The following is a 57671-nucleotide window of genomic DNA, read 5'->3' as shown; positions in this document are numbered from 1 at the left end:
TCAAGAATGGTCTGCACTACTCGACGGCTAGCCAGAGGCGTATCATCGTTGAGGGTATTGGTCACATAGACATGGTCAATCATACCTGGATGGGATGCAATATGACTCTCTCCAGCCACTTCTGTCCCATCCTGAAAGACTGCATGAAGGGTCAAAGGATGATCGCTGGAAGGATAAATTTTCCCTGTTGTATGGAAAAATTTGCTCAGTAACTGCATGGCATTGTAGGTCGAACCCTGCATTTCTGACAGGCCAGCGATAATGAGATTTCCCAGCGGATGGCCAGCAAAGGCTCCGGCATCCTCAGAAAAGCGGTACTGAAAGACTTTCTCATAAAACTTAGGCATATCCGACATAGCCACAAGGACATTGCGAAGATCACCTGGTGGTGTCAACTGCTGCATATTTTTTCGGAGTTCACCTGATGAACCACCGTCATCCGCCACCGTTACGATAGCTGCGATTTCCACATCTTTTTCACGCAGACTTTTAAGAATGACGGGGATCCCAGTCCCTCCACCAATCACCGTTATCTTTGGTTTTCTCATGAACGGTTTACCGTTTCCTTTCTTCGGTCTTTGTCGCGATGCCCTTCATTAACAGGCCAATTCTTGGATAAGTCCTGCGCCAAGCGTTTAGCAAAGGCCACACTACGGTGTTGCCCACCCGTACAACCCATGGCAATGGTCAAAACGGACTTACCTTCCTTTTGGTAACTTGGCAAAATCGGCTCAATCAAGGCCAACAAATGTTGATAGAAGTCTTCTGACTCAGGGTGATTCATGACATAGTCATAAACTGGTTCATCTACACCCGTTTGGTTTCGCAGTTCTGGAAGGTAGTAGGGATTTGGTAAAAAACGGACATCAAAGACCAAGTCCGCATCAATCGGGATTCCATATTTAAAGCCAAAAGACATGACTTCGATACGGAAAGACTGGGCTTGTTCTTGATCTGAAAACTGCTCTGCAAGGGTTTTACGTAGCTCACGTGGAGTGAGTTCAGTCGTATCCACCACATTTTGGCTCATATTTTTCAAAGGCGCCAAGAGTTCACGTTCCAGCTTGATTCCATCCAAAATCCGTCCATCTGCTGCTAATGGGTGACTCCGTCTGGTTTCCTTGTAACGAGCGACCAATTCCTTATCAGCTGCATCCAAAAAGAGAATTTTAAAGTCCAGTTCTTCCTTGTTTTCCAACTCATCCAAAACAGCTTGAATCTCTGAGAAGAAAGAACGGCTACGCATATCTACTACCAAGGCCAACTTATGGTCGTCTTCCTTTGTTTCCACCAACTGCAAAAACTTAGGCAAGAGAGCTGGCGGCATATTATCAATAGTAAAATAACCCAAATCTTCGAAGGACTGAATGGCAACTGTTTTCCCTGCACCACTCATTCCTGTCACAATCACCAAATGAAGTTGTTTCTTTGTCATCTTTTTCTCCTTATATCAAAAGAAGTTTGGCAGAACCAAACTTCAACTAGCTTATCCAATCTCTGCGATGACTTCGATTTCGACTTTTACATCACGAGGAAGACGAGCTACCTCCACAGCTGAACGAGCTGGAAATTCCTCTTTAAAGGCCGTTTGGTAAACCTCATTAAAAGGAACAAAGTCGTTCATATCGCTCAAGAAACAAGTTGTTTTGACAACATGGTCAAAGTCAGTTCCTGCCTCTGCCAAAATAGCACCAATGTTTTTCAAGACTTGTTCTGTCTGTTCTTGGATTGTTTCTCCAACGATTTCCCCAGTTTCAGGAGAGAGAGGAACTTGACCACTAGCAAACAAAAGGTTGCCAACGATTTTTCCTTGAACATATGGTCCGATAGCCTTTGGGGCTTTGTCTGTATGAATTGTTTTTGCCATTTTCTTTTCCTCACAATTTTTCTAAGATTGCATCCCAAGCCTCATCCATCCCTGCCTTGCTGACAGATGAAAAGAGGATGAAATCATCACTTGGGTCAAAATTTAATTTCTTTTTGATTGCTGATTCGTGCTTGTTCCATTTACCACGAGGAATCTTGTCCGCCTTGGTCGCAACGATAATAACCGGAATCTCGTAATACTTGAGAAATTCGTACATCTGCACATCATCTGCTGACGGGTCATGACGGAGGTCAACTAGACTAACCACTGCACGGAGATTTTCCCGAGTCGTTAAGTACTCCTCAATCATGCGCCCCCACTTTTCACGTTCCTTCTTGGAAACGCGGGCATAGCCATAACCAGGCACATCCACAAAGCGCATTTTGTCATCAATGTTAAAGAAGTTGAGAAGCTGGGTTTTACCAGGTTTCCCTGATGTTCGAGCTAGATTCTTGCGGTTCAGCATGGTATTGATAAAGCTAGATTTACCAACATTTGAACGCCCTGCTAGGGCAATCTCTGGCAGTTCATCCTGCGGATAGTGGGATTTATTCGCCGCACTGAGCAAGATTTCTGCATTGTGTGTATTAAGTTCCATAGTCACCTCTAGGCTGTTTCTAGGATTGGTTTATCCGTTCCATCGACAGCTTCTTTTGTGATGCGGACCAATTTAACATTTTCCTGACTCGGTACTTCAAACATGACATCTAACATGGTTTCTTCAATAATCGAGCGAAGACCACGCGCACCCGTTTTGCGTTCGATGGCCTTATTGGCAATCTCTTGAAGAGCTTCGTCGTCAAATTCCAACTCAACATCATCATAAGACAGCAAGGTTTGGTATTGTTTGACCAAGGCATTTCTTGGCTCTTTCAAAATACGCACCAAATCATCTACTGTCAATTGTTCAAGAGCAGCAAAGACAGGCAAACGTCCAATCAACTCAGGGATAATACCAAATTTTTGAATATCTTCTGCGATGATTTCTTGCATGTAAGAGCTATTTTCATCAATCGCTTTATTATTTTGACCAAATCCGATGACTTTTTCACCCAGACGTTGTTTGACAATTTCTTCAATACCATCAAAAGCACCACCCACGATGAAGAGGATATTTTTGGTATCCACTTGAATCATCTCTTGTTGCGGATGTTTTCGTCCACCTTGAGGCGGCACGCTTGCAACTGTTCCCTCAATAATCTTGAGAAGGGCTTGTTGCACCCCTTCACCAGAAACATCACGTGTGATAGACACGTTCTCGCTCTTCTTGGCAATCTTGTCAATTTCATCCACATAGATAATGCCACGCTCTGTACGTTCAATGTTAAAGTCAGCAGCCTGCAAGAGTTTGAGGAGGATATTTTCCACGTCCTCACCCACATAACCAGCCTCCGTAAGAGCTGTCGCATCAGCAATCGCAAAAGGCACATTCAAGCTTTTAGCCAAGGTCTGGGCCAAGAAAGTTTTCCCTGAGCCAGTTGGACCAATCATCAAGATGTTTGATTTCTGCAAATCCACATCTTCTGACTCTTCACGCGTATCGTGGAAATTGATACGTTTGTAGTGATTGTAAACCGCCACTGCCAAGGCACGCTTGGCACGATCTTGACCGATTACATAGTGATTCAAGATATGGAGAAGTTCAATTGGTTTTGGTACCTCAGACAAGTCTGCCAAGACTTCTTCCGCCAACTCCTCCCTAATGATTTCCTGGGCTAACTCCACACATTCATTACAGATAAAGGCGTTGTTACCTGCGATTATTTTTTGTACTTCTTCTTGGCTTTTGCCACAAAATGAGCAATAAACCATCATATCATTATTCCTAGTTGTAGGCATGATTTCCTTCCGTTCTATTCTTTTTATACTGTCATTCTATCTAAAATAAGGTCATGTAAAAAGCATGGATACTATTGACCAAATTGGTAAAGGCATTTAACCAGAGCAGGACAGAAAGTCCATAGCGCTTTTTACGAAAAGCCTGTGCTCCAGCAAGCAAGCAGACCAAACACAGCATGGCTGTAAAAAACCAAATATACTACGTTCCATTAGACTTCCTTTCTCTTGCGGTATTGGATGGTAAAATCATAAGGATTTTTCTCATCTTTGGTATAGGATTTGCTTGAAACTGTCTCAAAAAGAGACAAGTCAAACTCCTCAGGGAAATAGGTATCTCCCTCCACCCGAGCATGAATGTGAGTCACAATCACTTCGTCAAGGTAGGGCTCAAAAGCCTGAAAAATCTGCTTCCCACCGAGAATATAGAGATTCTTTTCTTGAGCCTGATACCAGTCCAAGACAGACTGGATATCCTGAAAAGTAGCAACTCCATCTATCTTTTCTTCTGGGTTACGTGTCAAAATCAAGGTCTCCCGTTTTGGAAGCAAGCGACGCCCCATCCCATCAAAGGTCACACGCCCCATCAAGATAGCATGATTCAGAGTTGTTTCTTTAAAGTGTTGCAATTCTGCCGGCAAATGCCAAGGCAGACGATTGTCCTTACCAATCACACCCTCTTCATCCTGGGCCCAAATAGCTACGATTTTCTTAGTCATGCTTCCATCCTTTTCACTGATAGTACTATTTTATCAAAAAACTCAAAAAAAGACTGGTTTGGAATAGCTTACAGAATAGAAAAAATCTGTAAGAAATTTCCTACAGATTTATATATGTTACTATTGTTTCTTACAAACCAGGTGCTTGTCCAAGTTCTGCTGCAAGCATCCAGATTGTTTTGTCTGTTTCAGTTTTAGCATCTGCAAAGATACCATTTGTCACATCGTCACCTTCTTCATCAGTGACATCCAAACCTTTTTGGAAGAGTTCTGACAAGTAACGGTAGATAGCAAGGACACGTTCCAAGCTTTCTTCAACATTACGGTATTCACCAGCTTCTTCTTCGATTTCACTATTTTGAAGGAATTCTGTCAACGTAGAGAATGGGCTTCCTCCAAGTGTAATCAAGCGTTCGCTGATTTCATCCAATTGACCATCAAGAGCATCCATGTACTCATCCATTTTTGGATGCCATACAAGGAACCCACGACCACGCATGTACCAGTGTACTTGATGCAAAGCAACGTGGGCTACGTACAAATCAGCAACAGCTTGGTTCAAGACTTCCTTTGTTTTTGCCAATGCTACTGGTGCTACTTTTGTTAATGATGTTACGTCTTTTACTGCTTCTTTTTTCAATTCTACCATTGTTTTTACCTCATTCATTATTTTTTGTAACCACTTCTTAATGATTACTACCTTAGTATACTACTAAGAGAAACCAATAGCAAGCCAAAAGACTCACATGAGAAAAGTTGCAATAGACTGATAATTTAAGAATTATTTAGAGATTTTTGGATTAATACTCAATGAAGATCAAACTAGAAAGCTAGCCGCAGGTTGCTCAAAGCACAGCTTTGAGGTTGCAGATAAAGCTGACGTAGTTTAAAGAGATTTTCGAAGAGTATAAATTTCATACCCCTTTGCTTCAGTAAAGTAAAGAAAAAGAGGATGCAAATTTCTTGCACACTCCTTTCTCAACTTTATATCTTAATACCAAACGCTGACATTGACACGTCCACGAATTCCTTTTAAGTATTCAGATGAAGTATATTGCCATCCTTTTTCTCCTGAATAGTGAGGATTTGTCCAATCAAGTGCATCAGTATAAGCTGCAACCCAGTTGACATGTTGTAAAATATCTGGATGATTCAAACGAGTTTGCAAGAGTTGACGATAGCTATAAACTTTCACATTTTGGTAACCAGCCTGCTTCATTGTTGCCATATACTTATTGATAATCTTGACCCAAGTTCCAGTATCACTTGGAGCTCTCTTTGTTTTATTGACATATTCCCAGTTCTCAACATCATAGTAGATAGGATACGACAAGTTCATATTGTATTTTTTCAAGAGTTCAATAGTCTGATTGGCATCTGTTTCATTTTCTGCATAACAACCGTCTGCTTTTATATAGAACCAGCTATTGTAGCTAGTATCGAAAATCCACTCACTCTTTGTTTTGGAACCATCAGCATTTACATAATAATCCCCCTCCCAGTGGGCAGAAGCATTGGCCTTTACTCCTTCGCTCGTTTGAGTTTTATTAGAAGACTGATTTTGCTCTGAACTACTTGAAACTATCGTTGTATCCTACGAAGTTTTTGCTACTTCAGTTTCATTTGCAGCGACCTAGCTAGTTGCCAAGCCTAGTAAGCAGATACTTGCTAATCCAATTTTTCCAATCTTTGTTTTCAATCTTTCCTCTCCTATAAAAAATGGAACAGACATCTCAATGCTGTTCCACCTAGCTTTTGCTACTTACTAATTATTTTACAAAGTCAAGCAATGCCAAGAAGCTTTCAGCTTCAAGTGACGCACCACCTACAAGGGCACCGTCAACGTCTGGGCAAGCCATGTATGAAGCAACATTCTCAGGTTTAACAGAACCACCGTATTGAACACGAACTTTGTCTGCAACTTCTTGACCAAAGTCAGCAGCTACAACGTCACGAACAACTTTACACATTTTTTGTGCATCGTCTTGTGAAGCTGATTTACCAGTACCGATAGCCCAGATTGGCTCATAAGCGATAACTGATGCCGCAACTTGTTCAGCAGTCAAACCAGCCAATGCAGCAGATACTTGAGCACCTACGAATTCAGCTGCTTTACCAGCTTCGTAAGTTTCGAGTGATTCACCACAACAGATGATTGGAAGCATACCATTTGCAAAGATTGCTTTAGCTTTTTTGTTAATATCTTCGTCAGTTTCATGGAAGTAGTCACGGCGCTCTGAGTGACCGATAACAACGTAGTCAGTACCGATTTCTTTCAAAACTTGTGGGCTAGTTTCACCAGTGAAAGCACCTGCATTTTCAAAGTAGCAGTTTTGAGCAGCAACTTTAAGGTTTGAACCTTTTGCAGCAGCAAGAACAGTTGTCAAATCAAGAGCTGGAGCAGCGATACCTGCTTCAACAAGATCTGATGAAGGAAGTTTTGATGCAACTGCTTCAACAAATGCTTTAGCTTCTTCTGGATTTTTGTTCATTTTCCAGTTACCAGCGATAAATGGTTTACGTGACATTTCACATACCTCTTTTTTCAATTTATTTTCTATTTATTTTATCACAATTAGACACAGCTTGCAAATCTTACTAGAATTTCAAGCCTGCTGCCATGGATTAATCCTTCCAGAGATCCATGGCATTTCTGAAATCTGCCGACACCTGTGTCAACTGAGGATTGCTTGCTTCTCTCTCTGCTCGCTTAGCCTCGATTTGAGCCACACTTTTGATACCTTCATGGCGCCAGTTTCTCAAAATCGCCTGGATGTACTTCCAGTTTGGTTTTCCATTCAAAACCGCTTCACGAAGAGCTTCCTTAATCAAATCAGCACTGGTTCCATCTTCTTTTAGGGTCTTGGTCAAATCCTCAATCTCAAAAGGCGTCAACAAGCGTCCCAACTCCTGCTGGAAGGTTTCCACCAAATCCTTGAGCTGGTTTTGAGGTGTCAACTGGTCTGAACTTAAATGAGCGACTCCAAGCAAGTCATCCAAACGTTCCAAAGCCAAACTAGCATCAAAAAGCAATTCAATTTCGCCATTTAATTCGATAGTACGATACTGAAGCAGTCCCCTCTCCGTCAGATTGGAAATGGACTGGTTGACATCCGAAATTTCCTTGCCAATCCTGTCAGCAATCTGGCTTGGCGACATTTCTTCCAAACCTGTCGTATTTTGCAAATAGAAAAATTGCCAGACCAGAAAATCGTCGCTGGAAGGAAAGAGTTCCTTAAAATGCAAGAGCAGGGCACTCGGTAAAACCAAGTTCCCTGATTTAAAAGCGTCTAAATATGTCATAATTCCTCTTATAAATACCCAAATGCAGATGCATCATCTTGAATTTTTCTCCAGTCAAAAGGGGTTTCCTGATAGACCGCATAGTTCACCCAGTTACTGAAAAAGAGGGCTGCTGATGAAGACCAACAAAGACAAGGTGTCTGATTGACATCATCATCCTTAAAGTAATTTTCTGGAATATGTGGGTCTAAACCTGCGTCACGATCCCTAAAATACTCTTTTGCCAAGGTATCACGGTCATATTCCAAATGCCCAAAACTATAAATTTCTCGTAAATCACGACTGGCCAAAATAGAAACCCCAACCTGAGGTCCTTCTGATAAAATCTCGAGATTGGTTTTGTTTAAGACCTCTTCCTTAGAAATTTCCGTATGCCGTGAATGAGGGGAAACGTAGCTATCGTCAAAGCCTCTAAAGAGAAGGTGACCTTCCTTTAAGGTGTCCTGAGGATAGATACCTGATAATTTACTGTCCATCTGGTATTTTTCCACCCCATAACGCAGATAGAGTCCTGCCTGAGCCCCCCAACAGATATGAAGGGTCGAATAGACATGGGTCTTGGACCACTCGATTACCTGACTGAATTCCTCCCAATAGTCCACTTCCTCAAATGGTAAATGCTCAACTGGAGCACCTGTGATAATCATCCCATCAAAATACTCGTCCTTAACTTCAGGAAAAGTTTTATAAAAGGTCTCCATGTGCTCTGAACGAGTTGTCTTAGAACGATGGCTTTCCATATAGAGAAAATCAATATCCAGTTGCAGGGGTGTATTGGCCAAATGGCGCAACAACTGGGTCTCTGTGACCATTTTTTGTGGCATGAGATTTAAGATTAAAATCTTCAAAGGACGGATATCTTGGTGGGCTGCACGTTGATCATCCATGACAAAGATATTCTCTGTCCGTAAAATCTCAACAGCTGGTAATTTTTTATCAATTCGAATCGGCATAACCCTCTCCTAACTGTACTCTTTCAGGAATAATTGCATATGTTTGAAACTCTTCGAAAATCTCTTCAAACCGCGTCAACGTTGCCTTGCCGTATGTGTAGGATACTGACTACGTCAGTTCCATCTACAACCTCAAAGCTGTACTTTGAGCAGCCTGCAGCTAGTTTCCTAGTTTGCTCTTTGATTTTCATTGAGTATAAAACTAAATCTCAAACACTTAGTCCTTTTATTATACTGCAAGAAGATATAGTTTTCAATTATACTTTTTCTCTAACTAGCTATAGTCTATTTTTATATCCTAATGTAGAGAAAACAGCCCTAGGGACTGTTTTTCATTAATAATGCATCAGAACTTTGTAATCGTAGTCACCGATTTTTTCACGGCCGTTCAATTCATCCAATTCAACAAGGAAGGCACAACCTGCTACAACACCGCCAAGTTTTTCAATCATCTCGATGGTTGCCTTAACAGTTCCACCTGTTGCCAAGAGATCATCTACGATAAGAACACGTTGACCTGGCTTGATGGCATCCGCGTGCATAGTCAAGGTATCAACACCGTACTCTTTTTCATAGTCAGCAGAAATAACTTCACGTGGCAATTTACCTGGCTTACGAACAGGCGCAAAACCAATTCCCAACTCAAAGGCAACTGGACAGCCCACGATAAATCCACGCGCCTCAGGTCCCACGACCATGTCGATTTTCTTGTCAGTAGCATACTGAACGATTTCACGAACAGCATAGCTATAAGCATTCCCATCAGCCATCAAAGGACTGATATCACGGAAGGTAATTCCTTCCTTCGGATAATTTTCAATTGTTGCAATGTAATCTTTTAAATTCATCTTTTTTTTCTTTCTTTCAAAGTTTTTTACTCTCTATTATAGCATATTTTTTAAGAAAGAAAAAAGGAAAAGTTAACTTCAATAATTATCTAACGATTTGACGATTTATAGCTAGCCATAGCAATAAAACCCAATTTCTGTTTATTCTTAGCAAACATTTTATACATAGTTAAAAACTGCTTTCTATTCTCCTTTTTACAAGCATTTACACAAATTTTCAAGGTTCCTAGCCAACCTTCGTCATAAATCATACCTGATAATTTCATTAATGTCATTTCACCAGTCAATACTTTCACATCACGATAACCTGATTCTATCATCACCTGTTCCCAACCATCTTGAGTTAAAGGGCCTACATTTACATGAATTGCTTGTGACAATTCCTGTCTGACAGACTCTTTAGCTTCCTTAAGAAGCACATCATGTGTCAAGAGAAGACCTTCAGGTTTTAATACCCTTAGATATTCCATTACACATTTTTTCTTAGCTTGATCGGCTTGCATAGTCAGCATAGCTTCATTTATAACAATATCAAAACTAGCATCTTCATAAGGAAGTTTCATTGCATTGGCTCTTTCAAACCTGATTAGATGCCCAACACCTGCCGTTTCAGCAGATTTTTTAGCCACTTCTAAAGCTTGTCCATCCATATCAACAGCAGTTATCTTACAACCAAAACGCTGTGCCAACTCAATTGCTGTAGTTCCCCTATTACACGCAACTTCTAGTATTCTCTTTTCTTTTGAAAATCCTCCTTCTGCAATTAACCAATCTGTGGCACGTTTTCCACCTGGACGTAAGCGTTTTTTCCCCAGTTTTGCTAAAAACTTATGACCTGCTTCTGACATTTGAACACCTCTGTTTTTTCTTCATTATAACATAAAATTATATTATCTGACAATTCTAATCTATTATTTGATAAACTAGAGTCAAAAGCATATAGTACGCCATGACTATAGCATAAATCTATTAGTCACCTCTCTAGTTCGAATTCAACTCCTCCCATCATTTAAACGTATGGATTACGACTATTTTTTGTACTTTGGAATTGCTCTCATCTTCATCCGCTCTACGAACCTCCACCTTTCTATTCGTAGACCTACTATTTCTCTATCCCTTCCTCTGCAGATTCTTATTTCCAGCGTCAGACTTGAGAATCGCTAACAGGTTCTACCCACAAAGGACTTACACCTCAGATAAACGACATGTCGTCGTACCTAAAAAAACGAGCACTTTCGTACTCGTTTTCTCTTTTATAAACTACTGATTAAAGTGAGTTTACGTCAACTTTGATACCAACACCTTGAGTAGTTGTGATAGTCAAGTTTGTTACGTAAGTTCCTTTAGCTGTAGCTGGTTTTGCTTTTTGGATTGTTTCGTTGAAAGCTTTGAAGTTTTCAACCAATTTTTCAGTTTCAAATGATACTTTACCGATGATTGCTTGAACGTTACCTGCACGGTCAGCACGGTAAGTGATTTTACCACCTTTAGACTCTTCAACTGCTTTTGCAACATCCATTGTTACAGTACCAGTTTTAGGGTTTGGCATCAAGTTACGTGGTCCAAGGACACGTCCAAGACGTCCAACAAGAGCCATCATGTCAGGTGTAGCGATAACCACGTCGAAGTCCAACCAACCGTCGTTGATTTTAGCAACAAGGTCATCTTCACCAACAAAGTCTGCACCAGCAGCTTTTGCTTCTTCAGCTTTTGCACCACGTGCGAAAACAAGAACGCGTGAAGTTTTACCAGTACCGTTTGGCAATACCATTGCTCCACGGATTTGTTGGTCAGCTTTTTTAACGTCAATGTTCAAGTTGTAAGCAACTTCTACAGTTGCGTCAAATTTTGCAAAGTTAGTTTCTTTTGCAAGTGCTACAGCTTCTTCTACGCTGTATGCTTTTGTGCTGTCGATTTTCTCAAGAGCAGCACGAAGTTGTTTGCTTTTTTTAGCCATTTTCTATTCTCCTTGTAAGTGGTTCAATCGATTTTCATCTCCCACGTCACTCCTCGAAATGATGAAGTCTTGCGGGTTTTCAGTCTATTAGATTCTTTTCCTACTTCGTTAAGCTCCCTTGCTGTACCCAAGTACAAGCTTCAGTCACTTGCCTAGTATGAAAAGCAACTAATAGACTGCTGTGAGATTTTCTACTGTGTTATTGATTAGTCAACAACAGTGAATCCCATAGAACGAGCAGTACCTTCGATCATACGCATTGCAGACTCTACGTTTGCTGCGTTCAAATCTGGCATCTTAGTTTCTGCAATTTCTTGTACTTGTGCACGAGTAACTGTAGCAACTTTAGTTTTGTTAGGTGTACCTGATCCTTTTTCAACACCTGCAGCTTTTTTCAAAAGAACAGCAGCTGGTGGTGTTTTAGTGATGAAAGTAAATGATTTATCTTCGTAAACTGAGATAACAACTGGAATGATCATACCAGCTTGGTCAGCTGTACGAGCGTTGAACTCTTTTGTGAATCCCATGATGTTGATACCAGCTTGACCAAGAGCAGGTCCAACCGGTGGAGCTGGTGTAGCTTTACCAGCAGGGATTTGCAATTTTACAAGTTTTTCGACTTTTTTAGCCATTTTTAAATCCTCCTTTGTGGTTTTGGCGGTAATTAAAGATTTTTACCTCCCACAAGTATGCTTTACACATACCCATCTATTATACACTATTTATCTAGAATTGCAAGAGAAAAGTTTGTTTTTTTTTATACTCAATGAAAATCAAAGAGCAAACTAGGAAGCTAGCCGTAGGCTGCTCAAAGTACAGCTTTGAGGTTGTAGATGGAACTGACGTAGTCAGTATCCTACACATACGGTAAGGCGACGCTGATGTGGTTTGAAGAGATTTTCGAAGAGTATTAATCGACGTAATCTCCGCCTTCAAAGCCATAGTATTCTTCCAAACTGAGACCACTCTCAGCAATTTCTTTAGCTTCTTTTCCGACATAACGAAGGTGCCATTCTTCAGCCATATAGCCTGTTTCCTTTTCCTTGCCTTTGAGATAACGTACAACAAAGCCATAATCAGCTGCATGGTCCAAGAGCCATTGGGCCGCTTTTTCTTCTGTCACCAATTCTCCATTTGTGCTAATCACATCAAAGGCCAAACCTGTCTGGTGTTCGCTATAGCCAGGTCGAGCAGAATAACGGTCGGCAGCTTCTTTCCCATCTTGATTGACATAATCTTGATAGAGCTTGGTCTGAGTTTCATAACTTCTAAAGCCACTGTAATGATCGCTGATTGGGAAACCTGCCTCTTGCATAGCTTTGATGAGTTTGACCAACTCTGCCTTAGCTGTTGGATTTTCCCCTGGATTATAGTCTTTAGACAATGGATAGTGTTTGTTGGCTACGATGATTTCATCGTATTTCCCTTGGATGCTGTAGTAGTCTCCTTTGTTAACCACTTCTGCTTTTTTCTGGGCAGCTCCTTGAGACTTACTGCCAACTGTTCCATCAGACTTGGCGGTTTGTTCTGTCTTAGCTGCGCCATCTTCATTTTTTGCTTTTTCTTGTGAACAAGCTGCTAGACTCAAGGCTAGCAAAGCTGTCAAGATAAGGTATCTTTTTTTCATTTCTACTCCTTTATTTCTAATAGTTTATCTACTTCTAACGATAGACGTTTGACTAATCTTTTAATCTCATCCGGTTTTGCTTGGCAGGTTTCTGCTGTCATTTCTTCAAAAGGAACCCACCAAACTGGACCACGTTCCTTGAGACCATGGCCATTCATATCACCTCTTCTTCTAGGAAAAAGATGCCAGTGGATATGTGCATCACCATTGCCTAGCAGTTCGATATTCATTTTCTCAGCAGCAAAGGACTTAGCAACCGCCTCTTGGACCACACTCATTTCTTCTAGAAAACGGAGCCTTGTCTCCTTTTTCAAATGGTGCAATTCGGTAACGTGTTCCTTGGCTAGAAAGAGACTATAGCCTGCAAAATACTGGTGATCTCCGATTACAAGGTAGCCTGTTTCCAACTCTTTGACAAAATAGGGATTTTCTCCCTTCTTGATGAGCTCAATTCTCTGGCAAATAAGACACATATTAGTCTACCAATGCGCTCTTAAGATAGGCATCAACCATACGTTCCGTTGCGACCACCGAGTCAATATGGGTACGCTCATAAGAGTGGCTAGACTCGATACCAGCACCAAGAAGAGCATGTTTAACCTCTGCCCCTGCAGACATGGCTGCTGAAGCGTCAGAACCATAAAATGGGTAGATATCCAACTTAAATGGAATATCTTGCTCTTTGGCCAAGGCCACTAAGTGTTGACGGAAGTCATAGTGATAAGGACCTGAAGCATCCTTTACACAGATAGATACTGTGTACTCATCTGTTTGCTGGTCATCGCCCATGGCTCCCATATCCACAGCCAGATATTCTACTACCTGGGCAGGAATGTTAGAATTAGCACCGTGTCCCACTTCTTCAAAAACTGAAAAAGCAAAATGGGTTGTAACTGGCAATTCAATCTTCTCTTTCTTATAAAGACGAAGCAGGTTAAGCAAAATCGCTGCACTGACCTTATCGTCCAAATGACGAGATTTGATAAAGCCTGTCTCTGTCACGACAGTTCGTGGGTCAAAGCTGATAAAATCACCGACTTCAATTCCCAAGGCACGAGTTTCTTTTTCATTAGTTACTTTTGCGTCCAAACGCACTTCCATATTGTCCTGCGTGCGTTCTGTAGTTCCTGCATCCTTGTAGACATGGCAAGAAGTTTGGTGGATAAGGATGGTTCCTGATACTTTTTCACCTGTACTAGCCACATGAACGGTACAATTTTCTCCTTCAATCATATTCCAAGGGAAGCCACCGATACGGTCCAATTTGAGACGGCCGTCTGATTTGACAGCACGGACAATAGCACCCAGTGTATCCACATGGGCAGTCACATAGCGATGCTCTTCATCATTTTGCCCTTTGATAGTTATATTGACACCACCCTTGGCTGTGCGAACCGGCTGGTAACCAAAACCTTCTAGAGTCTTGACTAAATAGTCCGAAATCTCACGAGTGAAGCCGGTTGGAGACGCAATGGCTGTCAATTCTTTGATATATTCTACTGTTTGATTCATTTTTTCACCTCTTTTGCTACCTATTATAACACATTTATCATCGGATAAAAAAAGAAAATCACTCCTGTAGACTGGCTACAAAAGTGATTTTATACTCAATGAAAATCAAAGAGCAAACTAGGAAACTAGCCACGGGCTGTACTTGAGTACGACAAGGCGACGTTGACGCGGTTTGAAGAGATTTTCGAAGAGTATTAGTGATTATTCCATTTCAAAAACATCACTTTCTTGCTTGTTTGGTAGAACCAATGAGAGCAAGATTCCGACAATGGCTGGCACCAACCATGGGAGTGATGCCTTAGCAAAAGGAAGAGCCTTGACAAGATTTGCAAGAAACTCAACTTTAAATGAGCTTCCTAGTACGCTTGCAATGGCAATAGCTGTAACCACTGCAATTGTCAACTGCATACCTGGTTTTGAAAGAGCTACAAATTTGTTGACAATGACAATCATAACGATGGCAATGGTGATTGGGTACAAAATAACCAGCACAGGGATTGAGTACTTGATAATCGCATCAAGACCCAAATTGGCAATCGCAAATCCAATCAAGGTAAAGGCTGTCGCATAAACCTTGTAGCTGACTTGTGGGAAACGCTCATTAAAGAACTCAGCTGTTGACACAATTAAACCAACAGTTGTTGTAAAGCAGGTTACGGTAACCATAGCTGCCAGGAAGAGTTGAGCTGTTGAACCAAAGATTTCTTGAGTGGCTTGTGACAAGATGTAAACACCTGGTGTTCCACCCTTCATCGCCTCAGCTGGTACTGGGAAATGATTTCCAAGGAAACCTAAACCGATATAAAGAGCGCTGAAGGCAAGGGCAACAACGATACCAACAACCCAAATAGTTGAAATGTATTCTTTCTTACTTGAGAAGCCAAGTTGTTTCAAGGTTTGAACTGCGATTACACTAAAAGCAACAGAGGCAAGGGCATCCAAGGTATTGTAACCTTCGAGGAAACCTGTCCCAAAGGCAGAAGCTTGATAAGCAGCTGAAGCAGCTTGAGGACTTGTTCCACCGTATTTGAAAGCTCCTAGGACAACCAAGATAACAATCAAAATAGCAAAGACTGGTGTTAAAATACGGCCGATACGGTCTAAGATTTTTGATGGATTAAGCGAAATCAAATAGGCTGCTGCAAAATACAGAACTGTAAAGACAATCAAGCCCAGACCTTTATTTGCATCCGACAGAAGAGGGCTAATCCCTACTTCGTAAGCCGTTGTAGCAGTACGTGGGATAGCAAAGAATGGACCAATTGACAAATAGAGAACTACGAGGTACAGAGGCGCAAACCAAGGCGCTATCTTTGTTGAAATCTCGTGAATATATCCTTTAGGATTTAGCGTTCCAATAATAAGGGTCAAGACGGCGATACCGACGCCTGAAAAGACAAAACCTGCGATGGCAGGAAGAAAATGTTCTCCAGATAAAGCACCTAGAGAAGGCGGAAAAATCAAGTTTCCCGCACCAAAAAATATTCCAAACAGGAGCAAACCTGTTAGGGCACCTTTTTTAGCCATGAAAATCTCCTTCATATTTATAAAATACTGACCTAGTATACCACGATTAGAAGTCTGAAAAAAGCATCACGAAGCAAAATGTTAAATGTTTTTAAGATTCTAAAAAGTATGAATTGTCTAAAAATAAAACTCTCCTACTCAGTCTACACCAATTAGGAGAAATGCAAATTTTTAAAGTTCTTCAAAGGCCATCATACCACCTTGAACATTGATAACCTCATAACCTTGTTCTGATAAGAATTGGCAAGCACGCGCTGATCTCATTCCAGCTTTACAAATGACATAATGAAACTGGTCCTTGTCCAACTGATTATAGCTATCAGCTAATTGACTAAGCGGTAGATTGTGGGCACCTTCTAAGTGAAGAGCTTCAAACTCATCCACTTCTCTCACGTCCACTAAAGAAAGTTGACCGTTTTGATAAAGCTGGTAAAATGCGTCAAAGGTAATTTCTTTCATTCTTTTTCTCCTAATACTCTTCGAAAATCTCTTCAAACCACGTCAGCGTCGCCTTACCGTACTCAAGTACAGCCTGCGGCTAGCTTCCTAGTTTGCTCTTTGATTTTCATTGACTATAAAATGGTTTTAATTCTTTTTTTCAAATCTGGCACCACTTCTGACTCAAACCAAGGATTTTTGGCCATCCAGATTTGATTTCGAGGTGAGGGGTGAACTAGTGGAAAATAGGCTGGCAAGTAGTTCTGGTAATGTTTTACCCGTTCTGTCACCTTGCCACTGACTTTCTCCTGTAAATAGTAGGCTTGGGCATACTGGCCAATCAAGAGGGTCAACTGGATATCGGGTAATTCTTGCAAGAGCTGCGGATGCCATTTTTCTGCAAAGCCTGCTCTAGGCGGTAAATCTCCTGACTTACCATGTCCTGGAAAGTAAAAATCCATAGGCAGAACAGCAAAATAACCTGAGTTGTAAAAGGTATCTTCATCCACACCTAGCCAGTCCCGCAAACGATCGCCACTTTTGTCCTTCCAGTAAAGGCCTGCTTCTTGGGTTTTAAGACCAGGCGCTTGACCGATGATATTGATGCGAGCAGTCTTTGGCGCTGCAAAGAGAGGCTCAATGCCACGCTTTGTATAGTCGACATTCTGTGGATCCGCCATAATAGCCTGCTTGATTCTTTCAATTTGAGACATCTACTTTCCCTCCAAAAAGAAGTCTAAGCATAAGATCTCAGACTTCTATCGTTTTATTTGATCAATTCATAAATAGCTTCGGCATAAATTGCTGCTGCTCGGAAGAGATCATCCAAGGCGATAAATTCATTGGCTTGGTGCATGGTATCAATCGAGTCTGGGAACATAGCACCGTAGGCAACACCTCGTTCTAGCAAGCGACCAAAGGTTCCACCACCGATGACTTGCTCGTGACCCTTAAGTCCAGTTTGTTTTTCATAGACATTCAACAAGGTTTGGACAAGTGGATCTTCCATTGGCACGTAGTGAGGCGTATGTCCATGTTCAGAAAGGCTAACAGAAGCAACTGGCAAGTTTTCAAGGATTGACTTGATTTGCTCTGGACTTGTTCCTTTTGGATAGCGGATATTAAGGGCAATGGTATTATCAGCACTTGTTTCATCGAAGCGGAAGACACCCGCATTCATAGAAAGAGCACCCATCTTTTCATCCACATGGGCAATCTTGAGATTTTCACCCTCATGGTCGTTCAAGAGAATCTTACCAGCGATGTCAAGGTAGTCTTTGGCTGGACCAGCAAAGTCAAACTGGCTGAGGAAGAGGGCTAGGTAAGTCGCACCATTGACACCTGAAGCAGGCATAGCACCGTGGGCTGATTTACCAATGATCGTCACCTTGTATTGGCCGTTTTCTTCTTGGAGTTCTCCTCTAAGTTTGTGTTCTGCAACAAAAGCATCTAGTTTAGCTTGCAAGTCAGTCAAATCTCCTGAAACAACCGCTGTTGCTGATTCAGGCACCATATTTTCACGCAAACCACCTGTGAAGCTATGAAGACGGGCATCACCTGCATTTTCACCTGCAAAGTGGAGGTATTCAGTAATATTTCCTTTTTCACCGTTGATGATAGGGAACTCAGCGTCTGGAGAGAAACCAAAGTCTGGCTTCGCAAGTCCTACGTGCTCGAAGTAGTAGTCCATATCTGCCCAGCCTGATTCTTCGTCTGTTCCAACAATGAAACGGACTTTCTTAGATGTTGGAAGGCCCAATTCTTTGATGATTTTCAAACCATAGTAACAAGCTGTTGTAGGACCCTTGTCGTCCGAAGCTCCACGCGCATAAAGGCGACCGTCTTTGATAGTTGGTGTGTAAGGGTCTGTGTCCCAACCGCTACCAGCAGGCACCACGTCCATGTGGGCAAAGATTCCGAGAACTTCTTCTCCATCACCAAACTCGAAATGTCCTGCGTAGTTATCAACATTTTTAGTTGGATAACCATCACGGTCTGCGATTTCAAGGAATTTCTCCAAGGCTTTTACTGGACCAGGTCCAAATGGATGCTCAGCATCAGCCTTGCTATCATCACGTTCTGAGTTGATTTCCAAAAGGCTAAACAAGTCAGCCAAGAGGTCGTCTTTGCGTTTTTCTACTTCTGCTGTAAAATCAATTGCTGTCATATTATCTTCCTTCTATCTTTTCTCGATGATTTCATCTACTGGCAAGCGGTAGCTTGGTTCTAATTTTTCGTCCGTATAGCCTACCGTAATCAAAAGTTCTGGGCGGAAACGGTCTTCGATGTCCAAAACTTCATTGACTTGTGATTTGTCAAAACCAAGGATCATATTTGAGCCAATTCCTTGATCTGTAAGAGCAAGAACCAAATTCATGGCAACCAGACCTGCATTGAGAGCTAGGTAGTCGCTGACTTGCTGTTCGTTATAGCGTGCAAATTCCGCAGGCAAATTCTTCATGAAATATTGAAGTTGTTCTTCAGAAAAGTTATTAGCACCACCAACTCGGGCAATCTTACGAGCACGTTTAGCCAAATCTGTGTCTGTAAATAAGGCAATAGTTACAGGCGCTGATGATACCTGTTCAAAGTTGGAACCATAAGCTAATTTTGCCAGTTCAGCATTTTTCTCACGAACCACCACAAATTTCCAAGGCTGGCTATTGTGGGCGCTTGGTGCCAAGGTTGCAATTTCGATAGCCGTACGCACATCTTTTGGATCAACAGGCTTATCAGTGAACTGCTTAGTCGCATGACGTTTTTTGTTTAATTCAAGAAATTTCATAATCGATTTCCTTTTCTAATTCTACTGCTTCCATTTTACCATATTTTGAAAGAGCTTGCAGGGATTTTTCATGATTAAGTTTTTTTATCACAACCATAAAAAATATATACTGGTTCATCAGGAAAGTTTCTGATAAACTAGCAAGTACTTTACATTTGAATGGAGATATTATGAAAAAATTCAGCCTATTACTAGCCATCATCCCCTTTTTAGTTGCCTGTGGGAATCAATCCACACCCAAAGAGACTAATTCTCAAAAGGCAATCGTCGTTGCTACAGCTGGCGACGTGCCACCATTTGACTACGAAGATAAGGGAAATTTGACAGGCTTCGATATAGAAGTTCTAAAAGCAGTGGATGAAAAACTCAGCGACTACGAGATTCAATTTCAAAGAACCGCCTGGGAGAGTATCTTCCCAGGACTTGATTCTGGTCACTATCAGGCTGCAGCAAATAATTTGAGTTACACAAAAGAGCGTGCTGAAAAATACCTCTACTCACTTCCAATTTCAAACAATCCCCTCGTCCTCGTCAGCAACAAGAAAAATCCTTTAACTTCTCTTGACCAAATCGCTGGCAAAACAACTCAAGAGGATACCGGAACTTCAAACGCTCAATTCATCAATAACTGGAATCAAAAACACACTGACAATCCCGCTACTATCGATTTTTCTGGAGAGGATATCGGTAAACGAATCCTAGACCTCTCTAACGGAGAGTTTGATTTCCTAGTCTTTGACAAGGTATCCGTCCAAAAGATTATCAAGGACCGTGGCTTAGATCTCTCAGTCGTTGACTTACCTTCTGCTGATAGCCCCAACAACTATATCGTTTTCTCAAGCGACCAAAAGGAGTTTAAAGAGAAATTTGATAAAGCGCTCAAAGAACTCTATCAAGACGGAACACTTGAAAAACTTAGTAATACTTATCTAGGTGGTTCTTACCTTCCAGATAAATCTCAGTTACAGTAAGATATACTAAAAGCGATTGGACCAGCCAATCGCTTTTTTAGTTTACATCGGTTATTTTAGGAAACTCTTACAAAAAATCAAAAAAATTCTTCACATCTTCTACATACCCATGCTTTTCTATTAAGCTTGCTAATAGTTCCAGATTGTGCCCCTGATAGTTGTCTTCTCTTCGCAACTCTTCATACATTTCGATAAAGGGAAGTCCCTTGGACTTGGCCAATTCCAACTCCGCTTCATAGTCATAAGCGACTTTACGAAATAGGATATTTATCAATTCCCCATCTTCAACCTCTATCACGACATACTGGGCACGGTGATTTTTTAACGCCTCCCAATTAAAATAGGGCATGCCAATCGACCCTGGATTGATGATTTGTTGCCCTTGACTGCCATAACGAAGCAACTGCTTGTGGACATGACCATAGACTGCCACGTCCGTTTCCTCATCTAGCAGTTGGTCAAATTTTTCTGTATCATTCCCAACCAACAAGTCACCCCCATAATTTTTGTCAGGTAAATTATGAGAGATAGAAAAGCGCAACCCATCAACCTCTTTCTTTTCCAGCAAAGGCAAGCTTCGTAACCAGACAATCGTTGCAGGATCCATTCGCTCCATCAAAAACTGGGTCATTCGCATTGACTGGATTTCTTGTGGATCTTCCAAACCATATTCACCATCCAAGGCCTCAAGGACACAATCATCCCAATTGCCTCGAACACTGGCTGTGATAGGAAGGTCCTTTAACAGAGCGACCAAGTCATTTGCACCTGGACCGGGAAGAAAAATATCTCCTAGAAGCCAGTATTCACTGACTCCTTGATTTTTAGCATCTGCAATCACTGCTCCTAAAGCCGTCGCATTTCCATGAATATCTGATAAAATTGCGATTTTATGGTTCATTGTGGTTTCCTTCCGTTTGGTAATCTACTCTCTTTTCCGCCACTTGAGGCAAGGCTTCTGCCTCCTGCGGGTTCAACTTCCTCTGCACAGCTTCTGCAACTGCTCTTGGTACTCCAACTTCGACAATCTCATCCACACTGGCTTCCTTGATTTTGGTCAAAGACTTGAAATGCTTCATGAGATTTTGCTTGCGTTTAGGTCCCAGCCCTTCAATTCCATCCAGTTGTGAAGAAAAGGAATTTTTAGAGCGCAGTTGGCGATGGAAAGTAATGGCAAAGCGGTGCACCTCATCTTGAATGCGTTGGAGGAGGAAAAATTCCTGAGAATTGCGAGATAACTCCACCACCTCAAGCGGATCTCCAAAGAGCAATTCATGGGTTTGGTGCTTGTCATTCTTTTGCAGCCCAGCAATTGGAATATCCAAGCCTAGTTCATCTTGGATAACTTGCTTGGCGATATTGACTTGACCTTGTCCCCCATCAATCACAATCAAATCTGGCGGAGTCAAACCGTCACGCTGTACTCGACCATAGCGCCTGCGAATGACTTCTCTCATACTGGCATAGTCGTCCGGCCCAACAACGGTTTTTATCTTGTACTTACGATAATCTTTTTTACTTGGCTTCCCATTGACAAAGACCACCATGGCTGAAACAGGACTGGTCCCCATGATGTTGGAGTTATCGAAAGATTCGATACGAACTGGGGTTGGGATTTGGAGCAAACGTCCTAGATTTTCAATAGCTCCTTGTGTCTTTTCGACAGATTTTTCTAGCAGATTGAATTTCTGCTCTAGGCTGACTCGTGCATTTTTTATAGCCAAATTGACCAGCTGTTTTTTCTCTCCACGCTGAGGCTTAAGAATCTTGGTATCCACCAAAGCCTTAACGGCTTCTTCATCGATATCCTGCGGAATCAGTACCTCATTGGGAACTAGATGAGATTTTTCTTGATAAAATTGTCCCACATAGGTCAAAAAGTCCTCATCCGGATCATTGTAGTAGGGAAAGAGATTGACATCCCGCTCAATGAGTTTTCCCTGACGGACAAAGAAAACCTGAACACACATCCATCCCTTGTCCACATAGTAGCCAAAGACATCCCGATTTTGGAGATCCTTAGCCATGACCCGCTGCTTGGTTCGAAGCGTTCCAATCGCCTGAATCAGATCACGGTATTCCGCCGCACGTTCAAACTCCATAGTCTGGGCTGCCACTGCCATTTTCCCCTTGAGATCATCGATAATTTGATCATCCTGCCCTTTCAGAAAATCAGAAACCTCCTGAGCCATAGACTTGAAGTAGGCCTCGTCCTTCTTACAGATGGTATGGGCCATACATTGACCGATATGATAGTAAAAACAGACCTTAGACGGTGGGTTTGTACACTTACGAAAAGGGAAAATCCGATCCAGCAGCCGCTTGATTTCATTGGCTGCCCCCACATCTGGGTAAGGTCCAAAGTAGAGACCGCCGTCCTTTTTGACCTGACGGGTAATAATCAAACGAGGATAGCGCTCATTGGTAATTTCGATGAAAGGATAGGACTTGTCATCCTTGAGCATGATATTGTATTTAGGCTTATTTTCCTTGATCAGATTAATTTCTAGGAGAAGTGCCTCAATATTGGACTCCGTAACGATAAATTCAAAATCCACAATTTCAGATACCAGAGCCTCTGTCTTAGTATCATGACTTCCACGGAAATAGGACCTCACGCGATTACGCAGATTTTTAGCCTTTCCTACATAGATAATCGTACCGTTTTTATCCTTGTGAATGTAGCAACCAGGGCTGGTCGGCAAGAGCTCTAGTTTTGATTTAATCAAGTTATTCATAGTTCCATTATAGCAAAAAAGTAGGGAAAGGTAGTTCCCTACTCATTGGTATCATATAATTTTCGGAGGTTTGCGACATCCTCTTCCTGGATACCATAAAAGGAACCTGCAGGTTGCATGACAGACTTCTCATCTGTATGGTCCAAGCCAATCGCATGCCCTAACTCATGTTCTGCCGTATGGACAATACGCTCATAGGAATAGCCATAGTCAGGATTGGACAGATAATAGTGATTCAGACGCACCGTGACAGACAAGAATTGTCCTGTTAAGAGGTTGGTCTGACTTTCCGCTTCTCCTGCCACAGGAGTGCCTCCGTCATTCATCTCCGTAGCCATAATATTCGCCTTACTAGACTCAGTCACGATTTCAAAGTTAAAAGCACCCGTTTGATTCCAGTTCTGAATCGCTTCTAAGTAAGCTTCTTGAAAGCGTGAATCCATCTGGGGATCTAGGTAAATACGAGCTGAAGCCTGCGGCCACCTTCCTTCAGAGTGTTGGTGACTATCTGTCTGGTTCAACTTAGGCAGTTGCCCTGTTTTTCCCCATTGGTTGATACTTTGTTGACCAATCTTGACTGACCGTTCTGCTTCCTTTAGCGCTCCTTGAAAATCCCCGTTTAGATACCAGAGAAGTCCGAAAGCAAGAGCACATAGGAGCACGGATATCCAAACTAGGCGCCAAAACAAACGCCACACAAAAGAAAAGAAAGCCCCTATCAAACGAAAAATCCAGCGCATGTCTCCCCACCTTTCTAGCAAATAAAGTCTATTTTACTAAAACAAGCTGAAAGAAAGCTAAATTATGACAATCTCTCTTCTAATTTGAAATCAATCGGTAGGGTTGCTAAGAACCGTTCCAATTGTTTTTCCCAGTAGTACCACTCGTGGGTTCCAGCACTATGGCTATAGGTCACATCAAAACCTAATTTTTTGAGATTTTTCACTGCTAGATTATTGGCTTCATACAAGAAGTCCTGCTCGCCACACCAAGCCCACAGCTTGGTCTTTTTGTCCGACTTTTTAGCCAGACTTTCAAGAGAATAGGGGCTAGCTGTCCAATCTTTAATCTCCCCAAACACACCTCTCCAATAAGCTGGTGTTCCCAAATTTTGGCTCTCAGGAAAAAAATCTTGAAAACTAAGGGCACCTGAAAAACTAGCTGCATGAGAAAAACGATTTGTAGCAAGAGCCAGTTTAAAGCAACCGTAGCCTCCCATAGAGAGACCAGCGATAAAGGTCTTTTCACGCTTACTGGTCATGTTAGGGAAGAAGCGTTTCAGAACCTGTGGCAATTCCTCTGCTAGAGCTGTGTAATAGTCAAAACCATACTGGGTATCAGTGTACCAACCGTTGCTGGTATTGGGCATGACAACGATGAGATTAGTTCCTCGAAGTAAGCGTTCTACGTTGGTCCGCTTGAGCCAGCTATTATGGTTGCCAGACATCCCATGCAAAAGGTACAAGACAGGGATATCTTTACACTCTGGTTCTTCCACTCGATTGGCATCGGGGTAAAGAACATTCACTCCCCACTCCATATCCAAAACTTGTGAGTAATACTCAATTTTCATTACTGCCATAATTTTTTCCTCTATTTTTCTATAAGAAAAAGCCGAAACTCGACTTTCTCTCTATTTATTTCAACGATTATTTTGCTTCCATGACTACTGGTAAAATAGCTGGACGACGCTTGGTTTGGTCAAAGAGATACTTGGTAAGATTATCACGAACCTTCCCTTTAAGATCTGCCCAGTCAAAGTCATCTCCTTGAAGATACTCTTCTACCGTCTGGTTAATCAATTCTGAACTTTCACGGAGAATATCACGACTCTTCTTGAGATAAACAAATCCACGCGTATGAACACGGGCCTTGGCCACAATTTTTTTCTCACGACGGTTAACGGTGATTGCGACGATGAAGATACCATCCTCTGACAAGACCTTGCGGTCACGAAGAACCACATTTCCAACATCACCAATGGCATTCCCGTCAATCAAGACATCCCCTGCCGAAACTGCTCCAGCTGGGACAAAATCTCCATTCTCATAAGCCATGCTAGTTCCCTTTTTAGGGATGAAAATGCGTTCTGGCAACATTCCAACCGCCATAGCAGCCTTAGCATGGGCATCCAACTCACGGTATTCCCCCTGAATCGGGAAGAGATACTTAGGTTGCAAGAGATTAATCATCAACTGCAAATCACGCGCATTTCCGTGCCCTGACACACGCAAACTTTGGGTGATCAGTTTGACAACCCCACCAGCTTGGTAAATCATGTTTTCCACACGCGCCATGACCGCCTCTTTGGCGATAGATGGAGTGGTTACAATATAAACTAGGTCACCGTCCTTGATTTCCACATAACGGTGGCGACCAATCGACATCTTGCGAAGACCGTTGATAGGCTCACCCATACGACCTGTCTCAAGGATAATCAACTCATGGTCTTCAAAACGAGACATATCTTTTGGTTTAATCAAAAGACTTTCGTTAGCTAGAGATAATTTCTTAAGGCGAATAGCAGTGCGGACGATATTTTCAATATCAAATCCTGTCAAGACCACACGGCGGCCTGTTGCATCCGCAGCATCAAACACCTGCTGGATACGAGAGAGGTTGCTGGCTACTGCCGCAACGATGATACGGCCCTCCCAGTCTGCAATGGTTTGAGTGATCTCGTCCCCAACTTCACTTTCGCTAGCCACTTGGATATTACTGTCCGCATTGGCTGAATCGCTAAGAAGAGCCAGAACTCCATCACGACCGATTTCTGCCAAACGAGCGAAGTCTGTCGCATAGGATTCACTAGCTGTCTGGTCAAATTTGAAGTCACCTGTATAAACGATGCTACCTTCAGCTGTCTTCAAGACCACACCCAAACTTTCTGGGATAGAGTGGGTCGTACGGAAGAAGGACACCACAGTTCCTCCAAAATCAATCTCCGAATCTTCATCAATGACATGGAAATCATTGAATTTCTTAACCGTGTCATTTCCTTTGACAAAGAGTTTGGCCAACTCAATGGTCAGCTCAGACCCAAATACAGGTACCTTGGCTTCAGCCAAGAGATAAGGAAGAGCACCAATGGCATCCGCATGCCCATGGGTCAAGAAGACTCCTGCTATACGGTCACTGTTTTCAAAAAGGTAGTCCATATTTGGAATGACGACATCCACCCCTAGTTGTTCATTTTCAGGGTACTTTAGACCTGCATCCAAAACGAAAATAGACCCATCGATTTCAGCGATATACATATTTTTCCCATTTTCACGTACACCACCAAGTGTTGTTAAACTGATATTACTCATTTTTCCTCCGAAAGCTTAATTTATCTTGATTATAGGGTTGCTTGCCCTTTTATTCTAAAAGCACTATTACTTTTAGCCGAATCTTTTCCTACCATTATACCATTTTTTTGATGATTTTCAAAATGAAGATTTATTTTCAAAAAAGAGCTGGTTGCCCAACTCTTTCCTATCTGCTATTCTTTTTCCATTAAAAAGTCATAAATTTCTTGCACGGTACCCAGCGCCATCATTTCTTGGTCTTTGACGGTTTGTTTCAGCTTTTGATAAATCTGACTTTCTCCGATTTCCCGCTTCGGTGCCTCTTTATTGACTGTCATGACCCCATCTTTGATGATCACAAAGCCTAGTTCTTCAAACACTTGAATCATCTTGACCAGCAAGATTTGTTGAATATTAAGATAAGTAGCCAAATCCTTCAGCTTGTAGCGAATATCAAACTCTGGGAACTGGTAAATAGTCTTGTACAATTTGGCAAACTGCTCTCTAGTCCCATAACCTGTCAGATAATAGGCCTTGTCAATGTCATTTTTGAAATAGACAGCGGAAAAATTCTGTTTCTGAAAAATGGTCTTCAGCAGGGCAATATCCTCAGGAATGTTTTTTACGACAATAGCTTCACTAACCACCAGATTTGGCAGTTCTCCAGCAAAATCCAAGACTGGAACCCCTTCTGGTAAGACTGCATTCTTCCCACGAATGTTAAAGAGTTGAACACCCTCCACACGCGCATCCACCATCATCAACTGGAGGGCAGTTTGACCATTCCATTGGTTGACAGACAATTTAACTGCCAACTCTAGATTCTTGGTTTGGGCAAATTCTGTTGCCAATCTGCCTTGACCGAAGGCTACCACTTCAAAACTCGCCTCACCTTTGGAAATTTTCAACTTGAGATGGGCATTGCCTGCCCCCATAGTACGGGCACTTTCGACCTGAAAATCCTTGATATAAAAGACAGGTTTCTGATTGTTCATTCCAAAGGGAGCTAAACGTTCAAAACTTTTGACCGTTTCCAAGCTAAGTGTCTCCAAGTCTAGCTCTTCATCTAAGTTTAACTTGTTCTTGCCAGCAGCATCTGTACCTTTTTCACGGACATAATCTTCCAAAACCTGAGATAAATCTGAGAGTTTCTCCACTTCCAGCGTCATTCCTGCTGCGCCAGCATGGCCACCAAAGGCTATGAAGAGGTCTCTATGAGGATCCAGAGCCTCAAAAATATCGACCGCTTCCACGCTACGAGCACTACCCTTGGCACGACCGTCCTCTATATTGAGAACGATGACTGTCTGCCCTAGTTCTTCCAACAAACGACCAGCCACGATACCTAGAACCCCAGGATTCCAGCCTTCCTTGGCCAAAACCTGGACCTTCTTCTCAGGATCCACCATGGTCTTAGCTTCTTCATAGATAGACTGGACGATTTCCTTGCGCTCTTCGTTTTTCTGATGAATCATAAGGGCAATCTCATGCGCCTCCTCGTCGTCAAATCCAGTCAGCAAATCAATGGCAGGATTAGGATCATCCAAGCGACCCAAGGCATTCAAACGAGGGGCAATCTGGAAACCAACTGTCTCTTCTGTCACCTCGTTAGCAGCAATCCCAGCCATGTCCAGCATTTCTTGTAGACCAATGCGCTGAGTGTGCCCCAACATTTCCAGACCATATTGAACTAGAATACGGTTCTCATCTGTCAAACTCACCATATCTGCAATGGTACCAATAGCGACCAAATCAAGCAATTCCACTTGTACTTCTTCTAACAGGGCACAAGCCAGCTTGAAAGCAACTCCACAACCAGCCAAATATTTGAAAGGATAGTTCGCATCTGGATGTTCAGGATGGACAATAGCATAGGCATCTGGTAAGGTTTCAGGCATGGAATGGTGGTCAGTCACAATGACATCTACTCCCATAGACTGAGCCAATTCAATAGCTTCATGACCAGCAACCCCATTGTCCACTGTCACAATCAAGGAAATTCCTTCTTGCTCGATAAAATATTTGTAAACACTGGCATTAGGTCCATAGCCATCAGTAAAACGATTTGGCAAGTAAACACGGCACTCGGCACCAAGCTGTTCCAAACTTTCCTTCACAATCGAAGCTGAAGTCATGCCATCCGCATCGTAGTCTCCATAGATGAGAATATTTTCCCCTTCTTCAATGGCCTGACGAATCCGAGCCACTGCCTTGTCCATATCATGGAGCAGATAAGGATCATGCAAGTCCTCCAAGGATGGTTCTAAAAACTTCTTCAGACTTTCTTGGTCCTGAATCCCTCTTTCAAATAATAACCGAGCCACCTCAGGACCCAGTCCAGCCTTCTTGGCTATCTTTGTAAAATCCGCATCTTCAACCTGCGGGGCAAACTGCCATTCATAAGTAGGTGTTATCAAAAAGACATCCACTCTTTCTAAGAATTCTATTGCTTCATTATAACACGATTTAGGCTTTTTCTCTATCCAGATTGCCTTTTTATAAAATTTTAGTGAATTTTTTCAGATATGATTTGACAAGACAAATCTTTTGGTGTAGAATCATGTTATAAAATCTAACACAAAGGAGATCCCTTATGGCTTTAGTAGAATTTGAACACGTCGAAAAATATTACGGAGACTACCATGCACTCCGCGACATCAATCTCCGTTTTGAAAAAGGACAAGTTGTTGTCCTCCTTGGCCCTTCTGGTTCTGGGAAGTCCACTCTTATCCGTACCATCAATGGTTTAGAGGCTGTTGATAAAGGAAGTCTTCTAGTCAATGGCCACCAAGTTGCTGGTGCCAGCCAGAAAGATTTAGTGCCTCTTCGTAAGGAAGTCGGCATGGTTTTCCAACATTTTAATCTCTATCCGCATAAAACAGTGTTAGAAAACGTAACACTCGCACCCATAAAAGTTCTAGGAATTGATAAAAAAGAAGCTGAAAAAACAGCCCAAAAATATCTAGAATTTGTAAATATGTGGGACAAGAAAGATTCATATCCAGCCATGCTATCTGGTGGACAAAAACAACGGATTGCCATCGCGCGTGGACTCGCTATGCATCCGGAACTCCTCCTCTTTGATGAACCAACATCTGCCCTTGATCCTGAAACCATCGGCGATGTTCTGGCAGTTATGCAAAAATTAGCCCACGATGGTATGAATATGATTGTCGTTACCCATGAAATGGGCTTTGCCCGTGAAGTTGCGGATCGCATCATCTTTATGGCTGACGGAGAGGTTTTGGTGGATACGACAGATGTTGATGACTTTTTCGACAATCCAAGCGAACCTCGTGCCCAACAATTTCTCAGCAAAATCATCAACCACGAAAGTGACAAAGTTAAATAAGGAGGCGCCTATGAAAAAGAAATTCTTTTTATCCGCATTATTGATTAGCCTTTTCGGTCTTGCTGCTACAAAACCAGTTCAGGCTGATACCAGTGTCGCAGACATTCAAAAGAGAGGCGAGCTGGTTGTTGGTGTCAAACAAGACGTTCCCAATTTCGGCTATAAGGATCCTAAGACTGGGACCTATTCTGGTATTGAAACCGACTTGGCTAAGATGGTAGCAGATGAACTCAAGGTCAAGGTTCGCTATGTTCCTGTTACAGCGCAAACTCGTGGACCCCTTCTAGATAATGAACAGGTTGATATGGATATCGCGACCTTTACCATCACAGATGAACGCAAAAAACTCTACAACTTTACCAGTCCCTACTACACGGACGCATCTGGCTTTTTGGTCAATAAATCTGCCAAAATCAAAAGCATTGAGGACTTAAACGGAAAAACCATCGGAGTTGCCCAAGGTTCCATTACCCAACGCCTGATTACCGAACTGGGTAAAAAGAAAGGCCTGACCTTTAAATTCGTCGAGCTCGGTTCCTACCCAGAATTGATTACTTCCCTTCATGCACACCGTATTGATGCCTTTTCCGTTGATCGCTCGATTCTGTCTGGCTACACTAGTAAACGAACAGCTCTACTAGATGATAGTTTCAAGCCATCTGACTATGGTATCGTTACCAAGAAATCAAATACAGAGCTCAACGATTATCTTGATAACTTGGTCACCAAATGGAGCAAAGATGGCAGTTTGCAAAAACTTTATGACCGTTACAAGCTCAAACCATCTAGCCATACCGCAGATTAAGGAGGACACATCATGACAGATTTATCATCTTGGACTGCCTATTTTCAGGATTTTGGACAATTTTTCAACGGTTTCCTCTTCACCCTTGCCCTAGCGATCGGATCCTTTATCCTAGCCATGGTCTTAGGCATCTTATTTGGAGCCATGTCAACTAGTAAACGTCCAATTTTACGCATTTTAGCTCGCATCTTTGTGGAGTTTTACCAAAACACTCCCCTCTTGGTGCAGTTTGTCATCGTTTTTTATGGCCTACCTCTTATCAGTGACCATATCATCATGATTCCAATTTATTGGACAGCCGTTCTCTGCGTGGGACTCTATCACGGTGCCTATATTGCTGAGGTGATTCGCTCAGGGATTCAGTCTATTCCTAGCGGTCAGATGGAGGCCGCCTTGTCGCAAGGTTTTACCTATATCAGTGCCATGCGCTTAATTATCTTGCCACAGGCCTTCCGTATTATCCTCCCTCCTTTGACCAACCAAATCGTCAACCTCATCAAGAATACCTCTACAGTCGCTATCATCTCTGGAGTGGACTTGATGTTTGTGACCAAGTCTTGGTCAGCTCTCAACGGAAACTACATCCCAGCCTTTCTAGGTGCTGCCCTTCTCTACTTTTCTCTATGCTTCCCTGTTGCCCAGTTTGGTCGCAAGATAGAGCAAACTAATAAAAAAGCCTATTCACTTTAGGAGGTTACTATGGAATCCATTTTAGAAGTTTTGACCCCAGATAACCTAATCTTTATCTTTAAAGGATTTGGCTTGACCCTCTATATTTCTCTGATTGCCATCGTCCTCGCTACACTTATCGGCACAGTGCTAGCCGTCATGAGAAATGGGAAAAATCCTATCTTGCGTATTATTTCCAGCATTTACATCGAGTTTGTGCGCAACGTTCCCAACCTTCTCTGGATCTTTACTATCTTTTTAGTTTTCAAGATGAAATCCACACCAGCAGGTATTACTGCCTTTACCCTCTTTACATCAGCAGCCTTGGCTGAGATTATCCGAGGCGGTCTCAATGCCGTAGACAAGGGACAGTACGAAGCAGGAATGTCACAGGGCTTCACCTCAGCCCAAATCCTCTACCACATCATTCTTCCACAAGCCATCCGCAAAATGTTGCCAGCCATCATTTCCCAGTTTGTAACCGTAATTAAGGATACCAGTCTTCTCTACTCTGTTATCGCCCTACAAGAACTCTTTGGAGCTAGCCAAATTCTCATGGGCCGTTATTTCGAACCAGAGCAAGTCTTTAGTCTTTATATCCTGATTGCCCTCATCTACTTCAGCTTTAACCTAGCAATTTCGAGCCTATCTCATATGCTAGCAAAACGTTGGCAACAAGCTGCAGAATAAACAGCCACTCTCCAGTTCAATTGGAGAGTTTTTTTGATGAGAGTAGATATTTATAGAACTCAATTTGACATCATACTTTTTCTATGATAAAATGTAACAAATTTGTTTACAACAAATCTAAATGAAATGGAATTTTTTATGAAATCACTCAAAGGACTACTCTTTATCATAGCTAGTTTTGTCTTGACTATTTTGACTTGGATGAGCACTTCTCCCCAATTCATGATTCCAGGACTAGCTTTAACAAGCCTATCTCTGACTTTTATCCTCGCCACTCGTCTCCCACTACTAGAAAGCTGGTTTCACGGTTTGGAAAAGGTCTACACCGTCCACAAATTCACAGCCTTTCTCTCCATTATTCTACTCATCTTTCATAACTTTAGTATGGGCGGTTTGTGGGGCTCTCGCTTAGCTGCTCAGTTTGGCAACCTTGCCATCTATATCTTTGTCAGCATCATCCTTGTAGCCTATTTAGGCAAATACATCCAATACGAAGCTTGGCGATGGATTCACCGTCTAGTTTACCTAGCTTATATTTTCGGACTCTTTCACGTCTACATGATGATGGGCAATCGTCTTCTTACATTTAATCTTCTAAGTTTTCTTGTTGGTAGCTATGCCCTTTTAGGATTAGTGGCTGGTTTTTATATCATCTTCCTTTATCAAAAGATTGGCTTCCCCTATCTAGGGAAAATTACCAATCTCAAACGCTTAAATCACGATACTAGAGAAATTCAAATCCATCTTAGCAGACCTTTCAACTATCAAGCAGGACAATTTGCCTTCCTAAAGATTTTCCAAGAAGGTTTTGAAAGTGCTCCGCATCCCTTTTCTATCTCAGGAGGTCATGGTCAAACGCTTTACTTTACTGTTAAAAATTCAGGTGACCATACCAAGAATATCTATGACAATCTTCAAGTCGGCAGCAAAGTAAGCGTAGACAGAGCTTACGGACACATGATCATCAACCAAGGACGAAAAAATCAGATTTGGATTGCTGGAGGTATTGGGATTACCCCCTTCATCTCTTACATCCGTGAACATCCTATTTTAGATAAACAGGTTCACTTCTACTATAGCTTCCGTGGAGAAGAAAATGCAGTCTACCTAGACTTGCTCCGTGACTATGCTCAGAAAAATCCTAATTTTGAACTCCATCTAGTAGACAGTAGGAAAGATGGCTATCTTAATTTTGAACAAAAAGAAGTGCCCGAACATGCAAGCTTCTATATGTGTGGTCCTCTTTCTATGATGAAGTCACTCTCCAAACAGATTAAGAAACAAAATCCCAAAGCAGAGCTTATTTACGAAGGATTCAACTTTAAATAATCAATCACATTCTCTTGGGATTTCTCAGGAGTTTTTTCTACTCAACCGCAAAAAACACTGCCAGATTTCTAGCAGTGTTTTGAGTTTCATTTATCTTAGTAGACTGTTCTTTCAGTTTCTACATCGAAGAAGTGGGCTTTGTTCAAGTCAAATCCAAGTTCAACTGTTGCGCCTGTTTGCAAGTAGTCACGAGCATCCACTTTGGCAACAAATTCATCTTTACCAACTTGGCAGTAAAGGTGAGATTCTGAACCAAGCAATTCTGATACAGAGATAGTCGCTTTTACAACTGAATCTGGGAATGTTTCAAGGAATGCTTCTTCTGCATTCACGTCTTCTGGACGGATACCGAAGATCAATTCTTTACCTTCATAGCCTTTTTCACGAAGTACTTTCAAAGCACCTTCTGGAACTTTCAAACGGAAACCGTCTGAAACAATTTCGCTACCAACCAATTTCACATTAATGAAGTTCATAGCTGGGCTTCCGATGAATCCTGCAACGAATTTGTTAACTGGGTTTTTGTAAACTTCTTGAGGAGAACCGATTTGTTCTACACGTCCGATAGTACCTGTACCAGCAGGGTTCTTAGTTGCTGACATGATAACGATACGGTCTGCAAGTGTCATCGCTTCTGTTTGGTCGTGAGTTACGTAGATAGTTGTAGCTCCGATACGACGGTGAATTTTAGCGATTTCAGCACGCATTGATACACGAAGTTTAGCATCCAAGTTAGACAAAGGTTCGTCCATCAAGAATACTTTTGCATCACGGACGATGGCACGACCCATGGCAACACGTTGACGTTGACCACCTGAAAGGTCAGCTGGTTTACGTTCCAAGAATTCTTTTAATCCAAGGATTTCAGCTGCTTCTTGCACACGTTTGTCGATGTCTTCCTTGCTGTATTTACGCAATTTCAAACCGAAAGCCATGTTATCATAAACAGTCATGTGTGGGTAAAGAGCGTAGTTTTGGAATACCATGGCGATGTCACGGTCTTTTGGAGCTACGTCGTTGACAACCACGCCATCAATAGATGCAGTACCTTCTGTAATATCTTCAAGACCTGCAATCATACGGAGAGTAGTTGATTTACCACATCCTGAAGGTCCTACGAAAACGATGAACTCTTTGTCTTTGATGTTCAAATTGAAATCTTCAACTGAATAGTGTTCGCTGTTTGGATATTTTTTGTAAATATTTTTAAGATTTAATTCTACCATGAGGTGAACTCCTTTTGTCTTTTGATAGTTTTATTATAAATGAAAACGCTTTACATTTCTATGGCAAGATGACCAAAAAAATAAAAAAGTTCTGTGCAACTTGCACAAAACTTTATAGAATATCTGGTAAAATCAATTGATAACACAAGGTCAGATCGGTCAATTCCTTCAACTGAAGCCCTGTCAATTCTTCCCATTTATCAATCTTGTATTGGAGAGAATTACGGTGCAGATAGAGTTGCTGGGCTGTTTTTGTTAGGACAGCACTATTTTCCCAAAGAGAGAGAATAATTTCCTGAATCTGATCCTGATCCAGAATCATCTGGTGCAAGCATTCCTTGATTGCTCTCAGGTTCACAAGTCTTTCTCCCATACTCCAAAGATAGAGTTGTGAAAAAGTATGAACACCTTGGTGACCCTGACGCCACCAAGTCTTAAACAAATCTCGCTCCGCTTTGATTAAGTCTGATAGGGCTTGATGCCCCGTCTGAGACCAAACTTGACCTAACATGATAGAGAGACGAAGTCCAAAGTCATACTCAACCGCTTCAATCGTATCACTTAAAATAGCTCGTACAGAGGTGTATTTGTCTTGTTGAAGCACGAAAACATAATCCTGAGCTCCGACCTGAATCACCGTCTGACAGTTAGGAAAAAGAGTCCGCATCATATCTAGCCAAGAAGCTAGATTTTCCTGCTGAAAATAGGACAGATGACAATAAACCAACTGAATCTTTTTAAAAGTTTGTGGTGCCTGTCCCTTCCCCTCAATCAGATAGGAATACCAAGGATTGAGCGAACGAGCCTGCTCCTGCTGGGTCAAAAGAGAAATCAACTGCTTTTCACGCTCACTGAGCCCAGCTTCCTCCAGCAAAATCCACTGCTGAGAAACTAGAGGGAGAGTGAGAAAGCCCTCTTTCTCTACTGGTTGGTCTGAAATCTGAGCTTCAGGAAACCAGTCTTGTAGTTCTTTTGCCATCATGTCCTAGCCCTCCACTTTTTGGATGCACCATGAAATCAAGCTCTCAAGACGTTCCAGATTTTCAGTCATATGGAGATAGCCCATCACTGCTTCAAAACCTGTGGACATACGGTAAGTCACCACATCAGCATTTTTGGCCTTGGTGTGACTATTGGTATTGCGACCACGTTTGTAGATTTCTTCTTCTTTTTCCGTCAGGACTTGCTCCTCCAACATGAGGGAAATCAGGCGAGCCTGAGCTTTAGCCGACACATACTTGGTCGCCTCTTGGTGGAGTTTATTGGGCTTGGTCATACCTTTGAGGATGAGGTGACGGCGAATATACATAGAATAAACCGCGTCCCCCTCAAAGGCTAGCGCAATCCCGTTAATGAGATTGACATCAATCACGTGTCCACCTCACTCCATCTTTTGTATCCAATAGTTTAATGCCTTGAGCAGCCAGTTGATCACGAATCTGGTCTGCTGTCGCAAAGTCACGATTGGCACGCGCTTCTTGGCGTTTTTGAATCAAGGCTTCAATCTCTGCATCCAAAACTTCCTCAACAAAGACAATCCCAAAGACTTCCAACATAGACGCAAGAGCTTGCTTGACACTTGCATCATAATTGCCAGAGTTTATCCATTTGGCCATCTCAAAGACAACTGTGATACCGTTGGCAGCGTTAAAATCTTCATCCATAGCGGCTACAAACTTATCTTTAAAGGTTTGTAACTCTTGAGCATCTACAGTTCCTGAAAATGGTTGCTCGTAAGTGTTCTTCAAATACTTGAGATTAGTCTCAGCGTCTCGCACTGCCTTTTCCGTAAAGTTGATAGGCTTGCGATAATGTTGAGTCGCAAAGAAGAAACGAAGTACTTGCCCATCAAGAGTTTTAAGGGCATCATGTACGGTAATAAAGTTGCCCAAGGACTTGGACATCTTGACATTATCGATATTGACAAAGCCATTGTGCATCCAGTAGTTGGCAAAGGTCTTGCCTGTTTTGGCTTCTGACTGGGCAATCTCGTTGGTGTGGTGTGGAAACTCAAGGTCAGCTCCACCGCCGTGGATATCAATGGTATCACCTAAAATCTCTGTCGACATGACTGAACACTCGATATGCCAGCCCGGACGACCAGGTCCCCAAGGACTATCCCAAGAAATCTCGCCTGGCTTGGCAGATTTCCAGAGGGCAAAGTCTACAGGATTTTCCTTACGAGCCGTTTCTTCATCGGTACGACCTGAAGCACCCAGCTCCAAATCTTCTAAGGTTTTATTGGCCAACTTGGCATAATTGTGGGATTTTTCCACACGGAAATAAACATCCCCTTGACTCTCGTAGGCAAAACCTTTTTCAATCAAGTCTTCCACAAAACGGATAATGTCAGCCATAAACTCCACCACACGCGGATGGCGAGTCGCAGGTTTCACGCCCAAGGCCGTCACATCTTCACGAAAGGCAGCGATGTACTTGTCCGCAACTTCCTGAGGCGTGATACCTTCTTCCTTGGCACGGTTGATAATCTTATCATCCACATCTGTAAAATTGGAAATATAGGCAACTTCGTAACCGCGGTACTCAAAGTAGCGACGAATGGTATCAAAAGCCACCGTCGAACGAGCATTCCCCACGTGGATATAGTTGTACACCGTTGGCCCACAAACATACATCTTAACTTTGCCGTCCTCAATCGGGACAAATTCTCGCAAATCACGAGACATGGTGTCGTAAATTTTAATCATGCGGTCCACTCCCTTCTCTATTTCTGACTTTTTCGGCTGAAAACCAGCTCTGCAAAAGGACCAAATTGTCTAAGGCTATCCAGTTGGTAACAGCGCTGCCCTTCCTCTTGGGTAAAGAGGGGAACCCCCTTTCCCAGGATAAGGGGCGCTATCTGAATAATGAGGTGGTCGAAAAGATCTGCATCCAAGAGCGGTCCTACCAAGGAATTACCACCAATCACAAAGACATTTTTGCCTTTGTCAATCTGGTGAACAAAGTCCACCACATCCCCAGCTACTGGCTGGTAATTGCTGACAGGCAGGTGCCTATCATGCGTAAAGACATAGTTTTCCGTAGCTTGATAAAAACTTTCTACATCTTGCAAATCTTGAATTGCCTCAAAAGTCCGCTTGCCCATGATGGTGATATCCATTTGCCTGTAAAACTCATCATAGCCTGTATCCTCTACAGAACCAAGCTGATGCAACCAGTCTATCCTGTGCTGGCTGTCTGCCAAGTAGCCATCCATGGTGATACAGCCGTAAAAATATACTGCCATTCTCGTAGTTTCCTTTCTAGTTCTGCTTCGCCTTCACTTAGCGGGATAAGCCCAGATGATTATACCTAAGCTAATCAAAGTATTCAGCAAAATCCTTGCTGGACCAGAAAAATAAACCAGAAAACAGCAATTCCAATCTGCAGCAGAACGGTTCATTCTTAAACATTCAAGCGTCTCTCCTGTCTACTTCCGGCTCAAGGTGTCGTAAATTTTAATCATAAATCATAATCAGGAAAGCTAAAATCCAAGAACAGTTAGTTTCATCACTAAGAGTTCAATTCAATTTCAGTCCGAATCTCTCTACACTTCGGAATCCCTTGCTCCTTTCTCATTCAGATAAACCACCTGGGTCTGTTTGACAAAGCCAATTTTTTCATACAAGCGCTTGGCACCTACATTGCTATCTTCCACTGCAATCTGAAATTCCTTATCATTTTGCTCAACTAGTTGGTTGACAAGGAATTTTGCTAAGTAGCTTCCATAGCCTTTCCCACGTTCAGGTTCCGATATTGCTAACCCGTAGAAGTAATTCGTATCGCTCGATAAATCAACCGTGCAAGTCCCAATAACCTGACCGTCTTTTAACAAAATATATAAGCGACTTTCTGGATCCTTCAGAGCTTCAGCGACATATCTATCCACAATCTCTCTAGACTCATGTTCCTCTGAAAATGCCTGAAATTTTAACTGACTGATTTGCTCCTGATACGAACTATCTGCTAACAAAACTTCAAGATTAGAAACCTTTGCTAACTGATAAGGTTTTCTATCCTTACCTAACCAGGTTTCTGTATCCTCATCCTCTACCAATCCCCAGTTGCTAACAAAATCAGGATGGCGGTCTAGAAAAACACGCTCTGTCTGAAAAGTGACTGAACAAATAGAGAAAGAAGCTGTTTCTTTCTCAAAACCAGTAAACAATGCACGCGCAATCCCCTGACGGCGATGATTTGGATGAACCAGTATCGTCACTTCCACATCTTGGTCATCTGCATAGACAGTTAATAAACCAACAAGTTCGCCTTTTTCATAATAAAGGAAAAAGGCGGGCATGTTTGGGTCAAAATTAAGCATGTTAGAGAGATAGGGATCACGATAGGTACCGTCATAGTTTTGGCAACACTTAATTAGTTTTTTCGCCTCAGATAACTCCTCTTGGCTTAACTTGTTTTTTGCTTGAATCATATAGGTATCCTCTACAAACCAGACGATCTGTGACTAGCTTCTTTAGCCTGCTCGAGTTTATTGACGTAGTACTCTCGTTTTTCTTCAACTTCGTGAATGATCGGCTCGTCTTTCTTACCATGTACACGGACAATCTTAGCAGGAATACCGACCACTGTCACATCACTAGGTACGTCTGCCACGACAACTGCTGCTGCACCGACTTTGGCATTTTCACCGATTTCTACCGGTCCGATGACTTGGGCATGAGCCGATATGAGAGCTCCTTTACGTACAGTCGGATGGCGTTTGCCAACATCCTTACCAGTCCCACCAAGAGTCACCCCGTGATAAAGAAGAACACCTTTTTCAACGATCGCTGTTTCCCCAATCACCAAACCCGAACCATGGTCGATAAAGACACCTGAATCAATCTGGGCACCTGGATGAATCTCAATCTGAGTCCAAAAGCGCCAAAACTGACTGTGCATACGAGCCAAGAGTTTGAAGCCATGCTTCCAGAGAAAATGTGAAAGACGGTGGGCCGCCAAGGCCTTGACACCTGGATAAGTCAGTAAAACCTCCAAAGTGGTGCGGGCCGCTGGATCATTTTCTTTTACGATATCAATGGTTTCGCGCCACCATCCCATACATTTCTCCTTTTCTTATTCTGAATCTTTTGGTGTTTCTGTAAATTCTTTCTTAGGTTTGTGGTCCTTGTGATGACGTGGGCGGTGAGGTCTCTCAGACTTTTCGCCTTTTTCATCACGTTCAGGTTTTGGAGGACGAGGAAGAAGAGCTTTCATAGAAGCATCCACACGTCCTTTTTCATCAATCTTGATAACCTTAACATCAACTTCATCCCCGATTGCTACCAAGTCTTCGACATTATTGGTACGCGTCCAAGCCATCTCAGAGATATGAACAAGGGCATCTGTCTTATCAAAAAGGTTAACAAAGGCACCAAATTTCTCGATACGAACGACTTTGGCACGGTAAACTTCGTCCACCTTAGCTTCACGGACCAAACCAGCAATAATCTCTTTAGCACGATTAATGGCATCTTGGTCGCTAGAGTAGATAGACACATTTCCTTCTTCGTCGATATCAATCTTAACGCCTGTTTCAGCGATAATCTTGTCGATGGTTTCTCCACCCTTACCGATGACAATCTTAATCTTGTCCACATCAATCTTGATGGTATCAATTTTCGGAGCAGTTGGAGCCAATTCTGGACGAACTTCTGGAATGGTTGCTTCAATCACATCAAGGATTTCAAAACGAGCTTTCTTGGCTTGGGCAAGAGCCTCAGTCAAGATTTCTGCAGTAATCCCTTGGATCTTGATATCCATTTGAAGGGCTGTAATCCCGTCACGAGTACCTGCAACCTTGAAGTCCATGTCTCCAAAGTGGTCTTCCAAACCTTGGATATCTGTCAAGACTGTATAGTTGTTTCCATCTGAGATGAGACCCATGGCAATCCCTGCTACTGGCGCCTTAATTGGCACACCACCAGCCATAAGAGCAAGAGTTCCCGCACAGATAGAGGCTTGAGAGGAAGAACCGTTTGATTCCAAAACTTCTGCTACTAGACGGATAGCGTATGGGAATTCTTCCAAGCTTGGCAAGACTTGAGCAAGGGCACGCTCACCGAGAGCACCGTGACCAATCTCACGACGACCTGGCGCACCGTAACGACCTGTTTCCCCTACAGAGTATTGTGGGAAGTTATAGTGATGCATAAAGCGTTTCTTGTACTCTGGGTCCAAACCATCGATGATTTGAGTTTCCCCCATCGGAGCCAAGGTCAAGACTGAAAGAGCTTGAGTTTGGCCACGAGTGAAGAGACCAGAACCGTGTACACGAGGAAGGAAGTCAACAACCGCATCCAAAGGACGGATTTCATCGACCTTACGACCATCAGGACGTACCTTGTCTTCTGTGATCAAACGGCGCACTTCAGCATGTTCCATTTGTTCCAAGATTTCAGCAACATCACGCATGATACGGTCAAATTCTTCATGATCTGCATATTTTTCTTCGTAAACAGCAGTTACTTGGTCTTTGACTGCTTGAGTTGCAGCTTCACGTGCCAATTTTTCTTCTACTTGAACAGCTTTTTGGAGGTCGCTGTTATAGGCTGCGATGATTTCAGCTTGCAAGTCAGCATCCACACGAAGCAATTCTACTTCTGCTTTTTCCTTACCGACAGCAGCAACGATTTCTTCTTGGAAAGCAATCAATTCTTTGACCGCTTCGTGCCCTTTAAGAAGGGCTTCCAACATGATTTCTTCTGACAATTCTTTGGCACCAGACTCTACCATGTTGATGGCGTGCTTGGTACCAGCTACTGTCAATTCAAGGAGAGATTGCTCTGCTTGTTCTTGACTTGGGTTGATGATGATTTGACCATCCACATAACCCACTTGGACACCGGCGATTGGTCCGTCAAATGGAATATCTGAGATAGAAAGCGCCAAGGATGAACCAAACATAGCAGCCATTGGTGCAGAAGCATTTTCATCATAAGAAAGCACGGTATTGATGACTTGGACTTCATTACGGAAACCTTCCGCAAACATAGGACGGATTGGACGGTCAATCAAACGCGCTGTCAAGGTCGCATCTGTTGAAGGACGTCCTTCACGTTTCATAAAGCCACCAGGAAACTTCCCAGCCGCATACATTTTTTCTTCGTAGTTGACTTGAAGAGGGAAGAAATCCCCAGTTGCCATCTTCTTAGACATAACGGCAGCAGTCAAGACAGTTGACTCACCGTAACGTACAACAACAGAGCCATTGGCTTGCTTAGCAACCTGACCAGTCTCTACAATTAACTCACGACCCGCAAAAGTCGTTTGAAACACTTGTTTTGTCATTTTAATCCCCTTTGGATTGATAATATTATACGTCTTGCCTACAAAGATCAAGATACAAAGCCGTTAAGCAACTCAAAGGAAAATAGGAAATCGGACGACGGAGCGACTGCTCCTAGGCAGATTTATCTTTTTCCAAAGAGTTGTAGGCGTGTTCAATTCTCAAGATACTAAGGGCGTGAAGAATCCCATATGAAAATAGGAGATTGACGCAGTGTACCATGTACACCAGGAAATCTATCTTTTTCACTAGGGATTTAGCCCGTGTTCAACTACTCAAGATATAAATCATTAGAAAGGTTTGATGCTAAAGCATCTAATCCTTTCACGCTAATCGCTATCAGGCAATTAGCTAAATGCTTTACTAACTCTCTCGTCAAATAACATCGATTTGACTCGTTCGTGTCGCTAATCCTTTCAGTTTAAATGCATTATTTTTTAATACCCTCATCTTTGTATCAAGTACGTACAGAGTCTATTTTATCATATTTTTCTTAAAAAGTGCGGTCTTTACCATTAAAAAGGAACCATTCCCCTCACCTGAGAAGAATGGTTTGCTTTTTATTATCCTAGAGACTGGTGATTAAACAAGGCATGAGTTGCTTGGTGGATGTATTTTGCAGTTTCTGCATTGTTCATAGTGTAGAGATGCACACCGGCAACATCCTGAGTTACCAAGTCCACGATTTGGTCCACCGCATAGGCAAGTCCTGCTGCTCTGAGCGACTCAGGGTCATGCTCATACTTGTCTAAGATGGCTTTAAATTTGCGTGGAAGATGGATATTCTCACAAGTCTTCAAGAGACGGAGAGCCTGATTTCGATTCAGAATTGGCATAATCCCTGCATGAATAGGAATATCAATCCCAGCCAAGATGCACTTGTCTTGGAAATCATAGAAGCGCTCATTGTCAAAGAAAAGCTGAGTTACAAGGCTCGAACAGCCTGCATCTACTTTCTTCTTAAGATTTTGAATATCTGAAATCTGATTTGGTGAATCTGGATGCCCTTCTGGATAACAAGCACCAACAATATCAAAGTGAGGGGCTTGTTCCTTGATGAACTCAATCAAGTCGGTTGCATAGCGGAAATCCTTTTGTGGTTCCACATCAGGAATAATATCCCCACGAAGAGCCAAGATTTTCTGCACTCCAACCTTGTCCAAATCAGCAATGGATTCAGCAACCTTGTCCTTAGTCAAATAGATGGCTGGCAAATGAGCAATAGTCGGAATCGCCAAGTCATTTTGGATAAAGTCGGCCAAACGGACCGTCGTTTCCTTGATATTAAATTTATTATTGCTGGCAGTCACACTGATAAAGTGGGGAGCCAACCCCTGCATATCTTGAAGAGCAGAAATAATTTTATCATTACCCACGGCTGGGTTGGGAGGGAACACTTCAAATGAGAGTGACGGTGTTTGGCGTGACATAGTCATTATCCTTTTCTAGTTGATTTTTTCGTTAGCTGGACTCCTAGAACCCAAGTGAAACAGGCAGATTGACCAAACAGCGCTTCTTGAGAAATCTTATCTTACAATTTCTCACGCGCAGCTTTAGCTGCTTCAACAAGGCGGAGCAAGCTTTCTTTTGTTTCTGGAATACCACGTGTTTTCAAACCACAGTCAGGGTTGATCCAAACTTTCTTGCTTGGTACTTTAGCAAGGATAGCTTCGATAGTATTATCGATTTCGCCTTCGTTCGGCACACGAGGTGAGTGGATATCGTAAACCCCAGGTCCCACTTCAGTTTGGAAGTTTTTCGCTTTGAGTTCGTCCAAGATTTCGAGATTTGAACGGCTAGCTTCAAAGGAAATAACGTCCGCATCCATGTTGTCGATAGCTGGAATGATATCTGTAAATTCTGAGTAACACATGTGAGTGTGGATTTGTGTATCTGGCGCTACTGTTGAGTGTACCAAGCGGAAGGCAGGAATTGCCCAGTCAAGGTAGTCTTCGTACCAGTCGCTACGACGAAGTGGCAATTTTTCACGAAGAGCAGCCTCGTCGATTTGGATGATTTTCACACCAGCAGCTTCAAGGTCAAGCACTTCATCCTTGATAGCAAGGGCGATTTGAAGAGTAGAATCCTTGATAGAGATGTCTTCACGTGGGAATGACCAGTTAAGAATTGTAACAGGTCCAGTCAACATCCCTTTAACAGGTTTGTTTGTACGGCTTTGTGCATAGCTAGACCATTTAACAGTGATTGGGTTAAGACGAGTAACATCACCCCAGATGATTGGTGGTTTCACCCCACGCATACCGTAAGATTGTACCCAACCATTTTTAGAGAAGAGGTAACCTGACAAGTTTTGACCGAAGTACTCAACCATGTCATTACGCTCAAACTCACCATGAACAAGGACATCAAAGTCGATATCTTCTTGCCATTTGATCCATTCATCGATCGTTTCAGCAAGGAAAGCGTCGTACTCTTCTTGAGACAATTCACCTTTACGGTAAGCCAAACGTTTGGCACGAACTTCTTTAGTTTGAGGGAATGAACCGATAGTTGTTGTTGGAAGAGCTGGAAGTTTGAAAGCTTCTTCTTGGATAGCTTCACGTTCTGCAAAGGCTGGCAAACGAGTGTAGTCTGCGTCCGTCAAGCCAGCGATGCGCGCACGAAGTTCCGCATTTTCACCAACACGCTCAGTCGCAAAGAGTTCTTTGTTGGCTGCAAGAGCTTCTGCGCCTTGACCATTGCGGATAGCATCCAAATCACGAATCTCATCCAATTTTTCAACTGCAAAGGCAAAGTGGTTCAAGATAGCTGGTTCAAATTCTTCATTAGCAGTTGTAAATGGCACATGAAGAAGTGAGCATGAGCTTGTCAAGACAATGTTTTCAGCTGGGATTTGCTCAAGAACAGCCAAGCTCTTTTCGTAGTTGTTGCGCCAGATGTTTTTACCATTGACAATACCTGCATAAAGAGTCTTATCAGCTGGGAAACCACCTTTAACGAGTTCAAGAGTTTTCTTACCTTCAACGAAGTCAAGACCGATAGCATCAACTGGCAAGTTCACAAGGTCAGCATAGACGTCACGAACGTCTCCGAAGTAAGTTTGAAGCAAGACTTCAAGTCCTTTTTTGTCAGCCAAGAGTTTATTGTAGAGATTCAAGAAGAGAGCTTTTTCTTCGGCAGTCAAATCTTTCACAAGAGCAGCTTCATCCAATTGGATGCGAGTCGCACCAAGTTCAGCCAATTTTGCAAAAACTTCTTGGTAAGCAGCAACTAAGCTATCTACGAAGTCTTCTGCTTTCACGCCTTCTTCAAAGTCTGACAATTGAAGGAAAGTGAATGGACCTACAAGAACAGGACGAGTGTTCAATCCAAGTTCTTTTGCTTCTTGGAACTCATCAAAGATTTTGTGACCTGCCAATTTTACTTGAGTGTCTTTTTCAAATTTAGGAACGATGTAGTGGTAGTTGGTGTTGAACCATTTCTTCATTGGAAGGGCGCGAACGTCTCCTTTTTCTCCTTGGTAACCACGTCCCAAAGCGAAGTAGCGCTCAAGGTCAGACAAGTCCAAGTTTTGAACTGAAGCAGGTACCACGTTGAAAAGGAAAGCTGCATCTAGGAAGTTGTCATAGTGAGAAAAGTCATTTGATGGGATTTCAGTGATGCCTTTTTCTTTGACGATGTTCCAGTGTTTTGCACGTAAGTCTTTTGCGGCTGCCAAGAGTTCTTCTTCTGAGATTTCTTTTCTAAAATATTTTTCAGTTGTAAATTTTAATTCGCGGAATTCGCCCAAACGAGGGAAACCGATGATTGTAGTTGACATGATGTGTCCTCCAAAATTTGTTGTTGAAACTATCTTAACAGAAAAGAAAGCGTCTGTATAATTGTAAAAAATTAGGCTTTGGTATAGTTTGAAACTATACCTCTGTTTCAAACAAAAGAAAAAGACCCGAGACAAATGCCTCAAATCCTTTGTGTAGCTTATTTTAAAGCCGTATTTCAGTTAGACTGTTCAAATGTGTTATTAGTAATTCTTATAAGTGACTATGACTTGTTATTAGAAAAGACTATAGGTTGATTTTTCTTTTGTAATTCTGACATTTCCCTGAAAAGTGCGGACGGGAGCAACTTACTTCGTAATTTCATTCCTAATTTTTGAGCACTTCGCTTTTTCATTTCTATGCTCAGGCTAAAATAGTTCCCCGAACTATTTTACTCTCAAAAATTCCGTTCTAGATAATAATAAATTATTATCTAGAATACCACTATAGCGGGAAATATCCGATAAAAGCTCACTTCGTTCGCACTTGATATAAATAAAGCATAATTTTTCTATATTATACACTTGAGGCACTATAACTGTTAAATTTGTTAAAGTTTTCCAACCTCTTCCTATCAACTCTTTCTCTGTTCAAGTGGGACGATTGCTAGTGTCTTTCCTAAACTGGCTAAAACTTTCAATACCGTATCCAACTGGGGACTAGTCTTTCCTGTTTCCATTCTAGCTATGACAGGTTGACTTACTCACTAAGTTCTTCTAGCTTTTTCTGGCTGATTCCTTGCTCATGTCTGGCCTCAATCAATTCGCTCATAATAGCCACTCGCATATCACTTTCAAGGATTTCCTCTTTGCTAAAGAGCCCAGATTGGACATCCTTCCAATTGCTCCCAATAGCACTATTCTTCATCACTTAACCTTCTTTCTTTTAAGTCCTTTAGTTCACGCTTGGTTTTTTTAAAATTATAACTCAAAAGTTATTAAAAGTAAATCTGAACACTCATAAAAAGAAGACCTTAGAATCATTCTAAAGGTCTCATTTTTATTATTCGAAAAAATTACGAGAAGAGTTATAAAGAGTTGATAATTCTTACAATTACTCTAGCTCTATCCCCTTCTCTCGGAGATTGTCCAGACACTCCTTATAGTAGGCAGCGTCATGTTCGCTGTATATAGGACTAGTCAACTTCTCCTCTACTAAGTCTTGATAAGGAGGGCAGGTCTTGCCACGATAGTTCTTGTCCAACCATTCTGGACTGACATTGTAGCCACGATCAGCCATCTCCTTCATAATCGAGCGATGATAGTCATAGAGGCGATAGGGCGAGTGGGTAAAGACATAGTCCACCGTCGCATGCTTTCTGCCCCAGCCATTACCACGCAGGGCGCAACACTCTCGATGTTGCCCCAAAAGTTGAGGACGGGGAAGTTGAGAAATTAAGTCCTCATGCCAAAGTCTCATCGGAGTCTCCTTTCAGTAAAGTCGAATGTTGCAAGTAAGTATTTGGATAAAGTTCAAGCAAGTCCCGAGTCTTAGCTATTAAATCTTCCTTAGAAGCCTGACCAAAGCGATAGCGATCCAGCAAGAGCATATAATCTTGTCGCTCGGCATCTACCGCTTTCTTTTTGAAATAGCCCCAAATATGCTGAAAGGCGTTGCAAACCTGACCCCTGTGTTCTGGAATCTGACAGGCACGGTCAATCATCTCCTGAACCTGACTCACCTCCACCTCTTCATTCTTCAAGTATTGGCGAATCTCATTGTAAATATTGCTGGAATGGCTCAAAACAAGGTATTTGTTTCTAGCCCAGAGTTGCTGGCACTGGGATTTTTGGTTAGTTTGTTCCATCTTGCTCCTTGCTTTTTATCAGTTTCCAGGAAATATGGAAACAAGGTTGTATCTTAAAAATGAGCGAATTAATGACTTCACATGACTGAATGTATGACTCTTTTTTCTTCTTCTAAAAATTTCCTGACACTTAGGAAACAAAGTAATAATTCTCTTTTAGTTCTCGGAAACGGTCAAAACCTAGAATACCCTCATTTTGTAATCTGCCCAAAACGACACTAGGATGAATATCTATCTCCTCAGAAAATCGAAGGATATCTGTCTTATCAAAGTTTCCTGTTTCTACAAAAGCTTGATAATCTTCTGGTCTAATCAAGAAATCTTTTGCAAACCGGTCTGCCTGTTCCTCAGAACGAAGATAGGACTCACTGTTTCCTTCATCAGATGAAAAATCATTTTCCAGAATGTGCCCAATCTCATGGAAGAGTGAGAACCAGAAAATATCTGATGCTTTGTTTCGATCTGTAAGTAAAAGCAAGGCACTACCATTGCTAAATTTTTTAGTCGCTCCATTTAGATTGGCATTTGGCAAAGCAGGTAGACCTACTAGGACAACACCACAATCTAGCAAGATATCATACAATCGTTGAGGAAAAACTTCTGGATCTTGTCTGGTCAACTCTCTCAAAACAGGCAAGCTTTTCTCTAGCTTTTTGCGGTTGAGCTTGGTAGTTGTTGTATCACGTGCTTTTTTAGATGCCAACTCCAGCATGACATTGGAGTTGACTATACTTTTAGTCGTAAACTTACGTGTATTACGATAGCTGACTAAATGGTTAAAAGATGTAAGGTTTTCTAAACTTGCCACCCCTAGAATCTTTCGAAGCTCGATAATCTTTTCCTTCAAGCTATAGCGTTTGTCTGGCACGTAGCCTTCTTCCTTAAAATACTTGAAATCAATCATCTCACAGATGTCTTTCTCGCTACCTTCTTCTAGCTCTTTTTGTTCTACAATCTCTGCAACTTTTACATCGTAAGTATTCTGAAGATTAAGCCAGGTTTGCATGGAAACTCCACTTAGCTTGGCTAACTTATGAGCCGTTTCCTTACTAATGGACTCCTCTGCATTGACCAGCTTGCTGATAGTCTTTGCCGAAACTCCCAAACGCTCCGCAAATTCCTTCTGCGTTACATTATAATCTTCGATTAACTCACTGACATACTGGCCTGGATGAAAAGCAATCAGGTCTTTGTATTCAACAATTTTATTACTCATAGTGATTGCTGACCTCCTCTATTTTTAAGATTTCGATCTCAACAGGATTTGGAAACACTTTTTCTAAATCCTCGTCACGAAATTTTACAATCAACCGATAGGAACTCCTTCGACCATCTATATCCAAAGCAAACTGCCCCTGTCTCTTTCCCTTTAGTTGATGAAAGTGATATTTAGGAAAAGCTGTCACACTAGCTAAAGAATCCGCCGCTTCCAAAAAGTTAATCAAGAGATGCAACTTTACAGCAACCTTATCCGAAAAATCCTTTTTCGCTCTCCTCAGCTCTGTGCACTGCTTTTCAACAGTTTTGTTTGTATAGATAAGCTTCATATGTCCCTTTCTGTTAAATTAAATTACCTTTTAGGTAATTTAATTATATCATTTTTAGAAAACAAATACCAACCAAAAGTTAATTTGGCTGGTATTTCAAATCTGATAGATGTATCTAACTATTTCTCCATCACCCTCCAAACTCTTTCAAAAACTCTTTGAATTCAGCATCGGCTTCTGGTGTGGTTCCGTGTAGTTGACCGAGCATTTCAAGTAGAGAAGCGGTTTGGTTTTGGATTGCTTCATTTGTCGTGTTAATCTTGCTAACGATGTCTGTCAGTGGCTCGACTTCTTCTTCCTCAAAGGTATCTACGTAACGAGGGATATTGAGGTTGTAGTCATTTTCGACGATTTCCTCATAGCTCGCCAGATGGGCAAACTTGTCCATCTCCTCACGAGACTTGTAGGCTTCCAGAATCTTCTCTATATGAGCATCCGTCATGATATTCTGATTTTTCCCCTTATCAAACTCCTTAGAGGCATCGATAAAGTAGACATCACGGTCGGTACGGTTCTTTTTGAGAATGATGACCGTGGTCGGAATACTGGTGTTAAAGAAGATATTGGCTGGAAGACCGATAACTGTGTCAATGGCCCCCTCTTCTAACAAGGCCTTACGAATTGTCCCTTCCGCATTGCCACGGAAAAGAACACCGTGGGGAAGGACGATAGCCATAACTCCATTATCTTGCTTGAGATGGTAGTAACCATGCAAAAGAAAGGCAAAGTCAGCCTTGGACTGGGGTGCCAGTTTCCCAAAAGGAGAGAAACGAGGATCATTCAGGAATCCAGAGTTTGCTGACCACTTGGCAGAGTATGGAGGGTTCATGAGAACACCGTCAAAGTTGGTTGGCTCTTGAGTCGGCCAGTCTTCATCCAAGGTATCGGCATTGTGGAGGAATTGATTCTCAACAGGAACACCGTGCAGAATCATGTTCATCCGAGCCAAGTTATAGGTTGAAGTATTGAGTTCCTGACCAAAGTAGACTACTGTCTGCGGTTTATGAGAGTACTTCTTGGCATTGAGCAAGAGGGAGCCAGACCCCATAGTCGCATCATAGATGGTAAAGCCTAGCTGGTCCTCACGACCCAAAAAGGCAATCTGAGTCATGAGCTTGGCAACAGGCTGAGGTGTATAGAACTCACCAGCCTTCTTCCCCGAGTCAGTCGCAAACTGACCGATCAGATACTCATAGGCATCCCCCAGCATATCACCAGCATGTCCAGCCACATCTAGCACAGCCAACTCCTTCATGACCGCCGCCACCGTTTGGTTTTGCTTTTGCGGAGTCGCCCCTAGCTTTTTAGAATAGAGGTCAATATCTTCAAAGAGATTTTCATAGAGTTCATCACTCTGCTCAATATCTCTAAAACCCTGAGCCAAATCTTCCAACTGGAAAGTTCCCTCATTGACACGTGCTACCAGAGCCGTAAAAGTCAACTCAGGCTTGATACTATAGTTGAGTTCGTCCTTCATGACTGCAAGAAGATCCTCGTGAGTGTCCGCATCCTCATAGTAGTTACGATAGACCTCAAGGGCAGCCTCTAGACTCTCACTCCCCTCCTCCATAGTCTCCGCCACGAAAAAGAGCATCTTATCTGACAGGTACTTATAAAAGACCATACCCAAAAGATAGGACTTGTAGTCATTAGCATCCATCTTAGAGCGGAGAACATCCGCTGAGTTCCACAGGGCTTGGTAAAGCGACTGGGAAGTTTGTGTTGTTTCTTTAATCATAGATCTAATTTTTTCTTTCTTTTTAAACTACTGGAATTTTTAAAATTGAATATTTAAATCCCATGCTTTTTAATTGTTGAATCGCATTAAATAAATTAACCATTGAAAAGAATGGTAATATATCAGAATTTTTTACTTTTCCTGTTACTCGTTTATCTAAGATTGCAAATACAATTTCAAACTCATTATTTGTCTCTGATAGATTCAGTATTTTACAACCGCATTTTTTATTAATGAATTCTTTCATTTTAATATCCTGAGCTAAGATAGTAGCAGACACAACACCCTGAGAAAATAAATGACTTAATTTTGACGAAGAACCTCCTTTTTTTACATGAATTAACTTTTTGTCTTTGGTCACAATATCTGCCACTTCAACACTACTTCTTCCATAACTATCCCCATGATACATTTCTTTATCCAATATATAGTAATCTGGATGACTTGCAGAAAATGCTTTATTAAAATCTCCTTCGCTCTGTCCATTAGAAGCTAGGAGAACAATTGGAAGCATAGTATCTACAATATTATTAATTTCAGTTTTTATAGTATTAAAAAATTTTTTATTAATTTTATACCAAGAACCATAACATAAAATATATTTTTCTCTGTTATAATCTATTTCGAAAATTAATGATGAATATAAACTTCCAACTATTCTTTCCTCATCTGTGTCTCTATATTTGGCAACTAATTTATTTCGTTTTAAAGACGATATAAAAGTGCTACTTGATTCATTTTTTCCCCCTATTTTTGAAAAATATGCGTTCGAATCAATTTCAATTGAAAACTCTCTTTCTCTGTTTCCAGTTCCAGTAAGAAAAAAACCTTCTACATTCTCCCAATCAAGTAAAGTATTAGGAGCAATGGTTGGACAGCGATCCTCTGTTATCTCCAGGTATAATTGATTATCTAAATCATATTTTAAATTTTTTTCTCTCACTTCCAAAATATTATCGAGCCATGAAAAACCATTATTTTTATAATCATTTTTTTTATAACTATTATAATAAAAATCAATACTATCTTTAATATCAGTTATATTCATCTTTCGACTAGCTACTAAACTATCTGTTCCTACAAGAAATGATGCTACACTCTCCAAAGCAGGCGCTCCTGAGACAGACTGTAATAGATTTTTCCTAGTATCTAGAGCAAATATATCTTGAGAAGCATAAATCGAACTTTGTCTTTGAGATGAGACTATGACATCTTCAATACTAGTTATATTCATGCTTCTTATTTTATCTTTATCTATTAAATTAGCTGCAACTTTCAAACCGAAATTTCGAATAATAGCTGATTCATTTAACATTGATCTACCATATCCGAATGTTATACTAAAAAATCTTCTTTTATATTTTAATACTACCACAGCCTTATTAGGAACATTTTTAGCAAATTCTATCTTTTGGGCAGATAATTGATTCAACTCATCCTCCCAAGAGGGCGATTTAGGATCTGATTTTTGAACAAATATTTTCCCCTCTAGCCCAATCACACTATTTAATGGGTATTCATCATATTTAAACTTATCTTTTAGACAATCTTCAAAATTTTTAACTAATCTACTATTAAGAAACAAAGAAATTTGAGTAGTTTTTAATTTTTTCGTCATAGTCTCTCCAATCTTATATAAACATATCCTGCAAGAGTTTCTTTTTGAGTGTTTCCAATTGAGAAATTTTTTCTTGGTGTGAGTTGATGAGGTTATCGAGGTTTGAAAAATAGAAACCGATGGCTTGTTGTTCTTTTTTATCAGGATAGTAAAATTCATATTTCATTAAGTTTGATGGACTTATTCCAAATACTTTCATACCTGTACCTACTTTATAGCCATATTTTCTAAATGTTTGAGTTTTAAACATGAAATATAAGAAAATTGAATCAAAAATTGACTGAGGTCTAACAGCTATCGTATGAAGGCCTGCAACTATTTTTTCTGATAGAGCATCAACAACTACTGCAACTTCTGCAATTCCTTTGTAATCTTCTGAAGCATCAGCGAAAATTAAATCTCCCTGCTGTAGAAATTCACTTAATTTTGTATCAGTTTTAATATATGGAATTGAATTTCCATCATCTATCATAGAAACTTTTCCTAGATGAATATCACCATAATGTATGTACTTTAGACCTGTATCTTGATTCGTCTCAACATCTCTTGACAAAGAGTAAGATTTTACACGATCTGTAGATTTTTCTAAAGTAGTTTTCTCCCACTCACCTTCAAATCCATCCAAACGAATCTCAGGGACTGTCTGTCCAGCTTTGGGAAACATCTTGGATAGCATAGTCGCCTTGAGAGATTGGTAGTTAGCGAGATTGTCCTTATAGCTCGCCAAAAGGTCGTCGAGGGTACGAAAAAGGGTACCGATGGCGGATTGTTCTTGAATATTAGGCACATTAACCTTTATCGTCGCTATATCACTAGCATTGTATGAAGGAAGGGCACCGATTTGTGCATACTTGGGTAAATATATCGTTTGAAATAATGTCAAACCAAAATCTTTATCCCATGATTTATTAAGAGAATAACTCATAGTATTATTGTCAATCAGAAAAGTTTTAGTAACTAACCGTTTTCTATTTAACATTAATGCAGCACCGACTTTAGCAAAGATGATAGCTGGGGTGTCTTTAACAACATTCCAGCTATTTTTCACAATTTGCTCCTGTGTAACATAATTGTTTGCATTTCTCATCTCAGTTTCATTTCCAATATTATTCATATCAGAAACCTTAAAAAATGGAATTCCTTCTGTACCACCTTGTTGACTATCTGGAAAGCCTATACCTGATTTAAAACTTCCCAGCTGACCTAATTTGTAATTACCCCACTTGTTATTAAATTCTTTGAATCTTATTCTGGGATTGCTCTGTTTCATCATTTAAATCTCCACTAAAATATATCTAACAATACCATGGCATACAATGAGGGATTACTCCATTCTTATAGGGAGTAACATTTTCTTTACAATAATGATAAAGTTTTGGAATTCTATTATCATTTAAGTAGGATAATAATGTTTCTAAATCATCAAAATTTTTACCATTAAAATAAAACATAGGTGGTAATAAAGCATCTTCATTTTTTCCACGAGCAAACAATTCTAATGCCAAAAATCCATCAGAATACCCCAGATCATAGTAAGCTCGCAAATATTCATTTTCACTCATTCTTTTGTTATATAAATATAAATAACTATGAACAACGTCATGAGTATAATTTGGCATTAATACTCTTCCTGATTTTTCATCAGCTATACATCTTTGAAAAGCATGTATCATACCATCTTGGTATGCAACTGTCAATAGTAGTTCGGGATACTCATGCAAAATTTCATGAAAGTTATCATCATTCATCCAACTTAAGTGTTTATTTATCAAAATTTCATTTTTATCTTTTGCAAAACGATATACCTTACTGTCAATCAGAGTTCCTTGCTGAATAAGTTCTTTTTTCAAAGATTTAACAAAAAATGTCCCATCAGTAATAATCGGGATTATATTTTTAGGGTGCTTCTCCAACCACTTTTCATCAATTGTCACTAAATAAAATTGATTTGCAAACTGTCCCAAATCATCTGAAAGAATTTCAATAATTTTATTCAAATCTTCGTCACCAAAAGAAAAACCTACAAATACTACTGTTTTTGTTGATAAGATAGTTTTTAACCTATCCCCAATAGGTTTTGTTGACAATTTTTTATAGCAATTTTCATAGTCATTCTCAGTTGCAATAATTGAACCTATATTTTTAATAGAACCATGAATTTTAAAAACCCTTTTATCAAATGTATCCCACAAAGCAACATCTTCATTATAAATAATTGGAAACATATCACAATTGTCTTCAAACAAAGTATCCCAATTAGTTGTTATTACAGTTCCAACCTGTGGAATTTTAGCAACTTCTTTGTGAAATTCTGAAGCAATACCATATAGTTCCGGAAAATTATCGATCATTTGAAATCTTCTATTTATCCTTTTAAATAGTTCTTTTCTACCATTTACGACATTTTCACAAAACAAACTCATCAACTTAGAAAAGGATAGATTATCATCTACTTCAATATGATTTTTATATACCAACTCATCTTTTATATCCGTATAAAATGAAGTAGGCATAACTTTTTTTGACTCTGTACTTATACCTGCACCACAGAAAAATACTAAATCTCCGTTAATTGTTGCTTGAATGACATCTTCAGGCAATGTAAAACCATTCTCATTGTCAGATTCTCTGCCCCCTTCAATAAGTTTTCCTTTAACTTTTACCATCATTTCTACTCCATAATTCTGTTAAAATAACATCATCACTATTCGGTCTAATTATTTTTTCTTTCTCAACCTTTACGAATACTGGAACTTGAATAGCATTACCAGTAATTATAACTTCTCCTTTACCTAAACTAGGAATTTTATTAAAGGAAGTTTTATCTAGCGTAGGCATAGTATTTACCAGCATTCGTAAATCATTATCATTAACCAATCTATGGATGAAATAATTATGAACTTGTGAAAGAATAGTCGGTGAAATATCTGCTGGTCGTTGACTAGACAAAGTTAAGTAGAAACCAAATTTCCGTCCTTCCTTAATAATTTCTTCAAAAATATTCAATCTGTAGTCTTGCCAAGTATCTCCTACAGAATGATTTTGAGCATTTAAAATATTATGTGCTTCATCAATAATCAAATGACTAGTACATGTAACATCGTTTCCTGATGTTTTCGTTTTCTGTTGGTCATAGACCATCTTAGAGATAAGCATAGGAATTAATCTAGTAATCTCCTGATTAGCATGAACAAGATTAATAATATTTAAACTAGAAAAATCTCCTTCAATGCTCTCTTTAACTTCAACAACCTTTTTCAAACTATTTAAAGCTGTATCAATTCTATGAAATAAAGGATTAATATGCTCAATGTTTGTTGATTTCCAAGCTGATTGATGTACTTTTTGAAAATCAAGATGAAACTTCAATTTGTCAATTTCAGATAACGAGTCAAATTTAGTCTTCAAAGCTTCCACTATTTTATCAACTTTAAGATAATTTATTTCAGAATCAGCAATAGGTGTATTGGGATTAATAATATATTTATAAGTACCATTAACTAACGTATAATAAGATTCTGTATTGTGATTATAATATAAATTACTTTTTAAAACATCAAATAAATCATTATCAATGTACTTCTCTGCAATAGATATCCAACTATCTTTAGAATCTAGACTTGCAGAATTCCCAGTAGTTAAAATCCTTTTTAAAGTTCCTACTACAAAATAGGAAATACTCTCACCATTAAACTGTCTTTCTTTCCAAATATTAAGCGATTTTCTTAAAAACGGAACTTGTGTAGCCGAAGTCGCTCCAAATAGAATTGACAAAATATCTGGATCAAATAAATAATCTGAGGTTATGGGAAGTTTATCTGTTGTTTGATTTTTAGTATTAATTTCATATACTTTTTTATGGGTACTAGTCACACCAAAACTATCATCTTTTGTATATTCACCATTAAAATCAACAACATAGAATTTTGAAAGCTCTAAAATTTTTTCTCGATAGTCTGACCGAAATAATTCTAAAAACAATTTATGCAATGTATTAGATTTACCACTACCAGTATTCCCAAACACACCAATATGAGAAGCAAAAATTTTATTAATCGATAAAGGAACAACTTGACCTTCTAAGATTGACTTTCCAATAGAAATAGTCGGTTCAGACTTATTAATCCCATATATTAATTCTAAGTCTTTTTTTGAAGTAATACATACTTCATTGCCAATCATAGGTACATATTGACTTGTTACTTGGAATTCGCCATTTTCAATAACACCTTTAGTTTTTAAATGAACGATTCGATTTATAGAATTCTTTGAAAAACGATTATCAAATTCTGTACTTTTAATTGTATTTTGTTGATCAGCAACTTTTTCAGTAACAACAGAAGCGATAATTTTTACATTATTCTGCAAAATTGTCAGATATGCTCCGATTTTAGCTCCTTGTAACACATCACCATACCACAAATATTCTGCATCATTAGATAGTTGATACATTCCAACTTGGGAAATATCACCATCCACACCGACAATGACACCCAGTTTTTTAATATTCGACTTCATACTAATTATTCCTCAAAAGACATATCTCTAAGTAACTCAGTTAGATTGCTAAGATCGAAACTAAACTGGTCAACTTCAACTTCATGCTTTGTTTTATATTTTTCCTCTAATTCATTAGGTGCAATGACATTCAAATTTCTTGGACAATCACTGAGGCCCAAATTTGTTAATATTTTTTGTTTATCAGATTCAGAATAACAAAATATAAAGACATTTAATTCAGGATTTTTCAAAGATCTGTTCAACATTTTAGCAATATGTTTATCTTGAAATGAGAATCCAATAACAATAAGAATAGATTGTGGTTTATCTAACTCAAGTTGAAATACTCTTAGCATGTCATGAAAATGATTGTTTAGAAACGTTTCTTGACCCTCTAAGCCCGTTGGTTTAACTACTACAGGATTTTCAACTACACTTTGCCTTATTAAAATATTGTCCTCTTGCCCTCTTTCCCAGTTCATCGAACCATGTGGTTTAATCAAAGATAATGTAGGAAGTTCATTAAGGTAATTATCATTTAATCCCCTATATGCAACAGACTTATTATAGTTAGCACTATCTAAAATTCTATTAAAATATCCATTACTTCCATCATTAAAAACAAATGATTCATATTTCATCAATTCATCTAGTGACTTCTCAATAAAGAGATCGTAGTTAGTAGTAAAAATATTGATATTTTTTGTCACTTGTCTAGAATTTGCATGGTAAAGAAGTTGAAGTACAACTTTAATAAATTCAGAATATCTTTTTAAAACTGCTTTAATATTATCTTCATCATTAGCATTACTAATATCTTCAAGAACTTTCATTGAAACTGCTTTAACTTTATCAGATAGTAAATTATTAGCTTCCTCATCTGAATTATCTTTACTTTTGAAAAAAGACATTAAAGGTATTGCTGGAACTGAAGTTCCTGAACCAATTAGAA

Annotated in this window: 54 protein-coding genes and 2 pseudogenes (2 of these 56 cut by a window edge); 6 read left to right on the top strand and 50 right to left on the bottom strand. The window is 40.7% G+C overall.

Annotation, left to right across the window (positions count from 1 at the left end; translation table 11 throughout):
• From HMPREF0851_RS12865 to HMPREF0851_RS12750, 23 genes and pseudogenes are all read right to left on the bottom strand, one after another.
• Positions 1-548 carry the 5' portion of a YvcK family protein gene (locus HMPREF0851_RS12865; protein ID WP_001231084.1) on the bottom strand. 430 nt of this gene lie to the left of the window's left edge, so 548 of the gene's 978 nt are visible here — the first part of the coding sequence; its start codon is at positions 546-548; its stop codon lies beyond the left edge, outside the window.
• Positions 545-1435 (bottom strand): RNase adapter RapZ, encoded by an 891-nt coding sequence (gene rapZ, locus HMPREF0851_RS12860; RefSeq protein WP_000163055.1) that lies wholly within the window; start codon positions 1433-1435, stop codon positions 545-547. The genes HMPREF0851_RS12865 and rapZ overlap by 4 nt, the downstream gene beginning before the upstream one ends.
• A 51-nt stretch (positions 1436-1486) precedes the next feature.
• The gene (locus HMPREF0851_RS12855) at positions 1487-1867 is read right to left on the bottom strand and encodes a RidA family protein (RefSeq protein ID WP_001140420.1); all 381 of its coding nucleotides are present in this window, start codon (positions 1865-1867) and stop codon (positions 1487-1489) included.
• Positions 1868-1877: 10 nt separating this feature from the next.
• Positions 1878-2465, bottom strand: coding sequence for a ribosome biogenesis GTP-binding protein YihA/YsxC (gene yihA, locus HMPREF0851_RS12850; RefSeq protein ID WP_000422605.1), 588 nt, complete (start codon positions 2463-2465; stop codon positions 1878-1880).
• 8 nt (positions 2466-2473) lie between these two features.
• Positions 2474-3706, bottom strand: coding sequence for an ATP-dependent Clp protease ATP-binding subunit ClpX (gene clpX / locus HMPREF0851_RS12845; protein WP_009014398.1), 1233 nt, complete (start codon positions 3704-3706; stop codon positions 2474-2476).
• A gap of 209 nt (positions 3707-3915) precedes the next feature.
• The gene (locus HMPREF0851_RS12835; protein WP_000162450.1) at positions 3916-4422 is read right to left on the bottom strand and encodes a dihydrofolate reductase; all 507 of its coding nucleotides are present in this window, start codon (positions 4420-4422) and stop codon (positions 3916-3918) included.
• A 130-nt stretch (positions 4423-4552) separates the two neighbouring features.
• Positions 4553-5071 carry a Dps family protein gene (locus HMPREF0851_RS12830; protein ID WP_000229885.1) on the bottom strand — a complete coding sequence of 173 codons (519 nt, stop codon included), beginning with the start codon at positions 5069-5071 and terminating at the stop codon, positions 4553-4555.
• A 342-nt stretch (positions 5072-5413) separates the two neighbouring features.
• Positions 5414-5818: pseudogene (gene lytC / locus HMPREF0851_RS16795) on the bottom strand (choline binding-anchored murein hydrolase LytC); the annotation flags it as partial.
• 373 nt (positions 5819-6191) lie between these two features.
• Positions 6192-6950, bottom strand: coding sequence for a triose-phosphate isomerase (gene tpiA, locus HMPREF0851_RS12820; protein ID WP_000087893.1), 759 nt, complete (start codon positions 6948-6950; stop codon positions 6192-6194).
• A 97-nt stretch (positions 6951-7047) separates the two neighbouring features.
• Entirely contained in the window at positions 7048-7725 is a 678-nt protein-coding gene (locus tag HMPREF0851_RS12815; RefSeq protein WP_000221589.1) for a DnaD domain-containing protein, read from the bottom strand.
• An 8-nt stretch (positions 7726-7733) separates the two neighbouring features.
• Complete coding sequence (gene metA / locus HMPREF0851_RS12810) at positions 7734-8678, bottom strand: homoserine O-acetyltransferase MetA (RefSeq protein ID WP_001122716.1); 945 nt, start codon at positions 8676-8678, stop codon at positions 7734-7736.
• 335 nt (positions 8679-9013) lie between these two features.
• Positions 9014-9526, bottom strand: a complete 513-nt coding sequence (locus HMPREF0851_RS12805) for an adenine phosphoribosyltransferase (protein WP_001049320.1) — start codon at positions 9524-9526, stop codon at positions 9014-9016.
• Positions 9527-9615: 89 nt separating this feature from the next.
• The gene (locus tag HMPREF0851_RS12800; protein ID WP_001287237.1) at positions 9616-10374 is read right to left on the bottom strand and encodes a class I SAM-dependent methyltransferase; all 759 of its coding nucleotides are present in this window, start codon (positions 10372-10374) and stop codon (positions 9616-9618) included.
• 419 nt (positions 10375-10793) lie between these two features.
• Complete coding sequence (rplA, locus tag HMPREF0851_RS12795; RefSeq protein ID WP_001085679.1) at positions 10794-11483, bottom strand: 50S ribosomal protein L1; 690 nt, start codon at positions 11481-11483, stop codon at positions 10794-10796.
• A 206-nt stretch (positions 11484-11689) separates the two neighbouring features.
• Complete coding sequence (gene rplK, locus HMPREF0851_RS12790) at positions 11690-12115, bottom strand: 50S ribosomal protein L11 (protein ID WP_001085807.1); 426 nt, start codon at positions 12113-12115, stop codon at positions 11690-11692.
• 278 nt (positions 12116-12393) lie between these two features.
• Positions 12394-13110, bottom strand: coding sequence for an LD-carboxypeptidase LdcB/DacB (ldcB, locus tag HMPREF0851_RS12785; protein WP_000747753.1), 717 nt, complete (start codon positions 13108-13110; stop codon positions 12394-12396).
• 2 nt (positions 13111-13112) lie between these two features.
• Positions 13113-13583, bottom strand: coding sequence for an HIT family protein (locus tag HMPREF0851_RS12780; RefSeq protein ID WP_000335621.1), 471 nt, complete (start codon positions 13581-13583; stop codon positions 13113-13115).
• Between the two features lies 1 nt (position 13584).
• Entirely contained in the window at positions 13585-14622 is a 1038-nt protein-coding gene (locus HMPREF0851_RS12775; protein ID WP_001077211.1) for a M42 family metallopeptidase, read from the bottom strand.
• Positions 14623-14823: 201 nt separating this feature from the next.
• Positions 14824-16149, bottom strand: a complete 1326-nt coding sequence (gene brnQ, locus HMPREF0851_RS12770; RefSeq protein ID WP_001074568.1) for a branched-chain amino acid transport system II carrier protein — start codon at positions 16147-16149, stop codon at positions 14824-14826.
• A 171-nt stretch (positions 16150-16320) separates the two neighbouring features.
• The gene (locus HMPREF0851_RS12765; protein ID WP_000659163.1) at positions 16321-16608 is read right to left on the bottom strand and encodes a rhodanese-like domain-containing protein; all 288 of its coding nucleotides are present in this window, start codon (positions 16606-16608) and stop codon (positions 16321-16323) included.
• A gap of 113 nt (positions 16609-16721) precedes the next feature.
• Positions 16722-17300 carry a uracil-DNA glycosylase family protein gene (locus HMPREF0851_RS12760; RefSeq protein ID WP_000078139.1) on the bottom strand — a complete coding sequence of 193 codons (579 nt, stop codon included), beginning with the start codon at positions 17298-17300 and terminating at the stop codon, positions 16722-16724.
• Between the two features lie 53 nt (positions 17301-17353).
• Complete coding sequence (gene pepV, locus HMPREF0851_RS12755; protein WP_000125030.1) at positions 17354-18754, bottom strand: dipeptidase PepV; 1401 nt, start codon at positions 18752-18754, stop codon at positions 17354-17356.
• Between the two features lie 12 nt (positions 18755-18766).
• Positions 18767-19372, bottom strand: coding sequence for a nitroreductase family protein (locus tag HMPREF0851_RS12750; RefSeq protein ID WP_000670186.1), 606 nt, complete (start codon positions 19370-19372; stop codon positions 18767-18769).
• Between the two features lie 170 nt (positions 19373-19542).
• On the opposite strand from HMPREF0851_RS12750, the gene HMPREF0851_RS12740 reads away from it, so the two are divergent.
• A complete protein-coding gene (locus tag HMPREF0851_RS12740) occupies positions 19543-20343 on the top strand; it encodes an amino acid ABC transporter substrate-binding protein (RefSeq protein WP_000714612.1) in 801 nt (266 codons plus the stop codon).
• A gap of 67 nt (positions 20344-20410) precedes the next feature.
• On the opposite strand, the gene HMPREF0851_RS12735 is transcribed toward HMPREF0851_RS12740, so the two are convergent.
• The 6 genes from HMPREF0851_RS12735 to recJ form a co-directional block, all read right to left on the bottom strand.
• Positions 20411-21244 carry a metallophosphoesterase family protein gene (locus tag HMPREF0851_RS12735; RefSeq protein ID WP_001015764.1) on the bottom strand — a complete coding sequence of 278 codons (834 nt, stop codon included), beginning with the start codon at positions 21242-21244 and terminating at the stop codon, positions 20411-20413.
• Positions 21234-23081: an excinuclease ABC subunit UvrC gene (gene uvrC, locus HMPREF0851_RS12730; protein WP_001061114.1), complete on the bottom strand. Its 1848-nt coding sequence runs from the start codon at positions 23079-23081 to the stop codon at positions 21234-21236. Before uvrC ends, HMPREF0851_RS12735 begins: the two co-directional genes overlap by 11 nt.
• A gap of 38 nt (positions 23082-23119) precedes the next feature.
• The gene (locus HMPREF0851_RS12725; RefSeq protein WP_001267188.1) at positions 23120-23821 is read right to left on the bottom strand and encodes a M57 family metalloprotease; all 702 of its coding nucleotides are present in this window, start codon (positions 23819-23821) and stop codon (positions 23120-23122) included.
• 62 nt (positions 23822-23883) lie between these two features.
• Complete coding sequence (locus HMPREF0851_RS12720) at positions 23884-24663, bottom strand: alpha/beta hydrolase (protein ID WP_000290031.1); 780 nt, start codon at positions 24661-24663, stop codon at positions 23884-23886.
• A gap of 67 nt (positions 24664-24730) precedes the next feature.
• Positions 24731-26392, bottom strand: a complete 1662-nt coding sequence (locus tag HMPREF0851_RS12715; RefSeq protein WP_000065604.1) for a ribonuclease J — start codon at positions 26390-26392, stop codon at positions 24731-24733.
• Positions 26393-26565: 173 nt separating this feature from the next.
• Positions 26566-28788, bottom strand: coding sequence for a single-stranded-DNA-specific exonuclease RecJ (gene recJ, locus HMPREF0851_RS12710; protein WP_025169898.1), 2223 nt, complete (start codon positions 28786-28788; stop codon positions 26566-26568).
• 176 nt (positions 28789-28964) lie between these two features.
• Here recJ and HMPREF0851_RS12705 point away from each other — a divergent pair, with 176 nt between their 5' ends.
• The 5 genes from HMPREF0851_RS12705 to HMPREF0851_RS12685 all read left to right on the top strand — a co-directional run bounded on the left by HMPREF0851_RS12705 (position 28965) and on the right by HMPREF0851_RS12685 (position 33216).
• Complete coding sequence (locus HMPREF0851_RS12705; protein WP_001229569.1) at positions 28965-29723, top strand: amino acid ABC transporter ATP-binding protein; 759 nt, start codon at positions 28965-28967, stop codon at positions 29721-29723.
• Between the two features lie 10 nt (positions 29724-29733).
• Positions 29734-30528, top strand: coding sequence for a transporter substrate-binding domain-containing protein (locus HMPREF0851_RS12700; protein WP_000726178.1), 795 nt, complete (start codon positions 29734-29736; stop codon positions 30526-30528).
• A 12-nt stretch (positions 30529-30540) separates the two neighbouring features.
• Entirely contained in the window at positions 30541-31218 is a 678-nt protein-coding gene (locus HMPREF0851_RS12695) for an amino acid ABC transporter permease (RefSeq protein WP_000131153.1), read from the top strand.
• Between the two features lie 9 nt (positions 31219-31227).
• Positions 31228-31887 carry an amino acid ABC transporter permease gene (locus HMPREF0851_RS12690; protein WP_000443850.1) on the top strand — a complete coding sequence of 220 codons (660 nt, stop codon included), beginning with the start codon at positions 31228-31230 and terminating at the stop codon, positions 31885-31887.
• Positions 31888-32025: 138 nt separating this feature from the next.
• On the top strand, positions 32026-33216 hold the full coding sequence (locus HMPREF0851_RS12685; protein WP_000838557.1) for a ferric reductase-like transmembrane domain-containing protein: 1191 nt from the start codon (positions 32026-32028) through the stop codon (positions 33214-33216).
• 95 nt (positions 33217-33311) lie between these two features.
• Here HMPREF0851_RS12685 and HMPREF0851_RS12680 read toward each other — a convergent pair whose 3' ends face one another.
• From HMPREF0851_RS12680 to HMPREF0851_RS12580, 21 genes and pseudogenes are all read right to left on the bottom strand, one after another.
• On the bottom strand, positions 33312-34442 hold the full coding sequence (locus HMPREF0851_RS12680) for an ABC transporter ATP-binding protein (protein WP_000229956.1): 1131 nt from the start codon (positions 34440-34442) through the stop codon (positions 33312-33314).
• 112 nt (positions 34443-34554) lie between these two features.
• On the bottom strand, positions 34555-35424 hold the full coding sequence (locus HMPREF0851_RS12675; protein WP_000968021.1) for a helix-turn-helix domain-containing protein: 870 nt from the start codon (positions 35422-35424) through the stop codon (positions 34555-34557).
• 3 nt (positions 35425-35427) lie between these two features.
• On the bottom strand, positions 35428-35814 hold the full coding sequence (locus HMPREF0851_RS12670; protein ID WP_000567927.1) for a Mini-ribonuclease 3: 387 nt from the start codon (positions 35812-35814) through the stop codon (positions 35428-35430).
• Positions 35807-37150 (bottom strand): cysteine--tRNA ligase, encoded by a 1344-nt coding sequence (gene cysS, locus HMPREF0851_RS12665; protein WP_000591109.1) that lies wholly within the window; start codon positions 37148-37150, stop codon positions 35807-35809. The genes HMPREF0851_RS12670 and cysS overlap by 8 nt, the downstream gene beginning before the upstream one ends.
• Positions 37151-37167: 17 nt before the next feature.
• Complete coding sequence (locus HMPREF0851_RS12660; RefSeq protein ID WP_000301982.1) at positions 37168-37689, bottom strand: dihydrofolate reductase family protein; 522 nt, start codon at positions 37687-37689, stop codon at positions 37168-37170.
• 300 nt (positions 37690-37989) lie between these two features.
• Positions 37990-38874 carry a GNAT family N-acetyltransferase gene (locus tag HMPREF0851_RS12655; protein WP_000613615.1) on the bottom strand — a complete coding sequence of 295 codons (885 nt, stop codon included), beginning with the start codon at positions 38872-38874 and terminating at the stop codon, positions 37990-37992.
• Between the two features lie 11 nt (positions 38875-38885).
• Positions 38886-39503, bottom strand: a complete 618-nt coding sequence (cysE, locus tag HMPREF0851_RS12650) for a serine O-acetyltransferase (RefSeq protein WP_000539977.1) — start codon at positions 39501-39503, stop codon at positions 38886-38888.
• A gap of 15 nt (positions 39504-39518) precedes the next feature.
• Positions 39519-41732 (bottom strand): polyribonucleotide nucleotidyltransferase, encoded by a 2214-nt coding sequence (gene pnp / locus HMPREF0851_RS12645; protein ID WP_000166423.1) that lies wholly within the window; start codon positions 41730-41732, stop codon positions 39519-39521.
• 561 nt (positions 41733-42293) lie between these two features.
• The gene (gene metF, locus HMPREF0851_RS12640) at positions 42294-43160 is read right to left on the bottom strand and encodes a methylenetetrahydrofolate reductase [NAD(P)H] (protein WP_009014391.1); all 867 of its coding nucleotides are present in this window, start codon (positions 43158-43160) and stop codon (positions 42294-42296) included.
• 101 nt (positions 43161-43261) lie between these two features.
• The gene (metE, locus tag HMPREF0851_RS12635; RefSeq protein WP_000108227.1) at positions 43262-45511 is read right to left on the bottom strand and encodes a 5-methyltetrahydropteroyltriglutamate--homocysteine S-methyltransferase; all 2250 of its coding nucleotides are present in this window, start codon (positions 45509-45511) and stop codon (positions 43262-43264) included.
• 572 nt (positions 45512-46083) lie between these two features.
• Positions 46084-46376, bottom strand: a pseudogene (locus HMPREF0851_RS12630) (helix-turn-helix domain-containing protein).
• A 186-nt stretch (positions 46377-46562) separates the two neighbouring features.
• Positions 46563-46928, bottom strand: coding sequence for a TIGR02328 family protein (locus HMPREF0851_RS12625; protein WP_001241813.1), 366 nt, complete (start codon positions 46926-46928; stop codon positions 46563-46565).
• Entirely contained in the window at positions 46912-47316 is a 405-nt protein-coding gene (locus tag HMPREF0851_RS12620) for a YbgA family protein (protein WP_000438478.1), read from the bottom strand. Before HMPREF0851_RS12620 ends, HMPREF0851_RS12625 begins: the two co-directional genes overlap by 17 nt.
• 130 nt (positions 47317-47446) lie before the next feature.
• Positions 47447-48532, bottom strand: coding sequence for a HigA family addiction module antitoxin (locus HMPREF0851_RS12615; RefSeq protein ID WP_000066250.1), 1086 nt, complete (start codon positions 48530-48532; stop codon positions 47447-47449).
• Entirely contained in the window at positions 48525-48863 is a 339-nt protein-coding gene (locus HMPREF0851_RS12610) for a type II toxin-antitoxin system RelE/ParE family toxin (protein ID WP_000767872.1), read from the bottom strand. Before HMPREF0851_RS12610 ends, HMPREF0851_RS12615 begins: the two co-directional genes overlap by 8 nt.
• Positions 48864-48993: 130 nt before the next feature.
• Entirely contained in the window at positions 48994-50601 is a 1608-nt protein-coding gene (locus tag HMPREF0851_RS12605; protein WP_000588999.1) for a type I restriction-modification system subunit M, read from the bottom strand.
• A gap of 22 nt (positions 50602-50623) precedes the next feature.
• Positions 50624-52219, bottom strand: coding sequence for a TIGR04141 family sporadically distributed protein (locus tag HMPREF0851_RS12600; RefSeq protein ID WP_000162798.1), 1596 nt, complete (start codon positions 52217-52219; stop codon positions 50624-50626).
• Between the two features lie 13 nt (positions 52220-52232).
• A complete protein-coding gene (locus HMPREF0851_RS12595) occupies positions 52233-53489 on the bottom strand; it encodes a restriction endonuclease subunit S (protein WP_009014390.1) in 1257 nt (418 codons plus the stop codon).
• Between the two features lie 25 nt (positions 53490-53514).
• Positions 53515-54888, bottom strand: coding sequence for an SIR2 family protein (locus tag HMPREF0851_RS12590; protein WP_000989493.1), 1374 nt, complete (start codon positions 54886-54888; stop codon positions 53515-53517).
• A complete protein-coding gene (locus tag HMPREF0851_RS12585; protein WP_000841197.1) occupies positions 54872-56737 on the bottom strand; it encodes an ATP-binding protein in 1866 nt (621 codons plus the stop codon). Before HMPREF0851_RS12585 ends, HMPREF0851_RS12590 begins: the two co-directional genes overlap by 17 nt.
• A gap of 5 nt (positions 56738-56742) precedes the next feature.
• A protein-coding gene (locus HMPREF0851_RS12580) for an SIR2 family protein (RefSeq protein ID WP_000229486.1) crosses the window boundary here: on the bottom strand, positions 56743-57671 show its 3' portion. 61 nt of this gene lie beyond the right edge of the window; only the last 929 of its 990 coding nucleotides appear in the window; its start codon lies off the right edge, out of view; it ends in the stop codon at positions 56743-56745.

It is taken from the genome of Streptococcus sp. M334, assembly GCF_000187745.1.
Lineage (GTDB): Bacteria > Bacillota > Bacilli > Lactobacillales > Streptococcaceae > Streptococcus.
The sequence above is the reverse complement of the archived record's forward strand: the minus strand, read 5'-3'. Positions and strand labels throughout refer to the sequence as shown.

Excerpts from the sequence above, each read along its gene's own strand:
- rapZ (WP_000163055.1), bottom strand. The coding sequence starts at position 1,435 with ATGACAAAGAAACAACTTCATTTGGTGATTGTGACAGGAATGAGTGGT.
- HMPREF0851_RS12855 (WP_001140420.1), bottom strand. The coding sequence starts at position 1,867 with ATGGCAAAAACAATTCATACAGACAAAGCCCCAAAGGCTATCGGACCA.
- yihA (WP_000422605.1), bottom strand. The coding sequence starts at position 2,465 with ATGGAACTTAATACACACAATGCAGAAATCTTGCTCAGTGCGGCGAAT.
- clpX (WP_009014398.1), bottom strand. The coding sequence starts at position 3,706 with ATGCCTACAACTAGGAATAATGATATGATGGTTTATTGCTCATTTTGT.
- HMPREF0851_RS12835 (WP_000162450.1), bottom strand. The coding sequence starts at position 4,422 with ATGACTAAGAAAATCGTAGCTATTTGGGCCCAGGATGAAGAGGGTGTG.
- HMPREF0851_RS12830 (WP_000229885.1), bottom strand. The coding sequence starts at position 5,071 with ATGGTAGAATTGAAAAAAGAAGCAGTAAAAGACGTAACATCATTAACA.
- tpiA (WP_000087893.1), bottom strand. The coding sequence starts at position 6,950 with ATGTCACGTAAACCATTTATCGCTGGTAACTGGAAAATGAACAAAAAT.
- HMPREF0851_RS12815 (WP_000221589.1), bottom strand. The coding sequence starts at position 7,725 with ATGACATATTTAGACGCTTTTAAATCAGGGAACTTGGTTTTACCGAGT.
- metA (WP_001122716.1), bottom strand. The coding sequence starts at position 8,678 with ATGCCGATTCGAATTGATAAAAAATTACCAGCTGTTGAGATTTTACGG.
- HMPREF0851_RS12805 (WP_001049320.1), bottom strand. The coding sequence starts at position 9,526 with ATGAATTTAAAAGATTACATTGCAACAATTGAAAATTATCCGAAGGAA.
- HMPREF0851_RS12800 (WP_001287237.1), bottom strand. The coding sequence starts at position 10,374 with ATGTCAGAAGCAGGTCATAAGTTTTTAGCAAAACTGGGGAAAAAACGC.
- rplA (WP_001085679.1), bottom strand. The coding sequence starts at position 11,483 with ATGGCTAAAAAAAGCAAACAACTTCGTGCTGCTCTTGAGAAAATCGAC.
- rplK (WP_001085807.1), bottom strand. The coding sequence starts at position 12,115 with ATGGCTAAAAAAGTCGAAAAACTTGTAAAATTGCAAATCCCTGCTGGT.
- ldcB (WP_000747753.1), bottom strand. The coding sequence starts at position 13,110 with ATGAAAAAAAGATACCTTATCTTGACAGCTTTGCTAGCCTTGAGTCTA.
- HMPREF0851_RS12780 (WP_000335621.1), bottom strand. The coding sequence starts at position 13,583 with ATGTGTCTTATTTGCCAGAGAATTGAGCTCATCAAGAAGGGAGAAAAT.
- HMPREF0851_RS12775 (WP_001077211.1), bottom strand. The coding sequence starts at position 14,622 with ATGAATCAAACAGTAGAATATATCAAAGAATTGACAGCCATTGCGTCT.
- brnQ (WP_001074568.1), bottom strand. The coding sequence starts at position 16,149 with ATGGCTAAAAAAGGTGCCCTAACAGGTTTGCTCCTGTTTGGAATATTT.
- HMPREF0851_RS12765 (WP_000659163.1), bottom strand. The coding sequence starts at position 16,608 with ATGAAAGAAATTACCTTTGACGCATTTTACCAGCTTTATCAAAACGGT.
- HMPREF0851_RS12760 (WP_000078139.1), bottom strand. The coding sequence starts at position 17,300 with ATGTCTCAAATTGAAAGAATCAAGCAGGCTATTATGGCGGATCCACAG.
- pepV (WP_000125030.1), bottom strand. The coding sequence starts at position 18,754 with ATGACAGCAATTGATTTTACAGCAGAAGTAGAAAAACGCAAAGACGAC.
- HMPREF0851_RS12750 (WP_000670186.1), bottom strand. The coding sequence starts at position 19,372 with ATGAAATTTCTTGAATTAAACAAAAAACGTCATGCGACTAAGCAGTTC.
- HMPREF0851_RS12740 (WP_000714612.1), top strand. The coding sequence starts at position 19,543 with ATGAAAAAATTCAGCCTATTACTAGCCATCATCCCCTTTTTAGTTGCC.
- HMPREF0851_RS12735 (WP_001015764.1), bottom strand. The coding sequence starts at position 21,244 with ATGAACCATAAAATCGCAATTTTATCAGATATTCATGGAAATGCGACG.
- uvrC (WP_001061114.1), bottom strand. The coding sequence starts at position 23,081 with ATGAATAACTTGATTAAATCAAAACTAGAGCTCTTGCCGACCAGCCCT.
- HMPREF0851_RS12725 (WP_001267188.1), bottom strand. The coding sequence starts at position 23,821 with ATGCGCTGGATTTTTCGTTTGATAGGGGCTTTCTTTTCTTTTGTGTGG.
- HMPREF0851_RS12720 (WP_000290031.1), bottom strand. The coding sequence starts at position 24,663 with ATGGCAGTAATGAAAATTGAGTATTACTCACAAGTTTTGGATATGGAG.
- HMPREF0851_RS12715 (WP_000065604.1), bottom strand. The coding sequence starts at position 26,392 with ATGAGTAATATCAGTTTAACAACACTTGGTGGTGTACGTGAAAATGGG.
- HMPREF0851_RS12705 (WP_001229569.1), top strand. The coding sequence starts at position 28,965 with ATGGCTTTAGTAGAATTTGAACACGTCGAAAAATATTACGGAGACTAC.
- HMPREF0851_RS12700 (WP_000726178.1), top strand. The coding sequence starts at position 29,734 with ATGAAAAAGAAATTCTTTTTATCCGCATTATTGATTAGCCTTTTCGGT.
- HMPREF0851_RS12695 (WP_000131153.1), top strand. The coding sequence starts at position 30,541 with ATGACAGATTTATCATCTTGGACTGCCTATTTTCAGGATTTTGGACAA.
- HMPREF0851_RS12690 (WP_000443850.1), top strand. The coding sequence starts at position 31,228 with ATGGAATCCATTTTAGAAGTTTTGACCCCAGATAACCTAATCTTTATC.
- HMPREF0851_RS12685 (WP_000838557.1), top strand. The coding sequence starts at position 32,026 with ATGAAATCACTCAAAGGACTACTCTTTATCATAGCTAGTTTTGTCTTG.
- HMPREF0851_RS12680 (WP_000229956.1), bottom strand. The coding sequence starts at position 34,442 with ATGGTAGAATTAAATCTTAAAAATATTTACAAAAAATATCCAAACAGC.
- HMPREF0851_RS12675 (WP_000968021.1), bottom strand. The coding sequence starts at position 35,424 with ATGATGGCAAAAGAACTACAAGACTGGTTTCCTGAAGCTCAGATTTCA.
- cysS (WP_000591109.1), bottom strand. The coding sequence starts at position 37,150 with ATGATTAAAATTTACGACACCATGTCTCGTGATTTGCGAGAATTTGTC.
- HMPREF0851_RS12660 (WP_000301982.1), bottom strand. The coding sequence starts at position 37,689 with ATGGCAGTATATTTTTACGGCTGTATCACCATGGATGGCTACTTGGCA.
- HMPREF0851_RS12655 (WP_000613615.1), bottom strand. The coding sequence starts at position 38,874 with ATGATTCAAGCAAAAAACAAGTTAAGCCAAGAGGAGTTATCTGAGGCG.
- cysE (WP_000539977.1), bottom strand. The coding sequence starts at position 39,503 with ATGGGATGGTGGCGCGAAACCATTGATATCGTAAAAGAAAATGATCCA.
- pnp (WP_000166423.1), bottom strand. The coding sequence starts at position 41,732 with ATGACAAAACAAGTGTTTCAAACGACTTTTGCGGGTCGTGAGTTAATT.
- metF (WP_009014391.1), bottom strand. The coding sequence starts at position 43,160 with ATGTCACGCCAAACACCGTCACTCTCATTTGAAGTGTTCCCTCCCAAC.
- metE (WP_000108227.1), bottom strand. The coding sequence starts at position 45,511 with ATGTCAACTACAATCATCGGTTTCCCTCGTTTGGGCGAATTCCGCGAA.
- HMPREF0851_RS12625 (WP_001241813.1), bottom strand. The coding sequence starts at position 46,928 with ATGAGACTTTGGCATGAGGACTTAATTTCTCAACTTCCCCGTCCTCAA.
- HMPREF0851_RS12620 (WP_000438478.1), bottom strand. The coding sequence starts at position 47,316 with ATGGAACAAACTAACCAAAAATCCCAGTGCCAGCAACTCTGGGCTAGA.
- HMPREF0851_RS12615 (WP_000066250.1), bottom strand. The coding sequence starts at position 48,532 with ATGAGTAATAAAATTGTTGAATACAAAGACCTGATTGCTTTTCATCCA.
- HMPREF0851_RS12610 (WP_000767872.1), bottom strand. The coding sequence starts at position 48,863 with ATGAAGCTTATCTATACAAACAAAACTGTTGAAAAGCAGTGCACAGAG.
- HMPREF0851_RS12605 (WP_000588999.1), bottom strand. The coding sequence starts at position 50,601 with ATGATTAAAGAAACAACACAAACTTCCCAGTCGCTTTACCAAGCCCTG.
- HMPREF0851_RS12600 (WP_000162798.1), bottom strand. The coding sequence starts at position 52,219 with ATGACGAAAAAATTAAAAACTACTCAAATTTCTTTGTTTCTTAATAGT.
- HMPREF0851_RS12595 (WP_009014390.1), bottom strand. The coding sequence starts at position 53,489 with ATGAAACAGAGCAATCCCAGAATAAGATTCAAAGAATTTAATAACAAG.
- HMPREF0851_RS12590 (WP_000989493.1), bottom strand. The coding sequence starts at position 54,888 with ATGATGGTAAAAGTTAAAGGAAAACTTATTGAAGGGGGCAGAGAATCT.
- HMPREF0851_RS12585 (WP_000841197.1), bottom strand. The coding sequence starts at position 56,737 with ATGAAGTCGAATATTAAAAAACTGGGTGTCATTGTCGGTGTGGATGGT.